We start from the raw sequence: 44469 nt of genomic DNA, 5'->3' as shown, positions 1-44469 counted from the left end.
AAGGATCACGTGTATAGGGAGTAGGACGCTTTGGACGGAACGGCTGCCGCCGGAGACCGCTATTCCGATGGCGTGACCGGTGTCTCCGGCGACGGCGATGCCGAGCGCCATGGAAACGGCCATGGCAACGGCCACGATGACGGTCATGGCGCTGACTCCGGTGCCGGCTCTGGCAACGGCCGCGGTGAGGGCCGGAGTGATGATCACGCCGACGGTCGTGGTGACGATCACGCCGATGGTCTCGGTGGCGGTCTCGGCGGCGGCATGAACGGTCCTGGAGGCGGGGAGCCCGGCCCGGTGGGAACCGGGCCCTCGGACGCATCCGGCGGCGGGAGCCGTACGGGGCGGAACCTTCCCGCGGCCGTGGCCGTCGGCGTCGCTCTGGGCGCCGTGGTCATCGCCTCGCTCTACACCGTCAAGGTCTTCTTCCTCCTCGTCGTCCTGGCCGCGGTCGGCGTGGGCGTCCACGAGCTGACCAAGGCCGTCGCGGCCCGCGGGATCCGGGTGCCGACGCTCCCGCTCCTCGCCGGCATGACGGCGATGGTCGTCGGCCCGTACTGGGGCGGCCCCGCGTTCCTCGTCGGCGCTTTCGCGGTGACCGCGATGGTGGTGCTGGCCTGGCGGATGTTCCAGGGCACGGACGGCTTCGTCAGGGACGCCACGGCCGGGCTTTTCATCGCCGTCTACCCCTCGCTTCTCGCGGGTTTCGTCCCGTTGCTCCTCAAGGTGGACGACGGCTCGGATCGCGTGCTCATCTTCATCGCGGTGACCGTCTGCAGTGACATCGGCGGCTATTTCGCCGGGATCCTGTTCGGCAAGCATCGGATGTCGCCGCTCATCAGCCCGAAGAAGACCTGGGAGGGCTTCGCCGGCTCCGCGCTCGCCTGCATCGTGGCCGGTGCGTTACTGGTCCACTTACTGCTGGGCGGCGCTTACTGGCAGGGTGGCATCCTCGGAGCCGTGGTCGTCGTCTGCGCGACCCTCGGCGACTTGATCGAGTCGGTCATCAAGCGCGATCTCGGCATCAAGGACATGGGCACCCTTCTCCCGGGCCACGGTGGCGTGATGGACCGCCTCGACTCCCTGCTCTTCACGCTCGTCCCCGTCTGGCTGCTGCTCACGCTGTTCGTGGGCTAGTTCTGTTCGCGGGTTAGCCGTCCGCGCTGCCCGCGCATGCTCGCGGTCAGATCCGGCCCTGTACGGCCAGGCGGTCGGAGAGCACCTGGTGCCCCTGGTCCTGGGCCAGCCGGAGTTCGGTGTCGGTGAGCGGAAGCAGCCACAGCCACCGTACGGATTCGCCTCCGAAGGCGAATCCCGACAGGTCGGGCAGGCCGACCGGGTCGGCCAACATGATCACTCCCTGGTGCCCGCCGTCCAGTGGGAACGTCCCCGGCCCCTGAAACCAGCGGGCCGTATGGCCGTGTCCCAGCCAGGTCACCGACCGCCAGGGGTACTGGCCCAGCCAGAGCAGCACCCGGGTGGCCACCCCCGGGTCCTGCCGGGTCGCGATGGCGAGCTCGATGCGGCAGGCGGTGTCGTAGAGCTCCGCGGTCGGCATCCGCTGGCAGCTCATGCCGACCGTCGACAACACCGTGTAGTCCCTGCCGTAACCGGCGGGCCGCTCAGTCACTCCGACCACAGGGAGCCTGGCGCCGCTGACGTCCCAGTAGCGTCCGGGCGGGCCGAGCCTGCTGTCCAGGTGACCCATGACGAACTGCTGGAACGATGCCCAACTGCCCTCGGCCTCCCGCCACTGCCAGTACGCCCGGGCCTTGGTCACACGAGGCGACAGCCCCTCCATCGCCTCGGCCAGCGACCAGGCGAAGGGCGATTCGCCCACGGCGTCCCTGGCGTAGCCCGGCATGCCACGTTCCAGATCCGACCAGCCTGGAATGACGGCCAGCAGTTCGCCGTTCTCGAAGATGGCGACGCCGTCCCCCTCCTCGAACCAGAGCACGGACAGTGCGGCGGCGTCGAGCGGCGGTGTACCGGAAGGGTTGATGGTGTTCACACGGGGCATCACGGGCGGCAGCCCGGCGTTGGCCCGGGCGAGATCCACGGTCTCCGGGGCCGGACCGTGGTTGGCCAGCCAGACGGCTCCGTGGACGGTTCCCTTTGATCCGCGCAGGTAAGCTACTGAGGATGCCCGATCGCGTTCGATGGTGAGAGTGCGGCTCCCGTAGGGGTTGGGGCTGGTGAGCACGACGGATGCCCTGTCCAATCTCACCTCCGGAATCACCGCCAGAATAAGGCTGCTTTGGGCAGCCGTTAAGACCACATCTGCAGGAGATCGGAAGGTTTTGCGTGAGCGACCAGCCCAAGACCGGCCAGCTGACGTTCGTCGCGCCGCGCCGGGCCAAGCCGCAACGCCATCTGGCCGATCTCACCATGGCCGAGCGCAGGGCGGCCGTGACGGAGCTCGGTGAGAAGCCGTTCCGCGCCGACCAGCTCTCCCGGCACTACTTCGCCAAGCTCACCGGGTCCCCGGAGGAGATGACCGACCTGCCCGGCGACAGCCGCGAGCGGCTGGTGTCCCAGCTCATGCCGTCCCTGCTGACGCCCGTCCGGGAGATCACCTGTGACGACGGCATGACCCGCAAGACGTTGTGGAAGCTGTTCGACGGCTCCCTCGTCGAGTCGGTGCTGATGCGTTACCCCGATCGGGTGACGATGTGCGTCTCCTCCCAGGCCGGCTGTGGGATGAACTGCCCGTTCTGCGCCACCGGTCAGGCCGGGCTGACCCGGAACATGTCCACGGCGGAGATCGTCGAGCAGGTCGTCGCGGGTGCCCGGGCGCTTGCCAGAGGCGATGTCCCCGGTGGTCCCGCCCGGGTGAGCAACATCGTCTTCATGGGCATGGGCGAGCCGATGGCCAACTACAAGGCCGTGATCGGCGCCGTCCGCCGCCTGGTCGATCCGGCTCCGGAGGGCCTGGGCATCTCCGCCCGCGGCGTGACGGTTTCGACCGTCGGCCTGGTGCCCGCGATCGAGAAGCTCGCCGCTGAGGGCCTCCCCGTCACGCTGGCCGTCTCACTGCACGCCCCCGACGACGAGCTTCGCGACACGCTCGTCCCCATCAACACCAGGTGGAAGGTCGCCGAGGTGCTCGGCGCCGCCTGGGACTACGCGGCGAAGACCAAGCGTCGTGTCTCCATCGAGTACGCCCTGATCAAGGACATCAACGACCAGGAATGGCGTGCGGATCTGCTCGGCCGCCTCCTCAAGGGCAAGCTCGTCCACGTCAATCTGATCCCCCTCAATCCCACGCCGGGGTCGAAGTGGACCGCCTCACGTCCCGAGGACGAGCGTGCCTTCGTCCGGAGGCTGGAGTCCCACGGCGTCGCGGTCACCGTCCGTGACACCCGGGGCCGCGAGATCGACGGCGCGTGCGGTCAACTCGCGGCCGCCACGCCCGCTTCCTGACGCCCTTCCGTTCCTGGCGCCTTCCGGGGCCCCTGTTGATCAGTGTCTGCTGATCAGAACGGGGGCGCGTCTGTCTCCTGCCTGAGCAGGGGAGTGATCGGGTCCGGGGCGTGGGCCTGGGTGCCTCCGTCATCTGGGCCCTCCTCGCTGCGTGGTTGCGGGCTGGGCTGCTGTGGATTGCATGGCTGTTGAGTGCTTGTCCGCGGACTATGCGGTTTCAATCCGGTCACCAGTGGGTGGGCGTCGTCAGGAATGCGGCCGGGCGGTGAGTCTGGCCAGTCGCGAGGCTGCGGACTGAGGGTGCCGAACATGATCGGTGGGAGACGAGTGGGATAGCTGTGGCCGAGCGGGCTGCTCCACAGGATCAGGCCGGGATCGGGCATGGTCACGCGCCAGCCGCCGTCGTGCTTGGCGCGGTGGTCATGACGACAGGCCAGGTGCAGATTGTCTTCGGTGGTCGATCCTCCGTCGGCCCAGTTGGCAGCGTGGTCTTGGTCGGTCCTCGTCGCGGGCATGCGGCAGCCGGGCCATGAACAGCATCGGCCCCGCATCTGGACGTATCGGCGTAAGACCGCGCCCGCTCGTCGTCGGGAACTCTTGTGATCGGCGCTGATGTCGGTGCTGCTCCTGGCCGCGTCGCTGGTTTCTTGGAGATGGCGTCTGGTCCGGTGGGCAAGCTCGGTGACGAGCGACGTCCACACCCCCAGGAAGCCGTCCCCCTCTGCGATGTCGATCAGGCGAGATCTGGTGATTTGAAGCTCGACGATGCCGCTCTGCCGGATGTCTCGCGAGGGGCGCTCAGCGGCAGCACAGGGGCGATGGTGCGTTATCCCGCTGTACAGGAGTCGGCCGTCGTCGGTGCAGACCGCGAACCGCCATTCGCCGGCGAGCATGCCAGAGACCATCTCGCGGGCCAGACCAGCGTGGATGATCCCCCAACCGGGCACCTCGGCAGGGTGCTCGTCAAGCCCGAGGAGGGTGGTCAGCTCCACCCGAATCTCACGAACCGCCCGGCCGGCCCTGTTGTACGGCACAGGCATGTGCTGAACAGGTTCGGGTCCAGCATGATCGGGCTGTATGGGATCCGGCCGTTCAGAATCCGCTTGATCGGCTCTGGACCGGTCGTTTCCATACGGGCCGTTTCCATACGGGCCGTTTCCACGCTGGTCGTCTCCATACCGGTCGTTTCCGGGCCGGGCGCGTTGAGCCGCATCTGGGCGCGGTGATGCCGGATGCCTGCGGGGAGACCGTGCAGGCTTGGGGTCGGCTGACCGACCGGCGTGGCCACCGGCGGCGCCATCACTTCGATCGTCGCTCTGCTCGACGAAAGGATGCTCGAGGACGTGAGCGACGATCTCTTTGTCCGTGAGAGCTTCGAACGACCCGTCCAGTGAGCCGAGGAACAGGTCGGTGCGGATGTGGTCGATCGGGCGCTTGTCTCCTGCGCGTTTGCATGAGCGGGCCAGATCGTCGATCCGCTCGCAACCGGCGGCCGCCCGGTCCAACGGCAGGTCCAGGCCTGACACGGTCGCAGTGCCGTCCTCGTTGCGGGTCCCCACCACGCGGCGACGGCGGACCGCCTCCGTGTAGCGCTTCTGCGCCCACTCGGGATCGATCGCCAGAACCAGCCTTTGGATCTGTTCGATCAACGCGCCGACGGTCAGCCGACCAGCTCCGGGCACCAGTTGCGCACAGACCACCTCGGCCTGCTGGTGAGTCAGGCCCGCGGTCCACCGAATGAACGCCGCAGCTCGCGGCTCATCCAGGTCACCGCGCGACATCGCCTCACCCAGCTGAGGCAGTCGGCGGTGCACACCCCATGCCAGCTCGAAGGTGGAGTCCGAGCGGCGGCGCGACCACACCAGTGCCGCGCGCGCCTCATCCGGGCTGAACTCGTCCGGCACCTCAAGTCGTCTCACCGAGTCGCCGGAGAAGTGCTCTCGCAGCCCGACCTCCAGTAAGACCGCGAGAAACCGGGCTCGATCGTGGCACAACTGCCGGTAGGCCGCTTTCAGCACCTCGACCGTGTCGAACCCTGATACGCGACGCTCGTCGATAGCCGCCAGGGCTTCCGCCAACTCCACGCCTGGCGGCAACGAGGCCAAGCCGTCAGGGATGGGCAGCGGATGATCCGCAGGTGAAGGGCCGCGCGGAGGAACCGCGGCCGGACCTGCGGATGCGCATGCGGATGCCGTGGACACGGCGGGCCTCCTCCCCGGAGACGAAAGCGACCGACTTCCCGATCGAGCGGCGATCGGGGACTCCACTTCATGGAAATCGACTGCTTCATCACGGGGCGTACGGCCTCAACAGCCCGCCCAACCAAGCTCACCTGTAACGGCTGCCCCGATCATATATCGAACGTATGATCGAAACAACCCTTGAAAGCTTCGTCCCTCAGGAAGCGCCGTTCGATATCCGGGAGCCGGCCCCATCGACCGGTGGACGAGATCGTCAGGCCTGCGGGCCGTCCGCCGTACACGGTGTGTCGGCGGGTGCCGGCCGTACCCGGGCCGAAGTGCGCGGGTGGTGCCCACCTCGACCCCCGGCGAGGCGGTGGCGTGCCGGGCGGGGGCGGCCGGAGCCAGCGGGGGGTCGTCGGGCCTGTTCCGTGGGGTCGGTTCCGTGGGGTCGGTTCCGTGGGGTCGGTCATGGTCGGGTACGGCGTAGCCACGCGTACCCCGCGAGTCCGAGCAGCGGCCAGAGCAGGGACTGTACGGCGAGCAGTGGCAGATGTCCCATCAGGACGTCGTGGTGGCCGTCCTTCATCCAGCTCATGACGGGGACGGTCAGCCATCGCGCTCCTGACGCGCTGACCAGCAATATCGCCAGATAACCGAGGATCAGGACCAGGTTCGACACGGCGGGGGACGGAAGGATCGGACGGCTCGTCAGTGCTCCGAGCGCTACTCCGGCGATGACGGAGAACAGGTGCAGGCACACCCCGACCATGAGCGCACCGATGCCGGGGTCGGCGGAGAGGCGCGCGAGCAGAGCGAGTTCACCGATCACCGCCAGGCCCAGAGCGAAGACGCAGGCCGCGATGATCCCGCTCAGCAGTTCCCCTCGGCGGTTGGTGACGATGGAGATCATCCGCTGCTCGTCCGGCTCGGTGTCGAGGAGCCCGCGAGCCGCCCAGGCGAAGACGGGCAGGAGGATTCCGGCCGAGTCGGCCATTGCTCCCAGCTCCTCACCGGCGGGGACCGGCGTCGCGTACATGATCGCCAGTAGAGGAAGCAGCGCGATGAGCGGCTGGAGAGCCCGATGCGAGCGTGCGTATCCCGCGAGCCGGAAGCGTGCCAGTGCGATCATTCGGCGGCCTCCCGTGCGATTCGGACCACGTGTCCTTCGGCGCGCAGGCGGCTCGCCAGTTCCTCTGCCTTCGACGTCGCGACGGCGACTTCGAGCACGGTGACGGCCGGGGAACTGTCTTCCAGCACAGCGGCTCCCTGCACCGTGATTCCGCGCCCCATGTCGTCCCGCGCGCTGTCGTCCCGCGCGCTGTCGTCCTGCGGGGTGATGCCCCGCGGGGTGATGTCCTGTGTGGTGCCGTTCTGTGCGGTGCCGTTCCTTGCGGTGACGCGCGCGCCGGCGTCCGACCCGGCGTTTCTGGGGAGCTCTTGAATTGTCCCGTTTCTGACCTCGTGCCGCCGTAGGTCGGGGAGCGCACGCAGTTCGCCCTGATGGTCACTGACGACGACGATGCCGCCTCTGGCGGAGACCTCGCCGATGATCTGTGGCAACTCGGCCCGGGTCGTGGCATCCAGACCCGCGAACGGTTCATCGAGGATGAGCAACCCCGGCTCACAGAGCAGAGCCTGAGCGAGCCCCACCTTGTGGGCGCTGCCCTTGGAGAGATCAGGCAGGCGATGCCCCATCAGCTGATCCATGCCGAGCCGCTCCGACCATTCATCGATCCGCCGAGGGTCGGTTCCCCGGATCGCGGCCATGTGGCGCAGGTACGCGGCGACCGTGAACGGCTGGGCCGCCGGGAACCGCTCGGGCGCGTATCCGACGACGTCCGGACGCTCGTCGATGGTGCCCTTGACCGGTCTGAGGAGCCCGGCGAGCAGGCGCAACAGGGTGGATTTGCCCGTGCCGTTCGGTCCGAGGACCTCGGTCACGTCGCCCGGGCTGAGAACAAACCCGGCGTTCGACAACACCCAGGGATTCCGCCTTCCGTAACGGAAGAACAGATTGGTTACACGCATAGAGTCCGCAGCTTATCCATACAGACTTACAGCGTCCTGTAGATCGCGTGTGGTGCCAGTGGGGGCCAGGGGACTCCCTTCGTGCTCGATTCACCGACACAATGGATCTACTCGACCACGCGATGGACGGGAGAGGTGCGTGAATCGCTTTCCACGCGTCATCGGTGTCCGGCTCGGCTACGACCCCGAGCAGGTCGACGAGCTGATTCTGAGGATCGAGCGGACGCTCGGCCGCGGTCGCCTCGTCGGTCCGCCGGTCACGGCCGATGAGATCCGCGGCGCCAAGTTCGGAGTGAAGCTCGGCGGCTATAACGAGACGGCGGTCGACTTCGCTCTCGACGCGTTCATCGTCGCGGTGGAGACCCGAGATGTCTCGGCCGCTGATCTGCCCCCGGGCGAGGATCCCGCTGACCTCGATGCCGTACGGCAGGCAGGTGAAGAGCACGGCGAACCTGCTCTGTCCGAGAAGCCCGACGCGGAAGCCGAGACGAAGCAGAGCCCCGAGCGCGAAGTCGGTTCGAGCAAGTTCGGCGGGACCGGCCAAGACGCGGAGTCCAAGCTCGGAATCAGGCCGGGCTCACGGGGCGGCGCTGGGCCGGACGCACGCGACGACGACGGGGTTGAAAGCAGCAAGGCCGGCCTGGGCAGGACTGGCGAGGCCAGGGAGAGCGGCAGAGCGCACGCCGAATCCAGGGACAGCAGTGGAACGCAGGCCACGAGCGGCGCGCGTAGTGGAGCGCAGGCCGGTGGTGATGCGAGTGGTGGAGCGCATGCCAAGGGCGGCGCCAGTGGAGCGCAGACTGGGCGGGACGTGCTGGTCGGCGCCGAACCGGAGGACGAGTGGGAGGCCGAGGCGACGCGGGTGGAACAGATGGCGTTCCGGCCGGGACGGCTCGGCTTGGGCTATCGGGAGCAGGACGTCGACGCTCTGCTCGACCGGGTCGTCGCCACGCTGCGTGGCACCACCGACCGACCGGTCACGGCGGAGCAGATAAGGACCGCCACGTTCACGACGGTGGTCATCCGGCCTGGGTACGCGATCGGTGAGGTCGACCGCTTCCTCGCCGAACTGGCCGGTGTGCTGGAGCGTCGAGGATAGAGCTGAAGACGAAGCCGTCCGAGATGGAGACACCGTATGACGCCTGACGGCCTGACCCCCGATCGCACGACTGCGGACGGCCTGACCGCCGATCGCGTGACCCCCGATCGCATGACGTCCGATCGCGTGATCGCGGGCGCCACGACCACCGGTCGCATGACCCGCGGCCCCGTGGCCTCCGATCGCAGGACCTCTGTGGTCGCGACCTCTGCCGCTATGGATGGACGGTCATGACGAAGGTGGCCGTCGCCCAACTCGCTCTCCAGGTGGGAAGAGCTGAGGAGAACCGGGCGGCGGCGTCCGTCGCCGTCGCCGAGGCCGCCGCGGCCGGAGCGCGGCTCGTCGTCCTGCCCGAACTGGTCAACAGCGGTTATGTCTTCTCCGGAGCGGCCGAGGCCAGGGCGTTGGCCGAGCCCGCCGACGGCCGGACCCTCTCGGAGTGGGCGCGGCTGGCACGGGCTCATGACCTGGTGATCGTCGGTGGATTCTGCGAGCTGGTCGAGGGGCGGGTCCGCAACAGCCAGGCCATGGTCGACGCCGGCGGGTTGCGTGCGGTCTATCGCAAGGTTCATCTCTGGGACGCCGAGCAGGACGTGTTCGTGCCGGGCGAGAGTCCCGCCCCGGTCGTCGACACGGCGATCGGCCGCGTCGCGATGATGGTCTGCTACGACCTGGAGTTCCCCGAGTGGGTGCGTTCGGTCGGGCTCGCGGGGGCGGACGTGCTCGCCGTCTCCACGAACTGGCCGGCGTCGCCCGTGCCCGAGGGGGAGAGGCCCGTCCTCGTCGCACATGCCCAGGTCGCGGCGGCCTCCAATCGGATGTTCGTCGCGGTGGCCGATCGGTGCTCGGCTGAGCGAGGGGTGGGCTGGGTCTCCGGATCGTCGATCCTGGGACCGGACGGCTACCCGCTGGCAGGACCCGTCCTCCAGGACCGTCCCACCGTGCTGATCGCCGACTGCGACCTCTCCGCGGCGCGGGACAAGGCCACGGGCCCGCGCAACGATGTGCACAGGGACCGGCGGCCGGATCTGTACGCGACGAGGGAGCCGGAGCTGTCCGCGACAAGGGAACCGGACCTGCGCGTGACAGAGGAAGCCGCCACGCAGGAACCGGATCTGCATGTGACTGAGGAAGCCGCGGCGCGACCATGATCGTCGACTTGTCGGTGCCCATCGTGACGGGGATGCCGGTCTATCCCGGCGATCCGGAGGTGGACGTCCGCCCGGCGCTCACGGTGGCGGGGGAGGGCGTCAACGTCCTCGGGCTGCATCTCGGGTCCCAGTCGGGGACTCACGTGGACGCTCCGTACCACATCGACGACGCGCTCCCCAGGCTCGACGACCTGCCGCTGGAGCGCTTCATCGGCCCGGCCGAGATCGTGGACGCCAGGGGCCTGCCGCCTCGCGCGCCGATCACCTCCGCCCTCGTGGCGCCGCACCTTCGGGCGGGGACGATCCTTCTGATCGCCACGGGCTGGGCGGCCATGTGGGGGAGTGCGGACTACCTGGGGCATCCGTGGCTCACCGCGGAGGCGGCGGAGCTCATCGTCGGGTCGGGCATCCGCACCGTGGGGATCGACGCGCTCAGCGTGGACCCGACGCCGACGGAGGAACTGCCCGCCCATCGGGTGTTGTGCGGCGCGCACGCCGTGATCGCCGAGAACCTGCGGGGTCTCGACCGGCTCGTCGACGCGCAGAAGGAGGGCCGGCCGATCGAGGTGTCACTGCTGCCCCTGCGTCTGGAGGGCGCCGACGGCGCCCCGGTTCGGGCCGTGGCCCGCATCGGTGCCGCGCGTCAGTGACCGCCCGCCGAATGAGTCAGCGGGCCAAGGGATGCCCGCCGCGTAGGCCGACAGGCCAACGGCTGCCCGGTGAATAAGTCAGCGGGTGCCCCCGCGAATCAGCGGGTGCCCCACGAATAGGTCTGCTTGTGCAGCTTGAGATAGACGAACGTCTCGGTCGCCCGCACGCTGGGGATCGCGCGGATCTTACCGAGGATCTCCAGCAGGTGGGTGTCGCCCTCGCAGACGACCTCGACCATGATGTCCACGGAACCCGCGGTCAGGACGACGTAGTCGATCTCCTCGATGAACGACAGTTTGTCGGCCACCGTCTCCAGATCGCCCTCGCACTTGATGCCGATCATCGCCTGCCGCGGGAAGCCGAGCGTGAGCGGGTCGGTGACCGCGACGATCTGCATCACTCCGAGGTCCAGCAGGCGTTGCACGCGCTGGCGCACCGCCGCCTCCGACAGGCCCACCGCCTTGCCGATCGCGGCGTACGGCTTGCGACCGTCCATCTGCAACTGCTCGATGATCTGCTTGGAGATCTCATCGAGGACCACGGGCCCGCCATTGGCGGTCGCCCGTGCCTTCGGCGGAGTCGTCATCCTCGGGGGGATCCTCTCTTCGAGTCGCCGTAGCGGCCCTGTGTTACGCGCCGGTTTTTGACATGTTGCTGTTCAGGTCTGACATGTTGTCAGCTTCGATGCACCAGTCAAGCGATTTCGTAGCGATTTGGTATCTTAGCCACGAAATCACTTGTAGTTGGTTTTTTTCTCTGCCAGAGTCGCGACATTCAGCTACCTCGACAGGAGGGCAACGGTGACCACCCGTCTGCAGAACTTCGTGAACGGGAAGTTCGTCGACGCCGTCAGTGGCCGGTTCTCGGATGTGGTCGATCCTACGACCGGCGAGGTCTACGCCCAGGCGCCCGTTTCCGGTCAGGACGACGTCGACGCGGCCTACGCCGCCGCGGCCGCCGCCTTCGAGACCTGGGGCGAGACGACCCCCGGCGAGCGCGCCGGCTTCCTCCTGAAGATCGCCGATGCCATCGAGGCCCGCGCCGACGAGATCAACGAGGCGGAGTGCCGCAACACCGGCAAGCCCCGCGCGCGGATGGCTGAGGACGAGACCCCGATCGCCGCCGATCACTTCCGCTTCTTCGCCGGAGCGGCCCGCACGCTGGAGGGCCCCACGGCCGGGGAGTTCCTCGCCGACCACACCTCGATGATCCGGCACGAGCCGATCGGCGTCATCGGCCAGGTCACCCCGTGGAACTACCCGATGATGATGGCCGTGTGGAAGATCGCCCCGGCCCTCGCCGCGGGCAACACGATCGTCCTCAAGCCGTCGGACACCACACCGGTCTCCACGATCAAGCTCGCCGAGATCATCGGCGACGTGCTCCCCGCCGGCGTCTTCAACGTCGTCACCGGCGACCGTGAGACCGGCGCCCTCGTCGTCGGCCACCCGACCGCCGACATGGTGGCCATCACCGGCTCGGTCGGCGCGGGCATGGCCGTGGCCAGGTCGGCCGCCGACGACCTCAAGCGCGTACACCTGGAACTGGGCGGCAAGGCCCCCGTCGTCGTCTTCGACGACGTCAAGGACATCAACGCCGTCGCCGAGGCGATCGCGGGCGCCGGCCTCTACAACGCGGGCCAGGACTGCACCGCCGCCTGCCGCGTCATCGTCCAGGAGGGCATCCACGACGAGTTCGCCGCCGCGCTCGCGCAGGCCGCCGCGAACACCCGGATGGGCGGCCTCGACGATGAAGAGGCCTACTTCGGCCCGCTGAACAACCCCAACCAGCTCACGCGGGTTCAGGGGTTCTTCGAGCGTGTGCCCGAGCACGCCTCCGTGCTCACCGGCGGTCACCAGGTCGGGGACAAGGGCTACTTCTTCGCCCCCACCGTCGTCGACGGGCTCCGTCAGGACGACGAGATGATCCAGGACGAGATCTTCGGCCCGGTCATGACGATCCAGACCTTCACCGACGAGGCCGACGCGGTGGCCAAGGCCAACGGCGTCAGGTACGGACTCTCCGGCTCGGTCTGGACCTCCGACCACGGCCGGGCCATGCGGGTGTCCAAGAGGCTCGACTTCGGCGTGGTTTGGGTGAACACGCACATCCCCTTCGTGTCGGAGATGCCGCACGGCGGCTTCAAGCATTCCGGGTACGGAAAGGACCTTTCGGTCTTCGGCCTCCACGACTACACCCGCGTCAAGCACGTCATGCACTACATCGGCGAATAGGCCGCGGCGGGAGCCGTACGACCTATTGATAAAGAGGGATAAGCCTGGAATGACAGAAATCCAGGCGGGCCCGGGGGCAGCCGCTTCGGCTGCCCCCGGTTCACAACAGACGCCCGCCATCGAGCTCGACAATGTCGTGAAGGAGTACACCTCGCACGGCGAGGTCGTACGGGCAGTCAAAGGCGTGAGCCTGGCCATCACGGAGGGCGAGTTCTTCTCCCTCCTCGGCCCCTCTGGGTGTGGCAAGACCACCAGCATGCGGATGATCGCCGGATTCGAGGACCCGACACAGGGCGTGGTCCGGCTGCACGGGCAGGACGTCACGAGCGTCCCCCCGAACAAGCGTGATGTGAACATGGTCTTCCAGTCCTACGCGCTCTTCCCCCACATGAGCGTCTGGGAGAACGTGGCGTTCGGACTCAAGCGCAAGAGCGTGGAGACCGCTGAGATCCAGCGGCGGGTGGGGGAGATCCTCGAGGTCGTCGACCTCACCGGGCGAGAGAAGCGCCGCCCCAAGGAGATGTCCGGTGGTCAGCAGCAGCGTGTGGCCCTCGCCCGCGCGCTCGTCAACCGGCCCCGCGCCCTGCTCCTGGACGAGCCGCTCGGCGCGCTCGACCTCAAGTTGCGCCAGGCCATGCAGATCGAGCTCAAGCGCATCCAGCGCGACGTCGGCATCACGTTCGTCTACGTGACCCACGACCAGGGTGAGGCGCTCACGATGAGCGACCGCATCGCCGTCATGAACGACGGCCTGGTGGACCAGCTCGCGGCTCCCCGGGAGATCTACGAGCGGCCGGCGACCAAGTTCGTCGCCGGGTTCATCGGCACGTCGAACCTGCTCAGCGGGACGGTCGACAAGGTCAACGGATCGACGGCCGTGCTCGCGCTCGGGCCGAGCGACCGTATCCTGGCACCCGTCGAGGGGGCGGTCTCCGTGGGTGACACCCTGGAGCTCACCGTCCGGCCGGAGAAGATCACGATCTCGACCGAGCAGCCCGAAGGCGACCGCAGCGTCGTGCAGGGCACCGTCTCCGAGGTCGTCTATCTGGGCACCTCGAACAGTTACGCCGTGGTTCTCGCCGATGGCGCCGAGATCACCGTTTTCCAGCAGAACGCGCACGACAGCACCATCACGGCCGAGCGAGGCGACACGGTCTGGCTGTCCTGGCAGCCCCAGCACTCCTACGTGCTGCGGTAACTCCCTCGAAATACCAGGAGCACGAACCCTATGAACGACTTCCGCAATCAGGACCCCGCTTTCCTCCGTGGCATGACGCAGCGCCGTCTCGGCCGTCGTGACGCGTTCCGCCTCGCCGGCCTGTCGGCGGCAGGTCTCGCGCTGGCCGCCTGTGGCGTTCAGGGCAAGCGTGTGGCCCAGCCCACCTCCTCGGCCGAGGCGCAGTCGGCGGTCCAGCAGTACTGGTCCGGCAAGGTCAAGAACGGCCACGTCGACTTCGCCAACTGGCCCCTCTACATGGACCCCAAGCAGCCGGAGCTCAAGCAGTTCACCGACCAGACCGGCATCTCGGTGACCTACAGCGAGGTCATCCAGGAGAACGCCAGCTGGTTCGCCAAGATCCAGCCGCTGCTCGCCGCCGGTCAGTCGATCAACTACGACCTCATGGTCGTCACCAACGGCATCCAGTTCAGCCAGCTCGTCGAACTCGGCTACCTCGTGTCGCTCGACCACAGCAAGCTGCCGAACTTCGCGGCGAACGCGGGCCCGCGGTACAAGTCCGAGGCGTTCGACCCGGGCAACGTGTACAGCATCCCGTGGACGTCGGGCATGACGGGCATCGCCTACAACCCGAAGTACATCGACACGCCGCCCACCAGCTACGCCGCTATGTGGGACCCCAAGTACAAGGGCAAGGTCGGCATGATGGCCGACTCCCAGGAGATCGGCAACTTCGGCATGTTCCTGCTGGGCATCGACCCGGAGAAGTCGACGCCCGCCGACTGGGAGAAGGCCGCCGCCAAGCTCAAGGAGCAGCGCGACGCCGGGATTGTGCGGAAATATTACGATCAGTCGTATGTTGACCCGCTGAGCAAGGGCGACATCTGGATGTGCCAGGCCTGGTCCGGCGACATCTTCCAGAAGAACGTCTCCGACGGCACGGACCTGAAGTTCGTGATCCCCGACGAGGGCGCCACGATCTGGACCGACAACATGATGATCCCGAAGACGGCGGCCAACCCCGTCGACGCGATCATGCTGATGGACTTCTTCTACGACCCCAAGGTCGCGGCGAGCCTCGCCGAGTACATCAACTACGTCACGCCCGTGCCGGCGGCCCAGGCCATCATCAAGGCGGACGCCGACGCGGCATCGGGCGACGACAAGAAGACCCTCGAAGAGGTCGCCGCCAGCCCGCTGGTGTTCCCCTCGGAGGCGGACTACGCCAAGCTGCGCAGCTACCGCAACTTCAAGAACACCGACGAGCAGAAGCAGTACGAGAACATCTTCCAAGCGATCACCACGGCATGAGCGGACTCGACGTGCCCTTAGCTGAGGAGGAGGCATGAGGACGCTCAGAGCCCGGCTCACGCCGTACGCGCTGATCTTCCCGGGCGGGCTCTGGCTGGCGATCTTCTTCGTCGTCCCGACGCTCGTGATGTTGTCGCTGTCGTTGCAGTCGGGGAACGTGGTCGACGGCTTCGCCTTCACGTGGAACTGGCACAGCTACGTCGACGGGATAACCACCTACCACGACCAGATCATCAGGTCCCTGCTGTACGGCCTGGCCGCCACGGTCATCCAGATCCTCATCGGCTTCCCGGTGGCGTATTGGATCGCCTTCAAGGGCGGCAACAACAAGTCCGTCTACCTGTTCCTGGTGCTGCTGCCGTTCCTCGTGTCGTTCGTGCTGCGGACGATCTCCTGGCAGTTCCTGCTGTCGGACAACGGCATCCTGCTCGGCCCGCTGCGGGACGCGGGACTGCTCCCGCAGGACTTCCGCGTCCTGGCCACGCCGTACGCGGTGATCGGCGGCCTGTCCTACAACTTCCTGCCGTTCATGATCCTGCCGATGTACGTCGCGCTGGAGCGGATCGACCCACGGCTCCTCGAGGCCGCGCAGGACCTCTACGCGAGCAGGATGCAGACGTTCCTGCGTGTGGTGCTGCCGTTGTCGCTGCCCGGGGTGTTCGCCGGGGTGCTCATGACGTTCGTGCCCGCCACCTCCGACTACGTCAACTCGTCCGTCCTCGGTGGCACCAACACCACCATGATCGGCAACGTCATCCAGAACCAGTTCCTGGTCAACCAGGACTACCCGGTCGCGTCGGCCCTGTCGTTCACGCTCATGGCATTGCTGCTGATCGGCATCTTCGTGTACGCGAGAGCCCTCGGCACCGAGGATGTGCTGGAGGTGGCCGCGCGATGAGCCGTGGACTGTTCCGGGGGCGCGGCCTCCAGATCTACACCTGGCTGGTGATCGCCTGGCTCGTGGTGCCGATCGCGGTCATGATCCTTTTCGGGTTCAACGACACCAAGGGCCGGTTCAACACCACCTTCCAGGGGTTCACCCTCAAGTGGTACGGCCAGTTGTTCGAGATCGACGCGCTCACCCAGGCGTTGGTGAACTCCCTCCTCATCGCCGTGCTGACGATGGTGATCGCCGGCGTGCTCGGATCACTCATCGGACTGGCCCTCGGCCGCTACCGCTTCCGCGGGGCGGCGCTCCTGACGCTGGTGATGTTCGCCGCGATCTCCTGCGCCGAGATCGTGATGGGAGCGTCCCTGCATTCCCTGTTCATCACGCTGGGCATGCCGGAGGGATTCCCGACGATCGTCATCGCCCACGTCATGTTCTCGATCTCCTTCGTGGCCGTGACGGTGCGGGCCCGGGTGATGACGCTGGACACCTCGCTCGAGGAAGCCGCCCGGGACCTCGGCGCGAGCACGTGGGACACCTTCCGGCTGGTCACGCTGCCGATGATCTTCCCGGGTGTGCTGGCGGGGTCGATGCTGGCGTTCGCCCTGTCGATCGACGACTTCGTGATCACCAACTTCACCGCGGGCGGCACGACGACGTTCCCGCTGTGGATCTGGGGCGTCACCCGTGTCGGCATCCCCCCGCAGGTCAACATCATGGGCACGCTCATCTTCGCGGCCGGTCTCCTGATCGCCGTCGGCAACATCATCGCGGCGCGCCGTCGCCGCGCGTAGCTCTCCGGGGAAGTGGAATGTGTGGATCCGCTGAAGGCGCTCGCTGACGCGGAGCGTAAGCCGTACTGGCTGGATCGGGCGATCGCGCCCGAGCCGTCGCCGCGACTGGTCGGCCAGATCACCGCTGACCTGGCCGTCGTCGGAGGTGGTTTCTCCGGCCTGTGGACCGCGCTCATGGCCAAGGAGCGCGACCCGTCGCTGGACGTCGTCCTGCTGGAGGGGCGCGAGATCGGCTGGGCCGCGTCCGGCAGGAACGGCGGCTTCTGCGCCGCGAGCATCACCCACGGCCTCGGCAACGGGCTGGAGCGATGGCCGGAGGAGATCGGCACGCTCGACCGCCTCGGGCGGGAGAACCTCGACGAGATCGAGGCGTCCCTCGCCAGACACGGCATCGACTGCTCGTTCGAGCGCACCGGCGAGGTGCGCGTCGCCACACGGGACTGGGAGCTCCGTGGCCTCGACGAGGAGGCCGTGGTGGGCGCGTCGCTCGGTCTGCGGATGGAGCGCCTCGACCGCGAGCAGGTGCGGGCCGAGGTCGACTCCCCGACCTACCTGGGCGGTCTGTGGGACAGGGAGGGGGCGGCCATGGTCGACCCCGCCCGGCTCGCCTGGGGACTCCGGGAGGCCTGCCTCCGGCTCGGGGTGCGCGTCTTCGAGCGGACCCCGGTCAGGTCGCTGCGGGACGGCGGAAGCCTTCTCGAACTGGGCACGCCGCTCGGCATGGTGCGGGCGAGCATGGTCGCCCTGGGCACCGGCGCCTTCGCTCCGCTGCTGGGCAGGCTGAGGCACTTCCTCGTGCCGGTCTACGACTACGTGCTGATGACCGAGCCGGTGCCGGCGGAACGGCTGGCCGAGGTCGGCTGGCGCAACCGGCAGGGGTTCGGCGACTCGGGCAACCAGTTCCACTACTACCGGCTGACCGACGACAACCGGATCCTGTGGGGCGGATACGACGCGGTCTACTACAACGGCGGTCTCATCACGGCGGCCAAGGACCAGCGCGACGCCACGTTCGAGAAGCTCGCGCGGCACTTCTACGAGACGTTCCCGCAGCTCGAAGGGGTGAGGTTCAGCCACAAGTGGGGCGGGGTCATCGACACCTGCAGCAGGTTCAGCGCCTTCTTCGGCACCGCGTACGGCTCTCGCCTCGCCTACGCCGCCGGCTACACCGGCCTCGGGGTCGGGGCCACCCGCTTCGGGGCCAACGTGATGCTCGACCTGCTCGCCGGAGAGCGGACCGACCGGACCCGGTTGCGCATGGTCCGGCGCAAGCCCGTGCCGTTCCCGCCCGAGCCGTTCAGGTCGGGCGTCATCCAGCTCACCCGGTGGTCGATGGCCAGGTCCGACGCGCAGGAGGGACGCCGCAACGCCTGGCTGCGCACGCTCGACGCGTTCGGGCTCGGCTTCGACTCCTGAAGTCAGCCGGCCAGCCAGCGCAGGGGGTTCTCGTGGGTGATCAGGCGCTGGGTGTCGTCGTCCACGCCGGCCTCGCTCAGGGCCGGGAGGATCGTGTCGAACAGCCTGCCGTACCCCTCGCCGCCGTAGTCGGCGAGGTGCTCCCGGCGGGACACGCCGCTGCTCAGCAACACGCGTTCGGCGTGGCCGGCGTCGAGGAGCGCCAGGACGTGCTCGGCGTCGTCGACGCTCACGTAGGCGCCCGTCTCTGCGATCTTCCGCTGCGCCGGCGTGTCGGTCGTCCGCGCGCTGAGCCGCCGGGGCGGCACCCCGTGGGAGAGCAGGAGTTCCAGCAGGCCCAGTCCATCGGTCGCGACCGGCAGATCGGTGCGCAGGCAGGCCCGGGCGGCGGCGATCAGCGCACGCTCCTCGGCCGCCGTCGGCGTCTCGTCCCAGGCGGTCGCCACGATGAGCCCCGGCCGCGACCCCGCGCCGTCGAGCCCCGCGCCGATCTCGTGCAGAAGATCCGAGGTCAGGTCGTCCACGCTGTACCGCCGGACGGCGTCACCGGAGAACGGCTCGGGGGCGAAGCCCGTGGCGGCGACCACGGCGACCCGGCTGCCCGTGGCCATGCGGCCGAGCGACGCGGGGTCGCGGGCCATGCCGATGCAGGTGTGCTCGACGACGAGGCTCAGCCCGCGGTCGGACGCCAGCTTCTTGAGCTCGGCGACGACGTACCGCTCCTCGTCGAGCCAGCGGTACGGGTCGGAGCCGACGCCGATTCCCCACCGGGTGTCGGTGCGCAGATGCTCACGGGCAAGCACCGGGCCGTCGATCTCGGAGACGGGGACCGCACCCGAGACGGTCTGGATGCGGGGGAAATAAGCGCCGGGCATGAACGGACATTAACTGATTTCTTGCGAAAATAGGGTCTTTTCACGCGAGGAGCTCCGTGTAGATCTCCTCGAACCGAGCAAGAGATCGCTGGTGATCGTGGGTGGCGGCGATGGCGAGGCTCGCCTTGGCCATGGCCGCGTGCACCTCGCCGGAGGTCAGGATGCCGGTGAGATGCCGGGCCATCTCCTTGGCGTCTCCCGGCCGGTAGAGGAAGCCGTTTCCGGCCACCAGATGGGGCAAAGCCATGGCGTCCGCCGCCACGACCGGAAGGCCGGCGGCCATCGCCTCGAGTGTCGCGATGCTCTGCAACTCGGCGACGCCGGGCATGGCGAACACGTCCGCGGCCGAGTAGACCTGCGGCAGGTCGGCGTCGGGGATGAAGCCGAGGAACCGCACCCGCTCGCCCACCCCGATCCGGGCGGCGAGCCGCTCCAGGTCCTGCCGCTTCCCGCCGGTGCCGACCAGAACCGCCTGCGCGTCGACGTGGTTCAGCACGTACGGCAGCGCCCGGACGAGGTCCTCGAGCCGCTTCTCCTCGTCCAGGCGGCCGACGAACAGGACGGTGGGCCTGTCGGCCAGGCCGAACCGCCGCCGCGCCCACTCCTGCGGCTGACGCTGGAACCGCTGCAGGTCGATGCCGCAGGAGACCGCCTCCACCTCGTGGGGGAACCCCTTCTCGACCAGCAGCCGGGCGGCGATCCGCGTGGGCGTGGTGACGCGGTGGGCGCGGGCGAAGATCCTGGTCAGGTCTTGCCAGGCCATGTCTCCGGCGCGGGCCCGCAGCCCCGCCGGGACGCGCGCGAACTGGAAGAGGTTGTCCGGCATGAAGTGGTTGGTGGCCACCACGGGCAGGCCCGCCCCGCCTGCCGCCGCGAGGGCCGCACGACCGATCATGAAGTGTCCCTGAACGTGGACGACGTCGGGGCGGGCCCGGCCGATCAGGTGTGTCATCGTGCGCTTCAGGCCTGCCGGAAGGCTGATCCGCATCGTCGGGTGCAGGGGCAGCCGGGCCGACCACAGCCGGTGGACCATCACGCCGCCCACGATCTCCGTACGCGGGCGGCCTTCGTCGGACGCGCACACCACGTGGACGTCGGCGCCGCGCGCGGCCAGCCCTCCCGCGAGGCGGTGGGTGAAGTACGACGCGCCGTTCACATCGGGCGGGTAGGTGTCGGTGGCGATCAGCACCCGGCGGCGCCGCGCCGGGGCCGCGGCTACGGCGAGGGACGGCTGTGCTTCCGGCAGGTCCGGGCTGGAGGGGGCGGGGACGGCGTTCATCGGGCTCCGATCTGCGTCATCCGGTGCGGGGGGTCATCCGGTGAGGGGGGTGGTCCGGGCGAGGGCGACGGTTCCGGCTCCGGCGACCAGTGCCGCCGCCACGGCGGCGGTCACGTTCGTCGGCAGGGGTTCTCCGAGCAGCAGGGCTCCGCAGGCGACCGCCGTGAGAGGGTCCGTGAGTTGCAGGGTGGCGTAGGCCACCGCGAAATGACGGCCGGCGTAGGCCCGCTGCAGCAGGCTCAGCGCCGCGAGCACCGGGATCGGAAGGACGGCCAGGAGCCAGAGGTGGCCCCCGCCGCCGTCGACGATCACGCGGGTGACCGTGGCGCTCGAGCCGTACATCACCCCCGCCGCGACCGCGAGCAGCGCGGGGCGGCCGGCGCCGCCGATGCTCTTGGCCAGCCCGAAGCAGGCGAGGGCCGTGAGGACGGCGGCGGCGAGCAGCCCGAGCGCGCTGGCGTCGTCCATGCGGGGCGCCGGCGCCGTGGCGGGGATGAGCACCACGAGGCCGACCAGGCCGGCGCCCACCACGGTCGCGGCGACGAGTTCGCCCGCGGCGGGCCTGCGGCCGTGCAGCGCGGCCGCGATCGGCAGGGCGAACAGGAGGCTGGCGACGCCCATCGGCTGCACGACGATCAGCGGGCCCGCGCTCAGCGCGACGATGTGCAGGCCGCCACCCAGGGCGACCGCTCCCGTGCCGATCAGCCAGCGTGGCCGGCGCAGCAGAGCGAGCATGCCGGGTCCGGCGGCGCCAGACGCCTCATGCTGCTGGAACGCCGCACCCAGAGCGAAGAAAAGCGAGCCGAGCAGCGCCATGGCCGCCGCGAGCACAGTCATGCGCCCTCCCTTCAGCTGAATGAAGACATGGCGTCATGGCCGAAATGCCTCATGTCAGCAACCGGAGGTCGAACGCGGGACTAATGCCCGCCGCGCGTGGGGCCGGTCAGGTCATCGTCTTGCCGCCGTTGACGGCGAGGCGCTGGCCGGTGATGAACCGGGAACCGGGAGAGGCGAGGAAGGCCACCGCCTCGGCCACGTCGACGGGCACGCCCATGTGCCCGAGGGGCAGGTTCCTCATGTAGTCGTCGTACTCGGCCGCCGGCGTGCCCTCGTGGCGTTCCACCGGGATCCAGCCGGGCTCGACCGTGTTCACCGTGATGCCGTACGGGCCGAGTTCGCGGGCCCACGACCGGGTGAGGCCGTGCATCGCGGCCTTGGCGGACACGTAGTGCCCGTAGTCGGCGTTCCCGAGGTCGGTGACCTCGCTGCCGACGTTGACGATCCGGCCGGATCCGGCGGCGCGCATGGCGGGCAGGACGGCCTGCAGGATGAGGAGCGGAGCCTTGACGAAGAAGTGCAACTGGTCGAGGTGGTCCTGCCAGGTCTGCTCCTCCACGGGCATGAGCGGCTGCGGCCCGGTGGCGTTGTTCACCACCACGTCGATCGGCCCGATCTCGGCGATGGCCTGCCGTACGGACTGCTCGTCTGTGACGTCGAACCGGGCCAGGCGCGCGGAGCCGCCGGCGGCCTGGACGCGTTCGACCACGGCCGAGGCCCCCGCGGTGTCGTGCGCGTAGTTGACGGCCACGTGCAGGCCGTCGCCCGCGAGCCGTTCGGCGATGACCGCGCCGAGACCCCGTGAAGCTCCGGTGACCAGTGCTGTTCCCATGGTCGTCCGTCCTATCACGGGGGCTCGGCGCCTGGAAGTGACCCGGTCCCGGCCCGTACGGCTCTCGCCGCCTAGCTGCCGGGTCGGCCGAAGCGGATCGCGCCGAGCGTGTCCGCGGCGGGCCGGTCGAGCACGGTGACGCTGTCGGCGGGAGGGAGCGCCCCGGTGCGGGCCTGCCGTATCAGCGCCCGCCATCGCCGGCGGTGCCGGGCGAAGGCGACCCTGGTGACGGTACGGCCACGGATGCGCTGGCCGGCCAGCGCGACGTCCGGTTCGACGTCGAGAAGGATCATGTGCATCTGCGTGCCGCTCCGGCGGGCGAGCCACGCGAAGCCGTGGAGGAGGTGCGGCCAGGTGCCGCGCGTGTGCGCGACGACGGCCTGTCCCCGCGTCATCGCCCGCGCGATGCGCCACACATGGGTGGCGTGCACCAGCGGGGTGCGCAGGCGTGGGGGGATCGGCCCGAGGTAGGGCGCCCACATGTTGCGGGACTGGTAGGAGTCGATCACCCACGCCCCCCGGCCGTCGGGTACCGGCTCCGTCTCGTCGCAGCGCAGGCCGTACAGCCGTCGCAGCAGTGTGCTCTTTCCCGCACCTGGCAGCCCCGCGAGGAGCACCAGTGAACGGGCGGGGTAGTGCAGGTCGTCGATGGAACTCGGGGCGACCGAGTCGGCGGCCATGGTGTGCACCTCGCTGGATTGGGTGGTTCCCGGTGGTGCCCTGGTCCCCATCATGCGTTGAATGGTGCCGCCGTGCGCTCTCCCGTCCTCGAGAGTAGGGCGCATGGTGCATAGTGATCCGCATGGATGAGATCGCCGCACTGGTTGACCGGGCCGAGATCGAGGATGTCGTGACCGCGGTCTTCGACACGACCGACGCGAAGAACTGGCCCGTCTGCCAGGAGCTCTTCGATGACGAGGTCGCCGTGGACTTCACCGGCCTGGGCGGCGGGAAGCCCTCGACGGTGACCTCCGCCCAGCTGGTCGACGGCTGGAAGACGGGACTGCACGCGAGGAAGCAGAGCTTCCACACGGTCAGCAACTACGCCATCAACGTCGACGGCGCCGAGGCGGGCGTGACCGCGAAGGGATACGCCTACAACCTGCTCGACGCCGACCTCGGCGGGGGCATCTGGGAGGTCTGGGGTGTCTACCGGCTCAGGCTGGTACGGCAGGCCGAGGGCTGGAAGGTGACCGCCATGGCGTTCGAGCCCCGGCGCACCCGCGGCGACGACGCCGTCCGCACCCACACGCTGTAGGCGTAGCACCAGGCAGGCCCCGCGCGGCCAAGCCGCTCCGGCCGGTGACGGCCGGGGCGCTCAGCCGGTGACGGCGGGAGCGGTGACGGCCGGGGTCTCGGCGTGCAGGCGGTGCAGCACCCGCCGGAAGGCCCACGCCGATCCGAGGAACGCGAGCCCGCTGATGACCGCGACGGCGGCGGTGCGGACGAGCAGGTAGGTCCCGATCGACTGGTGCAGCAGCAGCCAGATGCTGACGGTCGAGTTGGTCAGCAGGACGAAGGCCCACAGCAGCGTGATGCGCGCGAAGAACCTGCGGATCCGCTCGTGCCGCAACACGACCGACGGCAGGTGGATGTAGTCGAGCGTGAGCTTCTGCACGAGCGGGCGGCGCAGCCGCACCGACGCGAGGAACGCCATGCTGATGCAGATCGTGCCCAGTTCGGGCTGGATGAAGTAGACCACCGCGCTGCCGGTCCACAGCCCCAGGACGGCGCGGGCGGTGATCGCGATCGCCGCGAGGACCATCGTCCCCGGCACCGGGCGGCGGCGGACGAGCCGCCACAACAGCCCGATGTAGACCCACGCGACCGCCGCACCCAGCGCCCCGTTCAGACCGAGCACCGCGAGTGCGGCGTAGAAGACCGCCAGGGGAGCGACCACGCCTTCCAGGAGCCGCGGGACCGCCTGCTTGAGCATCGCGGTGAGCCGTGGCAGGACGAAAGGCGATTGGTTCATGACACTCCATCGAACCGGGTGCAGGGCCTCCACCTACCCACAGCAATTGCCGGAAACACGAGGGCAGGCCTTTACCGGTGGCCTAACGTACCCGACCCCCGCATGATCCTGTGCCCATCCGGCCGGGGTCGTCGCCCCCGGACCATGCCCGTACGGCATGGCGTCGCAAAGCCGTGAATGCCCCGAAACGGGCGCTGGCCAGGTCTTTACGACAGCCCGCCGGGTGTCGCCGGGGATGCGGAAGAAATGGTGATTGATTTGGCGCCATGGAATCTGGATTCGGCTACTTCCCCACGCACTACGCCCCCGGTCCCGGGGTCGTCGCCCGCCTCGTCGAGGAACGTGGCCACAAGGCGCTGCTGTTCGCCGAGCACACCCACATCCCTGTGCCGGCGCAGGGCACGCGTGTGAAGGACGATGCTGGGGGCGACCTGCCGTCCAAGTACTGGCACACCTATGACCCCCTCGTGGCGTTGACGGCGGCGGGCCTGGCCACCACGCGCCTGCGGGTCGGGACGGGCATCTGCCTGGTTCCCCAGCGTGATCCGATAACCCTGGCCAAGATGGTGGCGAGCGTCGACCATCTCACGGGCGGGCGCTTCGAGTTCGGTGTCGGGGCGGGCTGGAACGAGCCCGAGATCCGTAACCACGGGGTCGACCCCCGCCGTCGTTTCGCCGTGATGAAGGAGCACATCGAGGCGATGCGCGAGATCTGGACGCATGAGGAGGCGGAGTATCACGGCGAGTTCGTGTCGTTCGACTCGATCTGGTCGTGGCCCAAGCCCGCGCAGCGCCCGTATCCGCCCATCCTGGTCGGAGGCACCGGTCCGCGCGTGCTCGACCGCGTGCTCGCCTACGGCGACGTCTGGATGCCCAACTACGGGCCGGGCGTCGTGGAGCGCATCCCCGACCTGTTCCGTCGGGCCGCCGAGGCAGGCAGGCGGGTCGAGGTGATGGTGCTCGGTTTCCCCGCCGACCCGAAGGTGATCGAGGAGTATGCGAACGCCGGAGTCAGCCGGGTGATGCCGTGGCTTCCCTCAGCGGGACTCGACCGGATCCAGCGTGAGATGGACGCCTTCGAGGCCGCGCTCGCCGAGGCGCGGAGGTAGTGAGACGGAGGTGGCGAGACGGTCAGTTCAGGGTCGCCGTGGCCAGCTTCGCCCCGAAACCGAGGAAGACGGCGCCGACGCCTGAGGTGAGCCCCGCGGCGAGGCGGCGTCGCTGCCGGAACTGGTCGGCCAGGTAGGTGCCACTGAAGATCAGTGCGCTCAGGTAGCAGAAGCTGAAGACCTGCGCGATCGCGGCCAGGATGAGGAAGGACAGCGCGGGCGCGCCGTACGAGGGGTCGACGAACTGCACGAAGAAGGCGACGAAGAAGAGGATCGCCTTCGGGTTGAGCAGGCTGATGCTCAGCGCCTTGCGGAAGGGCCGCACCCGCTTGGACGGCAGGGCCTCTTCGGGGACCGCCGACACGGCGGCGGGCGAGCGCCACGACTTCCACGCCGACCGGAGCATGCCGAAGCCGATCCACGCGAGGTAGGCCGCCCCGGAGTACTTGACCACGGTGAACAGGATCGGGGTGGACTTCAGCAGCGAGGCGACCCCGGCCGCCGACAGGAACATCAGCACCGAGTCGCCGGCGAACACGCCGCACGCCGCCTGGTACCCGGTCCGGACACCCCGCTGGGCCGCGGTCGTCAACACGAACACCGAGTTCGGCCCGGGCAGCAAGATGATCAGAAACGTGCCGACGATGTAGGCCCAGATATTGGTGATCCCGAAGAACATCTCCCGCTCCTCAAATTACGACATACGCCGTTATAGTGCCTTACTCATCTTGGTCTTGGCAGGTGAGGGCATGGAAATGCCCATTGACCTGGTGGGAAATTACGAATGATTCTGGGCGTATGACGCTCTGGAAGCCGGATCCCACGTTCTATCCGTCTCCGCGTGATGCCGCCGCGGCCCCGGCGGAGAAGCTCGCCTACGTCGCCGCGTTCGACCGCTCCGCGAACAGGCCCGACGCGCTGACCGTGCTGGACACCGACCCCGAGTCCGCTTCCTACGGCGCGATCGTCGGCTGGACCGACCTCCCCTACACCGGGGACGAGCTGCACCACTTCGGCTGGAACGCGTGCAGCAGCGCGCTGTGCCCCTCCGCGCCGCATCCCCACCTCGAGCGGCGCTACCTCATCGTCCCGGGGCTGCGCTCGTCGCGGATCTACGTGTACGACACCAAGGACCTGGTGAGTCCCGAGCTCGTCAAGGTGATCGAGGCGGAGGACCTCGGCAAGCGCGCCGGATACTCCCGCCCGCACACCGTCCACTGCGGGCCCGAGGGGCTGTACGTCTCAGCCCTCGGCGGCTACGGCGAGGAGGGTCCCGGCGGCATCGCCGTGCTCGACCACACGTCGTTCGAGGTGCTCGGCAGGTGGGAGTCCGACCGGGGGCCGCAGTACCTCGCCTACGACTTCTGGTGGCACATCAACCACGACGTGATGGTCACCTCGGAGTGGGGGACCCCGTCCATGATCGAGGACGGTGTGGTGGGCGAGTCGCTGCTCGGCCGCCAGTACGGCCACCGGCTGCACTTTTGGGACCTGCGCAGGCGCAGGCACGTGCAGGAGGTCGACCTGGGGGACCAGTACCAGATGGTCCTGGAGTTGCGGCCCGCCCACGACCCCAGGAAGAAGTACGGCTTCGCCGGGGTCGTCACGAACGTGGAGGACCTGTCGGCCTCCATCTGGGTCTGGTACGAGGAGGGCTCCCGCTGGGCCGTGCGGAAGGTCGTCGACATCCCGGCCGAGCCCGCGGCCGCCGACGACCTGCCCGACGTGCTCAAGCCGTTCGGGGCCGTGCCGCCGCTGGTCACCGACATCGACCTGTCCGTGGACGACAAGTACCTCTACGTCTCGTGCTGGGGCACGGGCGAGCTGAAGCAGTACGACGTGTCCGACCCGTTCAAGCCGGTCGAGACGGGCTCGATCCACCTCGGCGGCGTCGTCAGGCGGACGTCCCATCCGGCCGCGCCGTCCGAGAGGCTGTCCGGCGGGCCGCAGATGATCGAGGTGAGCCGCGACGGCCGGCGGGTCTACATGACGAACTCCCTCTACGGCTCCTGGGACGACCAGTTCTACCCCGACGGCGTCGGCGCCTGGATGGCCAAGGTCGACACGGCGGGGTTCACCCTCGACGAGAGGTTCTTCCCGCACGGCGACGACTTCCGGGGGTTGCGCCCGCACCAGACCCGGCTGCAGGGTGGCGACGCCTCCTCCGACTCCTACTGCTACCCGTGACGCTCACCGCGGTCATCCTGCTCGGGGCCTTCCATGGCATCAACCCCTCCATGGGCTGGCTCTTCGCGGTCGCCAGGGGACTGCAGGAACGCAGCCGGGACCTGCTCCTGCAGTCTCTGCCGGTGATCGCGCTGGGGCACCTGGCGTCGGTGGCGGTGGTGGTCCTCATCGTCAGCGCCACCGGCTCGCTGGTCACCGGCTCCGTTCTCAGCATCGCCTCGGGCGTGCTGCTCGTGGGCTTCGGGCTCTGGCACCTGCTGTCCAAGCGGCACTTCCGCTGGGTCGGCATGCGGGTGTCGCTTCCGCAGCTCGCGGCCTGGTCCTTCCTCATGTCGTCGGTCCACGGCGCCGGCCTGATGTTGTTGCCGGTTCTCACCCGGCTCCCGGCCGCCACGACGGCCGCAGGGGGGCATCACCACGGCGGCGCCCTGTCCGGCGGCATGGTCGTCGCGGGGATCCACACCCTGGCCATGTTCGTCACGGCCACGGTCATCGCCCTCGTCGTCTACGAGTTCGCCGGCCTGACGATCCTTCGGAAGGCGTGGTTCAACCTCGACCGGATGTGGGCGTTCGCCCTCGTGGGGGCGGGGGCGATCACCCTCGCCACCGCCTGGTGAGAGCCGGCTGATGAGATCCGTCTTCCTCCCTCAGGAGGAGGATGGACGCGATATATCTCGATAGGGTGTGGGTGGCAGCCGTACAGAGGGAGATCCGTCATGGCCCGCGCCCTTCGCGAAATGTTGTTCCTCGTGGGTGTGATCGAGGACGTCCACCTGCTCACTCCGCGGATGCGCCGCGTCCGCATCTCCGGACCGGCGCTGAAGGGTCTCGCCTGGACCCCGGGCCAGCAGGTCAGAGTGCACGTCACCGACATGTTCGCCGCGAGGACGTGGCTGCGGGGAGCGGTGGGCGACGTGCTGCGCACCTACTCGATCTGGGCCGCCGACGGCGACGCCGGCACCCTCGACCTGGTCGTCTTCGACCACGAGGGCGACTCCCCCGGCAACCTCTGGGCGAGGGGGGCCACCCCCGGCCAGGAGGTCACCTTCTCCCGCCCCCAGGGCGACTTCGTCGTACGGCCCGGCGGCTACCACCTGTTCGCCGGAGACGAGACCGCCGCCGTCGCCTTCGGTGCGATGCTCGAGGCGATCCCGGCGGCCACTCCGGTCTACGGGGTGGTCGAGGCCGGCGCGGCGGAGGACCACCTGCCGCTCCCGCGCGACCTCGTGCGCGTGGAGCGCACGGGGGAGGCCGTCCCCTCGGCGGCCCTGCTGGAGGCCGTGAAGGCGCTCGATCTGCCGGGGGAGCCTGGAGTCGCCTACCTCGCAGGCGAGGCGCGGACCCTCCAGGCCGTCCGCAGGCACCTCGTCGCCGAGCGAGGCTGGCCGCGCAGAAGCGTCGTCACCAAGCCCTTCTGGACTCCCGGCAAGCGAGGCATGGACTGACAGGCCGGTCGCGAATCACCGTCCGCGGAGGGCGTCGGGCAGGATGTCGGTCATGCGGGTCAGCCTTCTGGGGGCGATGGAGGTAACGGACGACGACGGTGAGCGGATCGTCGTCGCGGGGCCACGTGTGCGGGCGCTGCTGGCCGTCCTCGCCGTACGGCCGGGACAGGTCGTGTCTGCCGACGGTCTCGTGGACGCGCTGTGGGGCGACGACCCGCCCGCGACGGCGGCCAACGCCCTGCAGACGCTGGTCAAGCGGTTGCGGGCGGCCCTCAGGCGTCCGGACGCCGTCGTCTGGCGAGCCGGCGGCTACGTCCTGGACGTCGACCCCACGCATGTCGACGTCCAGCACTTCGCCGTCCTGCGTGTCATCGGCGATGCGGGCGACCCCGCCCGCGCCGCCGACGCGCTCGACGAGGCGCTCGCCCTGTGGCGCGGGCCCGCGCTCGCCGACTTGCTGGGCGTGCCGTACCTGGCGAACGTCGCCACCTCCCTCGAGGAGCAGCGGCTCGCGGCCCTGGAGGGCCGGGCCGAGGCCTACCTTTCGCTCGGGCGTGACCTCGACCTGTCCGCCGAGGCCGCCGCCCACCCCCTGAGGGAACGGCTCTGCGCGCTCGCCATGCGCGCACTCGCCCGAAGCGGCAGGCAGGCGGAGGCCCTCGCGCTCTACGACAAGACCCGGCAGGCGCTCGCGGACGACCTCGGCGTCGATCCCGGACCCGACCTGCGCGGCGCCCACCTCGCCGTCCTCAGGGGAGAGATCCCCGGCGTACGGCGAGGCCGGCCGGACGGGGGGCGGACCACGCCCCCGCGCGCGCCACTCACCCCGGCCCTGCGCGCGCCGCTCACCACGTTCGTGGGGCGCGGAGACGAGGTCGCCCACCTCGGCGGACTGCTGAAGCGGACGCGCCTGGTCACGATCATCGGGCCGGGAGGGGCGGGCAAGACCAGGCTCGCGATCGAGACCGCGCTGCGTGTGTCGGCGCAGCCGCACGGCGGCCCGCGCCCGGACGGTGCCTGGCTGGTCGAGCTGGCCTCCGTCACCGACACCGTCGACGTGCCCCATGCCGTGCTCAACGCGCTCGGGATCATGAGCGAGCGGGTGGTCACGGGGGAGTGGCGGGAGGACGCCCGGGATCCGGTGGAGCATCTCGTCACCTCGCTCGCCGGCCGGGCTCTCCTGCTGGTGCTGGACAACTGCGAGCACGTCGTCGGCGCGGCGGCGGCGCTGGCCGACCGCCTGCTCAAGGAGTGCCCCGGAGTGCGGGTGCTGGCGACCAGCCGGGAGCCGCTCGGCGTCCCGGGAGAGACGCTCGCCCCCATCCCGCCGCTCGGCCTGCCGCCCGCGGGCGCCACGGTCGCCGACGCGTCGGATTACCCGGCCGTGCGGCTGCTGGCGGACCGGGCGGCCGCCGTACGGCCCGGCTTCACGCTCGACGAGGAGAACGTCGACGCCGTCGTCACGATCTGCCGCCGCCTCGACGGGATGCCGCTGGCGATCGAGCTCGCCGCCGCGCGGTTGCGGGCGCTCGGCCCGGCCCAGCTCGCGGCCAGGCTCGACGACCGCTTCCGCCTGCTCACGGGAGGGAACCGTACGGCACTGCCGCGGCAGCGGACGCTGCGCGCGGTGGTCGAGTGGAGCTGGGATCTGCTCACGCCCGACGAGCGGGCCCTGGCCGGGCGGCTCGCCGTGTTCGCGGGCGGGGCCACGCTCGAGGCGGCCGAGTCGGTCTGCGGCGACCCCGGCGAGGTGACGGCGACCCTGCCCCTGCTCGTCGACAAGTCCCTGGTCGAGGTGACCGACGACGGGCGTTACCGGATGCTGGAGACGATCCGGGCCTACGCGCTCGAGCGGCTCGCCGAGGCGGGGGAGTCCGGCGAGTTCCACAGGCGGCACGCCCGGCACTTCCTGGCTCTCGCCGAGGAGGCCGAGCCGCACCTGCGGGCAGCCGGGCAACTGGAATGGATCGCGCGGCTGGGCGCCGAACAGGACAACCTCCACGCCGCGCTCCGCTGGGCGATCGACTCCGGCGACGTGGAGATCTCCCTGCGGTTGTGCGGCGAGCTGAGCTGGTACTGGTGGGTGCGCGGATACGGGAGCGAGGCGGCCGTCTGGGCCGGCCGGGTCGTCGACCTCGTCGGCGACCGGCCGCCCACCGGCCTGCTCCGGCACTACGCCGCGTGCCGATTCGGTATCGCCGCCCTCCAGCTGGGCCACGCGATGGCCGATCGCGAGCGGATCGACGCCATGTTCCGGGAGATGGAAAGCCTGATCGCCGCGGCCGAGCGCGAAGGCCCCGTCCATCCGATGTTGCTGATCGTGCGCGTGGTCATCGCGGCCATGTCCGGTCAGGACGAGCGCGCCCGCAGTTTCCTGCAGCAGTACGCCGAGTCGGACGACCCCTGGCTGGCCAACTCCGCGCTGATGATCCGCGGGGGGTCGCTGGGGCTCTCCGCCGACCCCATGCGGGACCTCGAGGCCGCGGTCGCCGGGTTCAGGAGAACGGGCGACCGCCGGGGCCTGAGCGAGTCGCTGCTCGCACTGGCCACCCTCCGCGCCAGACGCGGCGACCTGCCGTCCGAGCTCGTCGACGAGATCATCGCGCTGACCGGTGAGTGGATGAGCCCGGAGGACACGATCTCGGCGCTGACCCGGCTGGCGCACCTCAGGATGGGGGCCGGCGACCTTGAGGGCGCGATGAGCGACCTGGCCACGGCGCGCGCCCGGTTGTCGGACGCCATGTCGTCCCACACCCTGCTCCAGCTCAGGATCGCGGAGGCCGAGGTCGCGCGTCACGGCGGAGACCTCGGCGCCACCGTCGCCGCCTACGAGGACGTTGTGGCCCTGCTGGACGACGTCACGATCCCGCAGCAGGCCGCGATGGCGCGAGGCGGGTACGGCAGGGCTCTTCTGGAAAGGGGCGACCTGGCCGGCGCTCTGCGCGAGCACCGGGCGGCGGTCGCGGCGCTCGGCACCCACCCCGACGTCCCCGTCCTCGCCCTGCTCGTCGCCGGCTCCGCCATGGTCGCCCTGGCGGAGGGGAGCACGGAGAGGGCGGCCGTCCTGTTCGGCGCCGCGGACGCCGTACACGAGGGGTGGCACGCCGACCCCGACGCCCTCCGGGCGATGGAGTCGGCGAAGGCCGGAGGGGGCGCCGTCTTCGTGGAGGCCTACGAACGAGGACGCGCGCTGTCGGCCGAGGAGATCCGCCGGGTGACGACGGGCGGGTGAGCCCGCCGATCACCTGATCCTGCGCGAGTAGGCGCGCACGGCGAGCGGGACGAAGGCGGCGGCGATGGCGGCGGCCCAGCCCAGGGTGATCCAGATGTGCGCTCCCGCAGGCCCGCCGGTGAACAGGGCGCGCAGGGAGTCGGCCAGGTGCGAGACCGGGTTCAGGGCCGCCCACCACTGGAGCACGCTCGGCAGGTTCGCGGCCGGGATGAGGGCCGTGCTGCCGAACGTCAGCGGGAGCAGGACGGCCGTGGCCATGCCCTGCATCGAGGCCGCGGACTTCGCCCGCAGGCCGAGCCACGCCGACACCCAGCCGAGCGCCAGCGTGAACACCAGCAGCAGCGCGACGCCCCCGAGGGCCTCCAGGGGTGAGGTGCGGATCCGGAAGCCGACCACCGCGCCGACGAGCAGCGCCACCGCGACGGTCAGGGTCATGGTGGCCGTGTCGGCGAGGATCCTGCCCATCAGGGGCGCGGATCTCGCGATCGGCATGCTCCGGAACCGGTCGAACACGCCGTTGCCGATGTCCTCGGCGAGCCGGAGGCCGGTCGTGATCGTCTGAGTGAGGGCGACCTGGGTCAGCACGCCGGGAAGCAGATGCTGCACCGCCCCGGCCTGGTCGCCGGACATCGCCCCGAAGACCACGACGAAGATCACAATCATGAAGATGGGCTGGAGGAGCAGTTGGATCAGCTCCCCGGGCTGGTTCCTGAGCGGCACCAGACTCCGCCAGGTCAGCGTCATCCCCTGGGCGAAGGTGTTGCGGGTGGTCATGCCGACGGCCTTTCTGCGCTTCCTGCGGGAGCATCTGCGGGATCGTGTGCGGGGCTTCGTCCGGGAGTTTCCGCGGGGCTCTCCGCCGGAGGTCGCGCCGGGGTGGAGACGAGCGAGAGGAAGGCCTCGTCGAGGGTGGGCCGCCTGAGCGCGTGCTCGGCGAGGACGATCCCCGCGTCGTCGAGCCGGCGGAACACCGCGGGCGGGAGCGTGGGGTCGAGGACCGGCACGCTGATCAGGCCGTTCTCGCCGTGATGCGGGCTGAGCCCGGTGACCTCCGCGAGAATCCGCGCGGCCTTCTCCGCGTCGTGCTCCGGCCGGATCTCCAGGCGCCTGTCTCCCGCACGGGCCTTCAACTGGTCGGGCGTTCCCCTGGCGCTCACCTTCCCCTGGTCGATGAGCACGATCTCGTCGGCCAGTTGGTCGGCCTCCTCCAGGTACTGCGTCGTCAGGAGTACGGTGGCGCCCCTCGCGATCTGCTCGCGCACGACGGCCCACAACTCCGCGCGCACCTGTGGGTCGAGGCCGGTGGTCGGCTCGTCCATGAAGATGATCGACGGCTCGCCGACCAGGCTCACCGCGAGGTCGAGCCTGCGCCGCATGCCGCCCGAGTAGGTCCCCGCCGCCCGATCCGCGGCGTCCCGCAGGCCGAACCTGTCGATGAGACCCGCCGCCCTCGCCCGCGCGGCGGACCTGTTCATGCCGAGCAGGCGGCCGATCATCACCAGGTTCTGCCTGCCGGTCAGTTTCTCGTCGACCGACGCGTACTGGCCGGTCAGGCCGATCAGCTCGCGTACCTTCGCGGGTTCCTTCCGCACATCGTGGCCGCCGACCCTGGCACTGCCCCCGTCCGGGACGACGAGCGTCGCGAGGATGCGGACCGCCGTCGTCTTGCCCGCGCCGTTCGGCCCGAGCACACCGAGAACCGAGCCGGCCCGCGCCTCCAGGTCCACCCCGTCGAGGGCCATCTTGTCGCCGTACCTCTTGACCAGGCCCTCGGCTTCGATCGTGTTGGTCATGTCCTGAGGATCGGGGCGCCCGCTGGCACGCCCCTGGCAGAACGCTGTCAGCGCGGCGGCCGGGCCTGAGGCACGAGATCTGGGCTTGAGGCAGAGATAAGGGTCGTTTAAGGTCGCGCCCTTGCCGGTCAGAAAAGCCCGCGACTACGCTTCCCGCCAGTCGTGGACCTCTGACAGAGCTCGTCAGAATTCCCTTCCGTTTGGGCCTTGCCGCCCCCTGTCGGCCGGGCTACGATCCGATCAACTCTTAGGAAACTTTCCTAAAAAAAGACCTTCGTTCACCTCCGAGACTGCGTCCCGTCACCAGACGCCAAGAAGCGCCGTACGGCTGGCGCCGTTTCTACTCGGCCGCCTCCGTGAGGCGTCAGCCGTACGGGTTCCATGACCTCCCATCTCACCCCCCAGAGGTTGTGACATGCAGATCAGGATCATCTGGCGTGTGCTGGCGGCGGTGGCCGCCGTCGCGCTCGCCCTCGTCGCCCTTCCCGCCCAGGCCGCCACCGCCACGGCCGTCTTCTCCAAGGACTCCGACTGGGGCTCCGCCTACCAGGCCAGATACACGATCACCAACACCGGGAGCGCCGCGCTCTCCGGCTGGACGGTCGAGTTCGACCTGCCGGCCGGGTCGTCGGTCGGCTCCTACTGGGACGCGCTGCTGACCAAGTCCGGCAACCACTACTCGTTCAAGAACCGCGAGTACAACGGGACCCTCGCCCCCGGCGCTTCCGCGGCCTTCGGCTGGGTGAGCACCGGCACAGGTGTCCCGGCGAACTGCAAGCTCAACGGCGCTTCGTGCGGAGGCGGGGGGTCCACGCCGACGCCGACTCCCACGCCGACGGTCACGCCCACCCCGCCGCCGACGACACCACCGTCGCCGGGGAACCTCAGGAGCGCGCCGTACGTGGACATGGGCGCCTGGCCGACCCCGAGCCTCACCGCCATGGCCTCGGCCTCCGGCCTGAAGAACTTCACGCTCGGCTTCGTCACCGCGTCGAGCTGCAAGGCGATGTGGTTCAACGCGTACGACCCGAGGCAGCAGTGGGGCAAGGACCAGATCGACGCGATCAGGGCCGGCGGCGGTGACGTGAAGATCTCCTTCGGCGGCGCCACCGGGATCGAGCTCGCCCAGGCCTGCACCGACGTGACCGCGCTGTACAACGAGTACAACGCCGTGGTCAACGCGTACGGCCTGAACTACATCGACCTCGACATCGAGGGCTCCGCCACGGCCGAGCCCGCGTCGGTCGCCCGCAGGTCGCAGGCGCTCGCCCGGCTCCAGCAGGCCCATCCCAACCTGAAGATCTCGCTCACCCTGCCGGTCCTGCCGAACGGCCTCACCTCCGACGGGCTGAACGTCGTCAGGTCCGCCCGGGACGCCGGGGTCAAGCTCGACGTCGTCAACGTGATGGCCATGGACTACTACCAGCCGGTCGACTACGGCGACGCGGCGGTCCAGGCGGTCAACAGCACGTTCTCCCAGATCAAGTCGCTGTATCCGAGCCTGACCGACGCCCAGGTGTGGCGCATGGTCGGCGTCACGCCGATGCTCGGGCAGAACGACGACGGCCGGATCTACAACCAGGACGACGCCCGGCAACTCGTGACCTTCGCCAAGGGCAAGCACCTCGGCCTGCTCGCCTTCTGGGAGACGACCCGGGATCGCAACGCCTGCAACGGCGCGCTCTACATGTGCACCAACATCGCGCAGTCGCCCTACGAGTTCTCCAAGATCTTCGCTTCGTACACGGGATGACGCCATGAAGAAACTGATCACCCTGGGCGCGGTGGCGTCCGTCGCACTCGTGGGCTTCCTGACCGGCACGGCGTACGCCGCGAACATCGCGGCCAACCCGGGATTCGAGTCCGGCCTGTCCGGATGGACCTGCTCGGGGTCGTCGGGGGCGCAGGCGGTCTCCACTCCCGTGCACGGAGGGACGAAGGCGCTGTCGGCCACCCCGGCGGGGAGCGACTACGCCCGCTGCCAGCAGACGATCACCGTCAAGCCCTCGACGAAATACACCCTGTCGTCCTGGGTGCGCGGCAACTACGTCTTCCTCGGCGCGACCGGCAACGGCGTGAGCGCCGAGACCTGGGGAGCGCCGGGCGCCGCCTGGTCCCAGCTGTCCACGTCGTTCACCACCGGGGCCTCCACCACCAGCGTGGCGATCTACGTCAACGGCTGGTACGGCCAGGGCACCTACTACGCGGACGACATCGTGTTCGACGGGCCGGGCTCGGTGCCGCCCACGCCGACGCCCACTCCCACGCCGACTCCCACCCCCACTCCCACACCCACGCCGACCGGGCCGCCGCCGAACCCGGGGGCCATCACCTTCGCGCCGTACATCGACATCACGATGACCACGCCGTCGCTGGTCAGCGCGTACAACGCGACGGGGGTGAAGAACTACACGCTGGCGTTCGCGCTCGGGGACAGCACCGGCTGCAACCCGGCATGGGGCGGCACGATCCCGGTCAACGACTCGAGGATCATCAACGACGTCAAGGCCCTCCAGTCCAGGGGCGGCCAGGTGATCGTCGCCACCGGCGGAGCGGCCGGGCCGTACCTGGAGCACAACTGCGGCACCTCGGCCGCACTGCTCGCCGCCTACAAGAAGGTGCTCGACACGGTCGGCACCAACTTCCTCGACGTCGACATCGAGGCCTCGATCGACGTCAACAAGGTGAACACGGCGCTCAAGCAACTCCAGACCGAGCGCGGGACCACCATCAGCTACACGATGCGGGTCCTCGGCCAGGACTACGGCATGGACCCGTTTTCGGTGCAGATCCTCCAGGACGCCGCGGCCAAGGGGCTCAACGTCATGGTCAACCCGATGCTGATGGACTTCGGCTTCTCCGGGAACTGGGGTGACGCCATGGTCTCCGCGGCGAACGCGACCGTGACGCAGATGAAGCAGATCTGGCCGTCGAAGACCGACGCGCAGATCAAGCGGCTGCTCGGGCTCACTCCGATGATCGGCAAGAACGACACGGGCCAGACCACCTTCCAGGCCGACGCCCGCAAGCTCCTGTCGTACGCGCAGACCAACCACGTGGGCCGGATCGGGTTCTGGTCGGTCGGCCGTGACAACGGCGGCTGCCCGAACGGCACCGTGTCACCCACCTGTAGCGGCGTCGCCCAGTCCAGCTACGAGTTCACGAACATCTTCAAACCCTTCACCGGCTGACCCCCTCCCTCCCTCCTCCCTTGCGCGTGATCATGCACAGGTTCGGGTGAAGCCGGTCTGACCAGCGGAAACCTCAATCATGATCATGCACAGATTCGGCCGAAGGCCGTACAACCTGCGGTAACACTGTTCGTGATCATGCGCGATCGACCGGCGTGCATGATCACGAACGGCGAATGCCCAGGTCGGCCGGGCCGGCGCCGAAAGTGTGCATGATCACGGATTGTGAACTGCCAGGTCAGCGGTACTTTCCCCGAAGGTGTGCATGATCACGGCAAAAGGGAGGTGGGGGGTGGTCGCCAGGAAAGTGAGTCTCATGTCTGCGCGAATGTCTGGGCGAATGTCCTGGCGAATGCCCGCGCCATTGGCCACGAGGAAATCTGGGCGGATGTCCGTGCGCAACTGGGCGGCGGCCGCCGTGCTGGCGCTCGGGGCGACCGCCCTGTGGGGCGGCACCGCCTCCGCCGCCAACATCGTCACCAATCCCGGGTTCGAGTCCGGCCTGTCCGGGTGGACCTGCCCGTCGGCCGCCTCGGTGGTCTCCAGCCCCGTCCACGGCGGCACCAAGGCCCTGTCGGCCACCCCGGCGGGGAGCGACTTCGCCCGCTGCCAGCAGACGATCAGCGTCAGGCCGTCCACGTCCTACACCGTCTCCGCCTGGGTCCAGGGGAACTACGTCTTCCTCGGCGCGACGGGCACCGGCACGACGGACGCGCAGACGTGGGGCACCCCCGGCGCGACGTGGAAGCAGCTGACCACGTCGTTCACGACCGGCGCGTCGACCAGCAGCGTGACGGTCTACGTCAACGGCTGGTACGGCCAGGGCACCTACTTCGCCGACGACATCGTGCTCGACGGCCCCGGCGGCACGAACCCCTCGCCGAGCCCCACTCCGACACCCACCCCGACGCCGACCGTCACCCCCACTCCCACGCCGACACCCACACCCACGCCGCCCCCGTCGAACGGCAAGCGCCTGCTGGTGGGGTACCTCCACGCGTCCTTCGCCAACGGATCCGGCTACATCCGCATGGCCGACGTCCCCGGTGACTGGGACTTCATCGACCTCGCCTTCGGTGAACCGACCTCGGTCACATCCGGGGACATCCGGTTCAACCGCTGCCCCGCCGCCGAATGCCCCAACGTGGAGAGCGACGCCGACTTCACCGCGGCGATCCGCGCCAAGCAGGCGGCGGGCAAGAAGGTCCTCATCTCCATCGGCGGCCAGAACGGCCAGGTCCAGCTGACCACGACCGCCGCGCGCGACAAGTTCGTGCAGTCCGTCGGCGCGATCATCGACAAGTACGGCCTGGACGGTCTGGACATCGACTTCGAGGGCCACTCGTTGTCGCTCAACCAGGGCGACACCGACTTCCGCAACCCGACCACCCCCGTGGTGGTGAACCTGATCTCGGCCATCAGGTCGCTCAAGGCCAGGTACGGCTCGAAGTTCGTCCTCACCATGGCGCCGGAGACGTTCTTCGTGCAGCTCGGCTACCAGTTCTACGGCCCCGGCCCGAACGGCTCGGCGGATCCGCGGTCAGGGGCCTACCTGCCCGTCATCCACGCTCTGCGGGCCGACCTGACCCTGCTCCACGTGCAGGACTACAACTCCGGGCCGATCATGGGCCTCGACAACCAGTACCACACCATGAGCGTGGCCGACTTCCACGTCGCCATGACCGACATGCTGCTCACCGGCTTCCCCGTCGCCGGTGGCACCACCTTCCCCGCGCTCCGGCCCGACCAGGTGGCGATCGGCCTGCCGGCCGCTCCGTTCGCCGGGAACGGCTTCACCACGGTCGCCGAGGTCCAGAAGGCCTTCGGCTGCCTCGCGAAGGGGACCAACTGCGGCTCCTACCGCCCGCACGGTGTCTTCTCCGGTCTCCGCGGGCTGATGACCTGGTCCATCAACTGGGACAAGTACAACGGCTCCGAGTTCTCGCGCAACCACCGGGCGTACCTCAACGCGCTCGGATGACACCCCCCAACCCCCTGCGAGGAACCATGAAACTACGGTCAGGCCCCGGCCTGCGCGTCCGTGCGGTCATCGCCGCCGCGGCGCTCGCCATCGTCGGCGGCATCGTCGCCGTCGCACCCGCGTACGCGGCGTCCGCCACCGCGGTCTTCACCAAGACCCAGGACTGGGGCACCGGGTTCGAAGGCAAGTACGTGATCACGAACGGGACGTCGTCGGCGATCAGCACCTGGCGGGTGGAGTTCGACCTGCCGTCCGGGTACAGCGTCGGCTCCGTCTGGGACGCCGCGATGACCAGGAGCGGCCAGCACTTCACCTTCACGAACCTCGGCTGGAACGGCACCATCCCGGCTGGTGGCACCGCGAGCTTCGGCTTCAACGGCAGCCCGGGCGGCTCGGGCGCCGCGCCGGCCAACTGCACGCTGAACGGCGCCTCCTGCGGCGGAGGCGGTCCGACCACGTCGCCCACGCCGACTCCGCCGGCGGGTGCGCCGGGCAAGCCGGGCAACCCGACGGTCACCGGCACCGCCAACGCGTCGATCTCGCTGTCCTGGGGAGCGTCGAGCGGCACCGTCACCGGCTACCGGGTCTACGAGGGCACCACCGTGCGGGCGACCGTCACCGGCACCAGCGCCACGATCTCCGGCCTGGGCACGTGCACCACGCACACCTACACGGTCAAGGCGTACAACGGGCAGGGCGAGTCCGCCGCCAGCGGCGCGGCGACCGCGACCACGACGGGCTGTCCGACCGGCGGCGGCAAACTGCCCGGCGCGCCGTACCTCTATGAGGGCTGGGGCAACCCGCCGAGCCCGGCCACGGTCATGAACGCCACCGGCGTCAAGGCCTTCACCATGGCGTTCATGCTCTCCGGCGGCGGATGCACGCCCGCCTGGGACAGCTCACGCCCGCTGACCGGCGGCGCCGACGCCACGGCGATCTCGCAGATCAAGGCCGCCGGCGGCAACGTGCAGATCTCCTTCGGCGGCTACTCGGGCAACAAGCTCGGGCCCAACTGCTCGTCGTCGTCCGCGTTCGCCGGGGCCGTCCAGCAGGTCATCAACGCCTACAACCCCGCCGCGGTCGACTTCGACATCGAGAACAGCGACGAGTTCGAGAACGAGGCCGTCCAGGACCGCATCCTCGGCGGCCTGAAGATCATCAAGCAGAACAACCCGAACACCAAGGTCGTCATCACCTTCGGCACGAGCACCACGGGGCCGACCTACTACGGCACCCGCCTGATCAACCAGTCGAAGGCGCTCGGCGTCAACGTGGACAACTACACGATCATGCCGTTCGACTTCGGCGGCGGCGCGAACATGTACCAGAACACCGTGAACGCGGCCGAAGGCCTGAAGAACGCCCTTAAGACAGCCTGGGGCTGGACCGACGCCCAGGCCTACGCGCACATGGGCATCTCGGGCATGAACGGTCTGTCCGACCAGCAGGAGCTCACGTCGGTGGCGACCTGGACCCAGATTCGCGACTACGCCAAGTCGAAGGGGCTCGGCAGGCTCGCCTTCTGGTCGGTCAACCGTGACCGCGGTTGCCCGGGCGGCGGCGTGGTCTCCAACTGCAGCGGCATCGCCCAGAACGACTGGGACTTCACCCGGATCACCGCCGGCTTCTGATCACAGGGCCGACCGGCCATGACTCGGCGGCCGGCGCGACGGAATCCCCCCTACCCGTCGCGCCGGCCGCCGCTTCGCGTCGGGGCCAGCAGGCCGATCAACATGCCCACGACCGTGGCGATGGCAAGGGTGATCCAGAGGCGAATCTTCATCGAAGTCTCCCATTTGTTACGCTGAGTGACAAGAGTACAACTAATGGTGACCGACGGTAGTGGGGGACGAAGAATTCTGGAGCCGGGTCGCCTCTTTACTGGTTTGTCGGGCAGGCTTGGCAGCGTCATGGACTACGCAATCCCGACGGGCATCGTCCTCGTCACCGGTGTCGTGCTCGCCCTCGTCGCGCAGTGGAAGGGCTGGAAGCCCTCACTCGCCGTCACGCTGGCGATCGGCGTGGGCTTCCGCGTGCTGATCCTCGTGCTCTCGGCCAAGGACAGCTGGCAGCCGGTCGACTTCGTCAACAGCTTCAGACCGGCCGGCGAGGCCATCGTGCAGCACCACGACCCGGTGCTGGAGAGCAACGGCGGCTGGCATTTCCTGCCGACCATCCCCTACGTGTACGGCCTGCTCCTGTGGCTGGGCATCCCCTGGGAGGTCGCCGGCCGCCTCGTCACGGTCGTCTCCGACATCGTGCTGATCCCGCTGGTCGGCAAGCTCGCCGGAGGCTCCGCCCAGAAGCTCCGCGCGTTCCAGTACGCGTGCAACCCGCTCGCCATCCTCGTCGCCTCGGTGCACGGCCAGGTCGAGCCCGTCTCCCTGGTCTTCGGCGTCGCCGCCTACGTCGTGGCGCGCGGCCCGGACGGCTGGCGGCCGTCGGCCACCCTTCCCTGGCGGCGGCCTGGTGACCTGCTGCGTCGCTTCACCCATCCCGTCGACGCCGATCGGGCCGCCACGAGGCGGGCCGTCTGGGCGGGTCTCCTGATGGGAATGGCCCTGTGCGCGAAGAGCTGGCCGGTGATCCTCATCCCCGGCATGCTCCTGCTCCTGCCCGGGCCGCGCTCCCGGCTGATCTCCCTGATCGCCGCGGGCATCCCGCCGGTCTTCTTCCTGCTCACGCTGCCCATCGGCGGGTGGACCGCGTGGGGGCAGCTGCCCGAGGTCCTCAAGACGATCGGCCTGCGGCCCGGCGACGTGCGCCCCATCACCGGCGACTGGGGATGGACGGCGATCCTCAACGGGGGCGACTGGGTCCTCAACCCCACGGCGCTGAAGCTCGGCCAGTACATGATCTACGCCGCGGTGGTGTTCTGCCTGCTCTGGTGGCGCAAGGCCGATCCCATCGATGTGACGATCGCGATCGTGCTGGCCTTCATGATCTTCACGCCACGGCTCGGAGCGCAGTACCTGATGTGGTTCATGCCGTTCCTCGTCGCCCGGCCGACCCGCTGGGCGTGGCCCACGGTCATCGGCTGCGCGGCCTGGTCCGCGGTGGGTTATCTCGTGCTGACCCAGTTCGCGGGGGAGAAGTGGGGCGAGTTGCACTCACCCTGGGCGATGAGCTCGATCATCCTGTTCCCCGTGCTCATCGCGGCGATGCCATGGGGCCGCAGGAGGTCCGAAGGAGTCGAGGCCGTCCCCACCGGCATCCCGGCCGCCCGCGTGGACGCCTGACACGGGCGCCCTCCGCTACCTGACGATCAGCCGGACCAGGTGGCCGTGACTCTTGAAGCCGGGCGGGTCGCCGTCCAGGACTCCGGTGACGCAGTCGAACACGCCGGGCTCGCTCTGCCGTACGAAGAAGGCGGGCTCGGCGATCGCGGACAGCAGGCGGATCGCGTCGCGGTGGATGTGCACACCCTCCCGGTCGCCGGACAGCGAGACCGTGACCTCGTAGACCCCGTCGTCGAGAAGGCGTTCGCCGAGGAGCAGCCATTCGGAGCCGCACGCACGCCGTAGATGCGGGAGCAGGTGCTCCTCGGGAGCCTCGGTCACCCAGCCGTCCCGCGGCATGGTCTCAAGCAGTTTTCGCACCTGCGGGTCCATCGCCGACCCGTCGGCAATGCCCGTGTGGCGCTCGTCGATGTCCCATCGCCGCATGCTCAGACATTACGCGCGGGGTGGCCGCTGAGCCTTCACCGGCGCGCCCTCCGCGGGCGCTTCGGCCGACGGTTCCGACGGTGTTCCGGACGGCTCGGCCGACGATTTCTCGGGTGGATCGGGCAGCCGGCCGGATATGAGGGCCGCGGTCCACTTGCTGTCCGGATCGCTGTCGATCAACAGCGCCCGGACCAGCAGGCTCAGCGGAATCGCCAGCAGCGCGCCGAGAGGGCCGAGCACCCAGGCCCAGATGATGAGCGACAGGAACGTCGCCGTGGTGGAGAGCCCCACGGCGTCGCCGAGGAACTTCGGCTGGATGAACGACTGGATCACGACGTTGATCGCGATGTACGCGATGATCACCAGGAGCATCGTCCTCGGGCCGCCGTCGAGCAGGCCGAGGAGCGCGGGGGGAACCAGTCCGAGGATGAATCCGATGTTCGGGATGTAGTTGGTGATGAGCGCCAGCACGCCCCACAGCAGGGGGAGTGGCACGCTGAGGATCGCCAGGACCGTGACGTCGAGGGCCGAGCAGATCAACCCGAAGATGGTCGAGACCACCAGGTAGCGGCGGGTGCGGGACGTGAACGACTTGAGGGCCTCGGCCAGTTGCGGCCGTTCCGCTGCGGCGGCGTCGACGATCCGGGAGAACACGGGAGCGTCCAGGCTCATGGCGAGGAGCAGCACCACGATCAGGAAGAGACTCGACAACACTCCGAGGAGGCTGCTGAGCACGCCCTGCGCGACTTCGATCATCTTGCCGGGATCGAACGAGGACAACGCCTTGTTCAACTGCTCGCTGCCGTAGCCGAGACCGGCGGCCCAGTGCTGGAGGTCGGCCACCATCGTCCTGAACTGCGTCGAGTACGTGGGCGCCAGGATCGCGAGTTGCGCGGCGGCGAGAGAGAGAACCGCCACCATGCCGGCCAGGACGAACAGGACCACCGCGAGCGGGACGACGACCTGCACCCAGACGGGGGCCCGATGACGGGACAGCCAGCCACGGAGGGGCGAGACGGCGATGACCAGCGTGAGTGCCAGGATCACCGGGCCGACGATGGACCCGACGGCCTGAATGCCGGCCAGGGTGACGACAGCGGCTGCGGCGCCGAGCATGGCGACGAGTGCGCGAGGAATCCGCTGTGGAAGCACGTTCCCGTATCTACCCCTTCTTTGAGGAAAGATCCGACAATTGGATCAGACGTCAACACTGGTGCGCTGATTGTTTCCGGCAGATCTACAGGCCGTTCCCAGCTTGCCGTGTCCGTACGGCCGGCCGCACCGATACACCGATGGCAACGGCGGGAAGCGTCGATGCGTTCCTGGGCGGGGGAGCCGGGTCGTGTGGTGAGGGCGCATCGTGGTCGCCTGCTTCGTGCGCCATGTGAGCTGGTTCGTGGGCCACATGAAGGGTGAGCCGGGATCAACGTCCCTAGTCCGGCGTGCGTCGCCTATCGGATCAAGGTGGTCTCAAGGGCTGCTAATCTTGTGGTCGTCGGCGTGGTTCGGCGCTCCCCTTCTGATCGTTTCGATGGTTGTGTTGTGGATGCGTCCGGCTGGCGCCGGTGCTCGTGTTCATGGTGTGGCTTTTCTGGCTCGGGTTTCAGGTTTCCACTTGCGTGGCGGGGCCTGAACGGGTAAGCTCGAGGGGTTGCCCTGGAGACGGGGTGGTCGGAATTCCTGTTGGATTGCGGGGTTCGGGTCAAGTGGTT

At 69.2% G+C, this 44469-nt stretch carries 39 protein-coding genes; 23 read left to right on the top strand and 16 right to left on the bottom strand.

All coding sequences use genetic code 11. The features are described 5' to 3' along the window. The first annotated feature begins 145 nt into the window (after positions 1–145). Both Pmi06nite_RS42630 and Pmi06nite_RS21280 read left to right on the top strand, forming a co-directional pair. Positions 146–268: a hypothetical protein gene (locus tag Pmi06nite_RS42630; protein ID WP_275409588.1), complete on the top strand. Its 123-nt coding sequence runs from the start codon at positions 146–148 to the stop codon at positions 266–268. Next, positions 265–1137, top strand: a complete 873-nt coding sequence (locus Pmi06nite_RS21280; protein ID WP_203954831.1) for a phosphatidate cytidylyltransferase — start codon at positions 265–267, stop codon at positions 1135–1137. Before Pmi06nite_RS42630 ends, Pmi06nite_RS21280 begins: the two co-directional genes overlap by 4 nt. Before the next feature lie 46 nt (positions 1138–1183). On the opposite strand, the gene Pmi06nite_RS21275 is transcribed toward Pmi06nite_RS21280, so the two are convergent. Then, positions 1184–2227, bottom strand: coding sequence for a suppressor of fused domain protein (locus Pmi06nite_RS21275; protein WP_373317322.1), 1044 nt, complete (start codon positions 2225–2227; stop codon positions 1184–1186). A gap of 77 nt (positions 2228–2304) precedes the next feature. Between Pmi06nite_RS21275 and rlmN the strand changes: the two genes are divergently transcribed. Beyond that, positions 2305–3423 (top strand): dual-specificity RNA methyltransferase RlmN, encoded by a 1119-nt coding sequence (gene rlmN / locus Pmi06nite_RS21270; RefSeq protein WP_203954830.1) that lies wholly within the window; start codon positions 2305–2307, stop codon positions 3421–3423. Positions 3424–3476: 53 nt separating this feature from the next. On the opposite strand, the gene Pmi06nite_RS21265 is transcribed toward rlmN, so the two are convergent. The 3 genes from Pmi06nite_RS21265 to Pmi06nite_RS21255 all read right to left on the bottom strand — a co-directional run bounded on the left by Pmi06nite_RS21265 (position 3477) and on the right by Pmi06nite_RS21255 (position 7634). After that, positions 3477–5528 carry an HNH endonuclease signature motif containing protein gene (locus Pmi06nite_RS21265; protein WP_203954829.1) on the bottom strand — a complete coding sequence of 684 codons (2052 nt, stop codon included), beginning with the start codon at positions 5526–5528 and terminating at the stop codon, positions 3477–3479. Between the two features lie 544 nt (positions 5529–6072). Beyond that, positions 6073–6735, bottom strand: a complete 663-nt coding sequence (locus tag Pmi06nite_RS21260) for a hypothetical protein (RefSeq protein ID WP_203954828.1) — start codon at positions 6733–6735, stop codon at positions 6073–6075. Then, positions 6732–7634 carry an ATP-binding cassette domain-containing protein gene (locus Pmi06nite_RS21255; RefSeq protein ID WP_203954827.1) on the bottom strand — a complete coding sequence of 301 codons (903 nt, stop codon included), beginning with the start codon at positions 7632–7634 and terminating at the stop codon, positions 6732–6734. The genes Pmi06nite_RS21260 and Pmi06nite_RS21255 overlap by 4 nt, the downstream gene beginning before the upstream one ends. 139 nt (positions 7635–7773) lie before the next feature. Between Pmi06nite_RS21255 and Pmi06nite_RS21250 the strand changes: the two genes are divergently transcribed. The 3 genes from Pmi06nite_RS21250 to Pmi06nite_RS21240 all read left to right on the top strand — a co-directional run bounded on the left by Pmi06nite_RS21250 (position 7774) and on the right by Pmi06nite_RS21240 (position 10534). After that, positions 7774–8733, top strand: coding sequence for a DivIVA domain-containing protein (locus Pmi06nite_RS21250; RefSeq protein ID WP_203954826.1), 960 nt, complete (start codon positions 7774–7776; stop codon positions 8731–8733). Between the two features lie 230 nt (positions 8734–8963). After that, on the top strand, positions 8964–9884 hold the full coding sequence (locus tag Pmi06nite_RS21245) for a nitrilase-related carbon-nitrogen hydrolase (RefSeq protein ID WP_203954825.1): 921 nt from the start codon (positions 8964–8966) through the stop codon (positions 9882–9884). Further along, entirely contained in the window at positions 9881–10534 is a 654-nt protein-coding gene (locus Pmi06nite_RS21240; RefSeq protein ID WP_203954824.1) for a cyclase family protein, read from the top strand. Before Pmi06nite_RS21245 ends, Pmi06nite_RS21240 begins: the two co-directional genes overlap by 4 nt. Before the next feature lie 98 nt (positions 10535–10632). Here Pmi06nite_RS21240 and Pmi06nite_RS21235 read toward each other — a convergent pair whose 3' ends face one another. After that, entirely contained in the window at positions 10633–11121 is a 489-nt protein-coding gene (locus Pmi06nite_RS21235; protein WP_203954823.1) for an Lrp/AsnC family transcriptional regulator, read from the bottom strand. Between the two features lie 214 nt (positions 11122–11335). On the opposite strand from Pmi06nite_RS21235, the gene Pmi06nite_RS21230 reads away from it, so the two are divergent. The 6 genes from Pmi06nite_RS21230 (at position 11336) to Pmi06nite_RS21205 (ending at position 18356) form a co-directional block, all read left to right on the top strand. After that, the gene (locus Pmi06nite_RS21230; protein WP_203954822.1) at positions 11336–12769 is read left to right on the top strand and encodes a gamma-aminobutyraldehyde dehydrogenase; all 1434 of its coding nucleotides are present in this window, start codon (positions 11336–11338) and stop codon (positions 12767–12769) included. A gap of 49 nt (positions 12770–12818) precedes the next feature. Beyond that, the gene (locus tag Pmi06nite_RS21225; protein WP_203954821.1) at positions 12819–13967 is read left to right on the top strand and encodes an ABC transporter ATP-binding protein; all 1149 of its coding nucleotides are present in this window, start codon (positions 12819–12821) and stop codon (positions 13965–13967) included. 72 nt (positions 13968–14039) lie between these two features. Then, positions 14040–15257, top strand: coding sequence for a polyamine ABC transporter substrate-binding protein (locus Pmi06nite_RS21220; protein ID WP_239114082.1), 1218 nt, complete (start codon positions 14040–14042; stop codon positions 15255–15257). A 34-nt stretch (positions 15258–15291) separates the two neighbouring features. Then, positions 15292–16155, top strand: coding sequence for an ABC transporter permease (locus Pmi06nite_RS21215; protein WP_203954819.1), 864 nt, complete (start codon positions 15292–15294; stop codon positions 16153–16155). Next, positions 16152–16940, top strand: coding sequence for an ABC transporter permease (locus Pmi06nite_RS21210; protein ID WP_203954818.1), 789 nt, complete (start codon positions 16152–16154; stop codon positions 16938–16940). The genes Pmi06nite_RS21215 and Pmi06nite_RS21210 overlap by 4 nt, the downstream gene beginning before the upstream one ends. Positions 16941–16961: 21 nt before the next feature. Continuing rightward, positions 16962–18356, top strand: a complete 1395-nt coding sequence (locus Pmi06nite_RS21205; RefSeq protein WP_203954817.1) for an NAD(P)/FAD-dependent oxidoreductase — start codon at positions 16962–16964, stop codon at positions 18354–18356. Between the two features lie 2 nt (positions 18357–18358). Here the strand turns inward: Pmi06nite_RS21205 and Pmi06nite_RS21200 are convergent, their stop codons facing one another. From Pmi06nite_RS21200 to Pmi06nite_RS21180, 5 genes are all read right to left on the bottom strand, one after another. Continuing rightward, positions 18359–19231 (bottom strand): phosphotriesterase family protein, encoded by an 873-nt coding sequence (locus Pmi06nite_RS21200; protein ID WP_203954816.1) that lies wholly within the window; start codon positions 19229–19231, stop codon positions 18359–18361. Positions 19232–19271: 40 nt separating this feature from the next. Then, the gene (locus tag Pmi06nite_RS21195; RefSeq protein WP_203954815.1) at positions 19272–20510 is read right to left on the bottom strand and encodes a glycosyltransferase; all 1239 of its coding nucleotides are present in this window, start codon (positions 20508–20510) and stop codon (positions 19272–19274) included. Positions 20511–20543: 33 nt separating this feature from the next. Further along, the gene (locus Pmi06nite_RS21190) at positions 20544–21347 is read right to left on the bottom strand and encodes a DMT family transporter (protein ID WP_203954814.1); all 804 of its coding nucleotides are present in this window, start codon (positions 21345–21347) and stop codon (positions 20544–20546) included. A gap of 106 nt (positions 21348–21453) precedes the next feature. Continuing rightward, positions 21454–22179, bottom strand: a complete 726-nt coding sequence (locus tag Pmi06nite_RS21185; RefSeq protein WP_203954813.1) for an SDR family oxidoreductase — start codon at positions 22177–22179, stop codon at positions 21454–21456. Positions 22180–22250: 71 nt separating this feature from the next. Next, on the bottom strand, positions 22251–22913 hold the full coding sequence (locus Pmi06nite_RS21180) for an AAA family ATPase (RefSeq protein ID WP_239114081.1): 663 nt from the start codon (positions 22911–22913) through the stop codon (positions 22251–22253). 68 nt (positions 22914–22981) lie between these two features. On the opposite strand from Pmi06nite_RS21180, the gene Pmi06nite_RS21175 reads away from it, so the two are divergent. Beyond that, complete coding sequence (locus Pmi06nite_RS21175) at positions 22982–23437, top strand: nuclear transport factor 2 family protein (protein WP_203954812.1); 456 nt, start codon at positions 22982–22984, stop codon at positions 23435–23437. A gap of 60 nt (positions 23438–23497) precedes the next feature. Here the strand turns inward: Pmi06nite_RS21175 and Pmi06nite_RS21170 are convergent, their stop codons facing one another. Beyond that, positions 23498–24154, bottom strand: a complete 657-nt coding sequence (locus Pmi06nite_RS21170) for a VC0807 family protein (protein ID WP_203954811.1) — start codon at positions 24152–24154, stop codon at positions 23498–23500. Between the two features lie 266 nt (positions 24155–24420). Here Pmi06nite_RS21170 and Pmi06nite_RS21165 point away from each other — a divergent pair, with 266 nt between their 5' ends. Continuing rightward, positions 24421–25263, top strand: coding sequence for an LLM class F420-dependent oxidoreductase (locus Pmi06nite_RS21165; RefSeq protein WP_203954810.1), 843 nt, complete (start codon positions 24421–24423; stop codon positions 25261–25263). Between the two features lie 22 nt (positions 25264–25285). Here the strand turns inward: Pmi06nite_RS21165 and leuE are convergent, their stop codons facing one another. Continuing rightward, positions 25286–25942, bottom strand: a complete 657-nt coding sequence (leuE, locus tag Pmi06nite_RS21160) for a leucine efflux protein LeuE (protein ID WP_203954809.1) — start codon at positions 25940–25942, stop codon at positions 25286–25288. A 119-nt stretch (positions 25943–26061) separates the two neighbouring features. Between leuE and Pmi06nite_RS21155 the strand changes: the two genes are divergently transcribed. The 4 genes from Pmi06nite_RS21155 to Pmi06nite_RS21140 all read left to right on the top strand — a co-directional run bounded on the left by Pmi06nite_RS21155 (position 26062) and on the right by Pmi06nite_RS21140 (position 32127). Next, positions 26062–27450 carry a selenium-binding protein SBP56-related protein gene (locus tag Pmi06nite_RS21155; protein WP_203954808.1) on the top strand — a complete coding sequence of 463 codons (1389 nt, stop codon included), beginning with the start codon at positions 26062–26064 and terminating at the stop codon, positions 27448–27450. After that, positions 27447–28067, top strand: coding sequence for a hypothetical protein (locus Pmi06nite_RS21150; protein ID WP_373317321.1), 621 nt, complete (start codon positions 27447–27449; stop codon positions 28065–28067). Before Pmi06nite_RS21155 ends, Pmi06nite_RS21150 begins: the two co-directional genes overlap by 4 nt. A gap of 99 nt (positions 28068–28166) precedes the next feature. After that, the gene (locus Pmi06nite_RS21145) at positions 28167–28895 is read left to right on the top strand and encodes a siderophore-interacting protein (RefSeq protein ID WP_203954807.1); all 729 of its coding nucleotides are present in this window, start codon (positions 28167–28169) and stop codon (positions 28893–28895) included. A gap of 52 nt (positions 28896–28947) precedes the next feature. Further along, complete coding sequence (locus tag Pmi06nite_RS21140; RefSeq protein WP_203954806.1) at positions 28948–32127, top strand: AfsR/SARP family transcriptional regulator; 3180 nt, start codon at positions 28948–28950, stop codon at positions 32125–32127. A gap of 9 nt (positions 32128–32136) precedes the next feature. Here the strand turns inward: Pmi06nite_RS21140 and Pmi06nite_RS21135 are convergent, their stop codons facing one another. Next, entirely contained in the window at positions 32137–32901 is a 765-nt protein-coding gene (locus tag Pmi06nite_RS21135; RefSeq protein WP_203954805.1) for an ABC transporter permease, read from the bottom strand. Beyond that, the gene (locus Pmi06nite_RS21130) at positions 32898–33920 is read right to left on the bottom strand and encodes an ATP-binding cassette domain-containing protein (protein ID WP_203954804.1); all 1023 of its coding nucleotides are present in this window, start codon (positions 33918–33920) and stop codon (positions 32898–32900) included. Before Pmi06nite_RS21130 ends, Pmi06nite_RS21135 begins: the two co-directional genes overlap by 4 nt. A gap of 415 nt (positions 33921–34335) precedes the next feature. Here Pmi06nite_RS21130 and Pmi06nite_RS21125 point away from each other — a divergent pair, with 415 nt between their 5' ends. From Pmi06nite_RS21125 to Pmi06nite_RS21105, 5 genes are all read left to right on the top strand, one after another. Further along, positions 34336–35673: a cellulose binding domain-containing protein gene (locus Pmi06nite_RS21125; RefSeq protein WP_203954803.1), complete on the top strand. Its 1338-nt coding sequence runs from the start codon at positions 34336–34338 to the stop codon at positions 35671–35673. Positions 35674–35677: 4 nt separating this feature from the next. Then, a complete protein-coding gene (locus Pmi06nite_RS21120; RefSeq protein ID WP_203954802.1) occupies positions 35678–37111 on the top strand; it encodes a carbohydrate binding domain-containing protein in 1434 nt (477 codons plus the stop codon). A 388-nt stretch (positions 37112–37499) separates the two neighbouring features. Then, positions 37500–39092, top strand: a complete 1593-nt coding sequence (locus Pmi06nite_RS42625) for a chitinase (RefSeq protein WP_203954801.1) — start codon at positions 37500–37502, stop codon at positions 39090–39092. A gap of 26 nt (positions 39093–39118) precedes the next feature. After that, positions 39119–40723 (top strand): cellulose binding domain-containing protein, encoded by a 1605-nt coding sequence (locus Pmi06nite_RS21110; protein ID WP_203954800.1) that lies wholly within the window; start codon positions 39119–39121, stop codon positions 40721–40723. Between the two features lie 279 nt (positions 40724–41002). Next, the gene (locus Pmi06nite_RS21105) at positions 41003–42331 is read left to right on the top strand and encodes a putative hexosyltransferase (RefSeq protein ID WP_203954799.1); all 1329 of its coding nucleotides are present in this window, start codon (positions 41003–41005) and stop codon (positions 42329–42331) included. Between the two features lie 15 nt (positions 42332–42346). On the opposite strand, the gene Pmi06nite_RS21100 is transcribed toward Pmi06nite_RS21105, so the two are convergent. Together Pmi06nite_RS21100 and Pmi06nite_RS21095 are read right to left on the bottom strand one after the other, a co-directional pair. After that, the gene (locus tag Pmi06nite_RS21100) at positions 42347–42757 is read right to left on the bottom strand and encodes a hypothetical protein (protein ID WP_203954798.1); all 411 of its coding nucleotides are present in this window, start codon (positions 42755–42757) and stop codon (positions 42347–42349) included. Between the two features lie 9 nt (positions 42758–42766). Continuing rightward, positions 42767–43909 (bottom strand): AI-2E family transporter, encoded by a 1143-nt coding sequence (locus Pmi06nite_RS21095; RefSeq protein ID WP_239114080.1) that lies wholly within the window; start codon positions 43907–43909, stop codon positions 42767–42769. Positions 43910–44469: the final 560 nt, after the last annotated feature.

It is taken from the genome of Planotetraspora mira (genome assembly GCF_016863275.1).
GTDB classification, from domain to species: Bacteria; Actinomycetota; Actinomycetes; order Streptosporangiales; family Streptosporangiaceae; genus Planotetraspora; species Planotetraspora mira.
Note: the sequence above shows the minus strand (reverse complement) of the source record. Positions and strands in the feature narration are given on the sequence as shown.

Excerpts from the sequence above, each read along its gene's own strand:
- Pmi06nite_RS21185 (WP_203954813.1), bottom strand. The coding sequence starts at position 22,179 with ATGGGAACAGCACTGGTCACCGGAGCTTCACGGGGTCTCGGCGCGGTC.
- Pmi06nite_RS21175 (WP_203954812.1), top strand. The coding sequence starts at position 22,982 with ATGGATGAGATCGCCGCACTGGTTGACCGGGCCGAGATCGAGGATGTC.
- Pmi06nite_RS21260 (WP_203954828.1), bottom strand. The coding sequence starts at position 6,735 with ATGATCGCACTGGCACGCTTCCGGCTCGCGGGATACGCACGCTCGCAT.
- Pmi06nite_RS21200 (WP_203954816.1), bottom strand. The coding sequence starts at position 19,231 with ATGCCCGGCGCTTATTTCCCCCGCATCCAGACCGTCTCGGGTGCGGTC.
- Pmi06nite_RS21125 (WP_203954803.1), top strand. The coding sequence starts at position 34,336 with ATGCAGATCAGGATCATCTGGCGTGTGCTGGCGGCGGTGGCCGCCGTC.
- Pmi06nite_RS21210 (WP_203954818.1), top strand. The coding sequence starts at position 16,152 with ATGAGCCGTGGACTGTTCCGGGGGCGCGGCCTCCAGATCTACACCTGG.
- Pmi06nite_RS42630 (WP_275409588.1), top strand. The coding sequence starts at position 146 with ATGGCGCTGACTCCGGTGCCGGCTCTGGCAACGGCCGCGGTGAGGGCC.
- Pmi06nite_RS21130 (WP_203954804.1), bottom strand. The coding sequence starts at position 33,920 with ATGACCAACACGATCGAAGCCGAGGGCCTGGTCAAGAGGTACGGCGAC.
- Pmi06nite_RS21280 (WP_203954831.1), top strand. The coding sequence starts at position 265 with ATGAACGGTCCTGGAGGCGGGGAGCCCGGCCCGGTGGGAACCGGGCCC.
- Pmi06nite_RS21120 (WP_203954802.1), top strand. The coding sequence starts at position 35,678 with ATGAAGAAACTGATCACCCTGGGCGCGGTGGCGTCCGTCGCACTCGTG.
- Pmi06nite_RS21245 (WP_203954825.1), top strand. The coding sequence starts at position 8,964 with ATGACGAAGGTGGCCGTCGCCCAACTCGCTCTCCAGGTGGGAAGAGCT.
- Pmi06nite_RS42625 (WP_203954801.1), top strand. The coding sequence starts at position 37,500 with ATGTCCGTGCGCAACTGGGCGGCGGCCGCCGTGCTGGCGCTCGGGGCG.
- Pmi06nite_RS21105 (WP_203954799.1), top strand. The coding sequence starts at position 41,003 with ATGGACTACGCAATCCCGACGGGCATCGTCCTCGTCACCGGTGTCGTG.
- Pmi06nite_RS21225 (WP_203954821.1), top strand. The coding sequence starts at position 12,819 with ATGACAGAAATCCAGGCGGGCCCGGGGGCAGCCGCTTCGGCTGCCCCC.
- Pmi06nite_RS21100 (WP_203954798.1), bottom strand. The coding sequence starts at position 42,757 with ATGCGGCGATGGGACATCGACGAGCGCCACACGGGCATTGCCGACGGG.
- Pmi06nite_RS21170 (WP_203954811.1), bottom strand. The coding sequence starts at position 24,154 with ATGAACCAATCGCCTTTCGTCCTGCCACGGCTCACCGCGATGCTCAAG.
- Pmi06nite_RS21180 (WP_239114081.1), bottom strand. The coding sequence starts at position 22,913 with ATGATGGGGACCAGGGCACCACCGGGAACCACCCAATCCAGCGAGGTG.
- Pmi06nite_RS21190 (WP_203954814.1), bottom strand. The coding sequence starts at position 21,347 with ATGACTGTGCTCGCGGCGGCCATGGCGCTGCTCGGCTCGCTTTTCTTC.
- Pmi06nite_RS21145 (WP_203954807.1), top strand. The coding sequence starts at position 28,167 with ATGGCCCGCGCCCTTCGCGAAATGTTGTTCCTCGTGGGTGTGATCGAG.
- Pmi06nite_RS21240 (WP_203954824.1), top strand. The coding sequence starts at position 9,881 with ATGATCGTCGACTTGTCGGTGCCCATCGTGACGGGGATGCCGGTCTAT.
- Pmi06nite_RS21110 (WP_203954800.1), top strand. The coding sequence starts at position 39,119 with ATGAAACTACGGTCAGGCCCCGGCCTGCGCGTCCGTGCGGTCATCGCC.
- Pmi06nite_RS21220 (WP_239114082.1), top strand. The coding sequence starts at position 14,040 with ATGACGCAGCGCCGTCTCGGCCGTCGTGACGCGTTCCGCCTCGCCGGC.
- Pmi06nite_RS21235 (WP_203954823.1), bottom strand. The coding sequence starts at position 11,121 with ATGACGACTCCGCCGAAGGCACGGGCGACCGCCAATGGCGGGCCCGTG.
- Pmi06nite_RS21140 (WP_203954806.1), top strand. The coding sequence starts at position 28,948 with ATGCGGGTCAGCCTTCTGGGGGCGATGGAGGTAACGGACGACGACGGT.
- Pmi06nite_RS21135 (WP_203954805.1), bottom strand. The coding sequence starts at position 32,901 with ATGACCACCCGCAACACCTTCGCCCAGGGGATGACGCTGACCTGGCGG.
- Pmi06nite_RS21165 (WP_203954810.1), top strand. The coding sequence starts at position 24,421 with ATGGAATCTGGATTCGGCTACTTCCCCACGCACTACGCCCCCGGTCCC.
- Pmi06nite_RS21155 (WP_203954808.1), top strand. The coding sequence starts at position 26,062 with ATGACGCTCTGGAAGCCGGATCCCACGTTCTATCCGTCTCCGCGTGAT.
- Pmi06nite_RS21215 (WP_203954819.1), top strand. The coding sequence starts at position 15,292 with ATGAGGACGCTCAGAGCCCGGCTCACGCCGTACGCGCTGATCTTCCCG.
- leuE (WP_203954809.1), bottom strand. The coding sequence starts at position 25,942 with ATGTTCTTCGGGATCACCAATATCTGGGCCTACATCGTCGGCACGTTT.
- Pmi06nite_RS21195 (WP_203954815.1), bottom strand. The coding sequence starts at position 20,510 with ATGAACGCCGTCCCCGCCCCCTCCAGCCCGGACCTGCCGGAAGCACAG.
- Pmi06nite_RS21255 (WP_203954827.1), bottom strand. The coding sequence starts at position 7,634 with ATGCGTGTAACCAATCTGTTCTTCCGTTACGGAAGGCGGAATCCCTGG.